Genomic DNA, 56,346 nt, shown 5'->3' with positions numbered 1-56,346 from the left:
CTGACCGGCATCGGCTGGCGGCAGTTCGCCGCATGGGTCGATACGTCGTTCGGCGTGAAGCTCGCGCGCGATGTCGCCGACGACGACGTGCGCGGCGTCGCCGACCTGCCGCGCAGTGCGCTGCACCGCGACGACGACATCGTGCAGCCGACTACCGCCCACACCGTCAACTCGATGGCGCCGCGGCAGAACGGCCGGTATTCGCGCCCGACGCTGTGGAAGCCCGATCCGCAGGCCCGGCCGAAGCCGCGCAGCAGGCCCGCGCCGCGCCCGTTCGCGGAGCCGGTCGCGCCGTCGGGATGGCTGAAGCCGACGCCCGCCAACCGGATGCCGGTGCCGCCCGCGCCGGGCACGACGAGCGCGATGCCGCCCCCGACCACCGGCAGCACCGCGAGCCTCGCGCGTGCCGCCGCGAACGCACAGGTCCCGCGTCCGAATCCGGCGCCCCTTCCGGTCGGGTTCGAACCCGTTCGGCCGCAACCGGCCACCGCGCGACCTGCCGCAGCCGCACTGAAGCAGCCGGCCGCACCGCGCGCCGCCGTCACGCCGCGCCCGGTCGCCGCAACGCCGCCGCGCACGCCCGCGCGCCCGATCACGGGCGCCGGCGCCACCGCCGCCGCCGGCCAGTCGCAGGAAGCCGCGCGCCGGCGCCCGGCGCCGCCGGCCCCGGCGCGCGCACCGCTCTACGCATGGGTGCAACAACCCGCGGAGCCGATCACGCCGGCGCCGAGCGTTCACGACACGCTGCGCTCGATCGAGGCCAGCACCGCGCAGTGGGCGACGCTGGACGGCGTGCGGTCGAGCGATGGGTCGACAACGACGGCCGCCGTGGCTGGCGCCGCGGCCGCGGCCGCGGCAGGCAGCGTGGCCGCGATGGCATCGATGGCATCGACGGCCGCACCGGCCGCGGTCGTTGCGGGTGCGCATCCGGTTGCGCCGCATGATGCAGGCCGCCAGGAGGCGCGGGAAACCGTGTCGTCGGCATATGACGACAACGAGCCGATCGTGCTGGATGCGTTCATGCCGGCCGAGCCGAGCGTGCGCACGCCTGTTTTCGATGACATGGATACCGGCGCCTCGGCGTTCGGTGACGCTGCGCGCCATGTCGTGTCGGATCTCGGCGTCGAGACCAACGCGCCGGCGCATCATGCCGACGACGAGCCTCTGCATGATGCAGATGCGCGCACCGCGCCGGCCTTCGACGCGCCGATCGACTTTGCGCCGTGGGAAGACATCGTCAGCCAGCCGGTTTCCGGATTCGGCGCGTCGCACCAAAGCCCGATTTCCACGCCGCTGTCAGGCGTGGGCGAGTCGCTCGCTGCAGGCGCGGCAGTCGAAACGTCTTCGAGCGCCGTCAACTCAACGGCGAGCGATGCGGGCCGCATCGTCAATACGATGGACGCGGCCTCGGCCGCCGACATCGTCAACCAGCACCCGTCGCGATCTGCACTTTCCGCCGATGCCGGCGTATTGGCCGATGCGGAACAACACGCGCCCGTCGCGCCGGACGGCGTGAAGCCCGTCGAGCACGTTGCGCCAGCCACTCCCCTCCCCGCTTCGTCGATCGCGGCAACGCCCGCGCGTCCGCTCCCCGACGTGATGCCTGCAGCCGCGGCAGCTGTGGCGACAACGTCGACCTTGGCTGCGGCGAATCCGGCGCCGGCCGACGTCGCGACGGGAACGGTCTGGAAAGCGGCAGTGAAGCGCGAGAGCGAAACCGCGCCGTCGCCCGCAGACACGCAACGCGCCGCGCCGCCGGCACCGGCACCTGCTGCGTCGACTTCGACGATCCCGGAACCTGCTTCCATCGATGCCACCGCATCCGCGTCGTGGTCGAAGCCGTTGTCCGCTGAACCCTTCGCCGCCGCGCCGATGATCTCGCCAACCGGCGCGTCGTCGCTCGTCGGCAGCGCAGCCAGTTCTGCTGCGCCGGCGCAGGCGAACACGGCGGGCAACTCGCCGGTCGCCGCGACGTCTTCGTTTACCGGCATGACGAATACGGCCTCGGGTTCGCCGTCGCAACCTGCCGTATCGGCCATGTCCGCTGCATCGGTCGCGCCATCCGCAGCGACGGGGGTCGCGAGCACCGCGTACGGATTCAGCGATCGTGCAGGGGCGCCTGCACCGGCGACGCCGGCCCACACGACATCGGCTGACACCGCCTCCCCGTCCGCAGCGCTGCCGGCGGCAACCGCCACACCCGCGCCGGTGGCTGCAACGAGTGCATCGGGCTCGGCCACCACGCAGCCGTCCTGGCCTACGCCGAACGCAACGGCGGCAACGTCCGTCCCGACGTCCGTAGCCGACGCTTCCAGCTCGAGCGCGACGCAGCTTCCCGCAGCGGCCGCGACGATTGCGACGGGCGCCTCGGCGATGAGCACCGCGCCCGCTTCCCCGACCGTGGCAGCCGCCTCGACCGGCACGGCCTTCGGCGTCACTGCATCGCAACCGACGGCAAGCGCGCCGGTGTCGCCTGCCGCCGTGGCATCCGCGCCGTCCGGTAGCGCATTCACCGCCGCCGCTGCGACGAGCACTTCGGCGATGAGCGCCGCACCCACTTCCCCGACCGTGACAGCTGCGTCGACCGGCACGGCCTTCAGCGTCGCTGCATCGCAACCGACGGCAAGCGCGCCGGTGTCGCCTGCCGCCGTGGCACCCGCGCCGTCAGGCAGCGCATTAACCTCTGCTGCGACGGCCTCGACCGCGCCTTCCGCGCCGCCGTCAGTATCGGCAGCGCCGGCCTACTCCGCCCCGGGCGCAGCCATCAACACACCGCTCGCGGCGCAACCCACCGCGCCCGTGCCGGCACCGGCACTGCAAGCCCAGTCATTCGCCGCCGCACCGGCAGCGGCACCGCAAGCCCAATCGTTCGCCGCCGCACCGGCACCGGCACCGGCACCCGCACCGCAAACCCAATCGTTCGCCGCCGCGCCGGCAAGCTGGTCCATGCCCGGCGCCGGCGCAACGACCGCGCCCGCCGTCACAATCGCGCCGCCTCCGCCCGTAACGCTTCCGGAAGCCACCCAGCCGCCGGCCGCCGACCCCACGGCCCCCGCGGAACCGGATATCGCGGCCGCCGACGCATTGGCAGCCCCCACCCGGCCGCCGCGTCCGAACGCATTCGAATTCCACGCGCCCGCGTCGTTCAACGTCGAACTGCCGACGCTCGACCTGCTCGAGCCCGCTTCCGACGACGTCGAAACGATCACCGAAGAACATCTCGCGCAAACGGCCCAGATCATCGAACAGCGCCTGCAGGAGTTCAAGGTGCCGGTAACGGTGGTCGGTGCATCGGCCGGCCCGGTGATCACGCGCTTCGAGATCGAACCCGCGCTCGGCGTGCGCGGCAGCCAGATCGTCGGCCTGATGAAGGACCTGTCGCGCGGCCTCGGCCTCACGTCGATCCGCGTCGTCGAGACGATTCCCGGCAAGACCTGCATGGGCCTCGAGCTGCCGAACGCGAAACGTCAGATGATCCGCCTGTCGGAAATTCTCGAATCGCGCCAGTACCAGCACTCGACGTCGCAGCTGACGATCGCGATGGGCAAGGACATCACCGGCCACCCGGTCGTCACCGATCTCGCGAAGGCGCCGCACATGCTGGTCGCCGGCACGACCGGTTCCGGCAAGTCGGTCGCGATCAACGCGATGATCCTGTCGCTGCTGTACAAGGCGACGCCGGAAGACGTCCGGTTGATCATGATCGACCCGAAGATGCTGGAGCTGTCGGTCTACGAAGGCATCCCGCACCTGCTCGCGCCGGTCGTCACCGACATGAAGCTCGCGGCGAACGCGCTGAACTGGTGCGTCGGCGAAATGGAGAAGCGCTACCGGCTGATGTCGGCCGTCGGCGTGCGCAACCTCGCGGGCTTCAACCAGAAGATCCGCGATGCCGAGGCGAAGGAAAAGAAGATCGGCAACCCGTTCTCGCTGACGCCCGACGATCCCGAGCCGCTGTCGAAGCTGCCGCTGATCGTCGTCGTGATCGACGAGCTGGCCGACCTGATGATGGTCGCCGGCAAGAAGATCGAGGAGCTGATCGCCCGTCTCGCGCAGAAGGCGCGCGCGGCCGGCATCCACCTGATTCTCGCGACGCAGCGCCCTTCCGTCGACGTGATCACCGGTCTCATCAAGGCGAACATCCCGACGCGCGTCGCGTTCCAGGTGTCGTCGAAGATCGACTCGCGCACGATTCTCGACCAGATGGGCGCCGAATCGCTGCTCGGTCAGGGCGACATGCTGTTCCTGCCGCCGGGCACGGGCTACCCCCAGCGCGTGCACGGCGCGTTCGTCGCCGACGAGGAAGTGCACCGGATCGTCGAATACCTGAAGCAGTTCGGCGAGCCGCAGTACGAGGAAGGGATTCTCGACGGCCCGGCCGCCGACGGTGCGACGCAGGACCTGTTCGGCGACGCGCCGGATGCGGAAGCCGATCCGCTGTACGACGAAGCGGTCGCGTTCGTCGTGCGCACGCGGCGCGCGTCGATCTCGTCCGTGCAGCGTCAGTTGCGCATCGGCTACAACCGCGCGGCACGTCTCGTCGAGCAGATGGAAGCCGCCGGACTCGTATCGCCGATGGGCATCAACGGCAGCCGCGAGGTGCTCGTGCCGGCCGCGGCCGACTGAGCATGGCGGCCGCCCGGGCCGCCGACGACCGACACGGGCACCTGCGCAAGCGGGCCTCCCTCACGAGAAGGGCCGAAGGGCGCTGCATCTGCAGCGCCCTTTTTACATCGCCCCGGATTTACTGCGCGACCGGCACCAGCTTGAAGTCGACCGGGCTGCCGAGCGCCACCTTCCGCGGATTCGGGCCGAGCTGCCCCGTTTCGACATCGCGGTTGAACACGTAGAACGTGTCGCTGTCCTGGTTGCCGACGATCAGCCATTTGCCGGTCGGGTCGATCAGGAATTCGCGCGGCGTCTTGCCGAGGCTCGACTGGCGCCCGACCGTCTTCAGCCGGCCGTCCGCGTGGTTCACCGCATAGATCACGATGTCGTTCACGTCGCCGCGGTTGCTTGCGTACAGGAAGCGTCCGTCCGGCGACAGGTGGATCGCACCGCCGCCGACCTTGCCCTTGAAGCCCGGCACCGTCATCGGCACCGTCTCGACCGGCGTCAGCTTGCCGTCGTGATAGCCGAACACCTCGACCGACGCGTTGAGTTCGCTCGTGACATAGGCGAACCGGCCGTCGGCGCTGAACACCATGTGACGCGGGCCGGAGCCGGCCTTCACGGGCGTGTAGCGCGTGTCGGTCGGGCTGATCAGCCCGCGGCTGCCGTCGACCGTGTAGCGATACCCGTAGATCTTGTCGGCGCCGAGGTCCTGCACGAACAGGTAACGGCCGTCCGGCGAGAACACCGTCGAGTGCACGTGCGCACCATCCTGGCGCCCTTTCACGGGCCCGGTGCCTTCGTGATGCACGGTCAGCACGGCCGGGCCGACCGCGCCGCCGTCGGCAATCGGCAACACCGCGAAGCTGCCGCCCGGATCGGCCGCAACCGAATAGTTCGCGGTGACGAGGTACTTGCCGTCCGGCGACAGCGCGAGATAACAAGGGTCATTCCCTTCCGCCGACACACGGTCGATGAACGTGAGCGCACCTGTCTTCGCGTCGAACCCGAACGCGCTGATACCGCCGCGCTGCGAGGCCGGCCCGTTGTCGCCGGGCAGTTCGTTGACCGCGTAGACGGTGCGACCGTCGCGGCTCGGCAACAGATAGGACGGATTCACGGTCTTCGCGGACGACACGGGCGCGACGCTGCCGGTTTTCGTATCGAACCGGTACACGTAGATGCCGTCGCTGCCGTGCCCGGTATAGGTGCCGACGAGCAGGTTGTAGACGCCGTCGGCCGGTGCCGGCGCTTGTTGCGCGAACGCGTGACTTGCGGACAGGGACAGCACGATTGCGAAACCTTTCACCCAATGAGCGACCCTAAGCGGGAACCCTCGTGTCGAAGCGCGCGCGTCATGCTCGCGTAATCGGTTGGGCATTGAATCCTCCTTGCGTCGAGTCGCTTCAAGTGTTGAGATAGGGCGGACCGCCGGCCGTTCATGCGCTCCGCCGCCCGGCCGAGTATACGGGGCGCGGCGCCGGCGCGTGAAACCGGAGCGCCGCAGCTGCATTGTGAACTCGAATACCTAAGGACCGCTTGCCCATGCCCGCCTTGATCGAAGACTACGCCCTCGTGGGCGACGGCCACACGGCCGCGCTGATTTCGAAAGACGGCTCCGTCGACTGGCTGTGCTGGCCCCGCTTCGATTCGGGCGCCTGTTTCGCGGCGCTCGTCGGCACCCCGGAGCACGGCCGCTGGCTGCTTGCACCGGCCGCCGACGCCGCGATCACGCACACGACCCGCCGCTATCGCGGCGACACGCTGATCCTCGAAACCGACTACGAAAGCGCCGACGGCGCCGTCACGGTGATCGACTTCATGCCGCCCGGCAACGGCTGGTCGGAACTCGTGCGAATCGTCGTCGGCCGGCACGGCACGATGAAGATGCGCATGGAGCTGGTGTTGCGCTTCGACTACGGTTTCTCGATTCCGTGGGTCACGCAGCTGTCGCGCGAAAGCGGGATGAAGGCAATTGCCGGTCCCGACACGGTCGTGCTGCGCACGCCGGTGCCGCTCACCGGCAAGAATCTCCATACGCTCGCCGAATTCACGGTGAGCGCCGACGAGCGCGTGCCGTTCTCGCTCGGCTACGCGGCGTCCCACCTGCGGCTGCCGCCCGCGCGCGATCCGCTGTCGATGCTCGCGCGCACCGAGAACTACTGGCTCGAATGGTCGGGGCGCTGCCAGGTGCAAGGCCGCTACGCGGCCGCGGTGCGCCGCTCGCTGATCACGCTGAAGGCGCTCGCGTACGAGCCGACCGGCGGGATCGTCGCCGCGCCCACCACGTCGCTGCCCGAAAAGATCGGCGGCAACCGCAACTGGGACTACCGCTACTGCTGGCTGCGCGACGCGACCATCACGCTGCTCGCGCTGATGCGCGGCGGCTACTACGACGAGGCACGCGCATGGCGCACGTGGCTCGGCCGCGTGATGGCCGGCTCGCCGGAGCAGATCCAGATCATGTACGGGATCGCGGGCGAGCGCCGGCTGCCGGAGATGGAGCTCGACTGGCTGCCCGGCTACGAGGATTCGAAACCGGTGCGGGTCGGCAACGGCGCCGCGAACCAGCTGCAGCTCGACGTGTTCGGCGAAGTGATGGCCGCGCTGCACCTCGCGCGCGTGGGCGGCCTGCAGGCCGACGACACGGTGTGGTCCGTGCAGTGTTCGCTGCTCGACCATCTCGAGAAGATCTGGCAGGAGCCCGACGAGGGTATCTGGGAAACCCGCGGCGGCCGCCGCCATTTCACGTTCTCGAAGGTGATGGCGTGGGTCGCGTTCGATCGCGCGATCAAGTCGGCGGAGATGTTCCGGCTGCCCGCGTCGCTCGATCGCTGGCGCGGGCTGCGCGACCGGATCCACGCGGACGTCTGCGAAAACGCGTGGCACGAAGGCAAACAGGCGTTTGCGCAAAGCTACGGCAGCGACGAACTCGACGCGAGCGTGCTGCTGATGCCGCTGCTCGGCTTCCTGCCGCCGGAAGACCCGCGCATCGTGGGCACGGTCGATGCGGTGGAGCGGGAATTGCTGCATGACGGGCTCGTGATGCGATACCGCACGACCGAGTACGACGACGGCCTGCCGCCCGGCGAAGGCACGTTTCTCGCGTGCAGCTTCTGGCTGGTCGACAACTATGCGCTGCTCGGCCGGATCGACGACGCGCACCGCCTGTTCAGCCGGCTGCTCGCGCTGTCGAACGACCTCGGGCTGCTCGCCGAGGAATACGATCCGGTCGACGGCCGGCTGGTCGGGAATTTCCCGCAGGCGTTCTCGCACGTGGCGCTGGTACATACCGCGATGAACCTGATGCACCACGAAGAGGCAATGGCGCGCGCGGCCGGGCAGCCCGCGCCAGCCGTGGCGACGGGGCGCTGAGCGGCGGTGGTGGCACACTAGGACAATAGAGGAGCGGCTTCTTCAGAGATCGTCAATTCACAAAAGTTTGATGAAACAACGGAGAAATGTTGCATTGCAACATTCATCGTTGTCCGATATGATCGACACGATTGTCCGGCCGCACTGCAACATGGCCGGTCGCTGACCCACACGGCTCGCCGCGACGCCTCACGCCGCCCGCACCGTCCCCCACGCGGGAGTAGTCTGCATGCTTTACCAACTGCACGAATTCCAGCGGGCAATGCTGAGCCCGCTCACGGCCTGGGCCCAGGCCGCTTCCAAGTCGTTCGCCAATCCGTCCAGCCCGTTCTCGCTGATACCCGGCGCGCCGCGGATGGCCGCGGCATATGAACTGATGTACCGGCTCGGCAAGGATTACGAGAAGCCCGAATTCAACCTTCATCAGATCGTCAAGGACGGCCACAACATTCCGATCGTCGAGCAGACGATCATCGAGAAGCCGTTCTGCCGCCTGCTGCGCTTCAAGCGCTATTCGGACGACGCCGACGCCGTCACGCAACTGAAGGACGAGCCGGTCGTGCTGGTCTGCGCGCCGCTGTCGGGCCACCACTCGACGCTGCTGCGCGATACCGTGCGCACGCTGCTGCAGGACCACAAGGTGTACATCACCGACTGGATCGACGCGCGCATGGTGCCGGTCGAGGTCGGTCCGTTCCACCTGCACGACTACATCGCGTACATCCAGGAATTCATCCGCCACATCGGCGCGCGCAACCTGCACGTCATCTCCGTGTGCCAGCCGACGGTGCCGGTGCTCGCGGCGATCTCGCTGATGGCGAGCCGCGGCGAGGACACGCCGCTCACGATGACGATGATGGGCGGCCCGATCGACGCGCGCCGCAGCCCGACGTCGGTGAATTCGCTGGCGACGCAACACTCGACCGCGTGGTTCGAGAACAACGTGATCCACACGGTGCCCGCTAACTACCCGGGCGAAGGCCGCCGGGTGTATCCGGGCTTCCTGCAGCACACGGGCTTCGTCGCGATGAACCCGGAACGTCACGCGCAATCGCACTGGGACTTCTACCAGAGCCTGCTGCGCGGCGACGAGGACGACGCCGAAGCGCACCGCCGCTTCTACGACGAGTACAACGCGGTGCTCGACATGGCGGCCGAGTACTACCTCGAGACGATCCGCGTCGTGTTCCAGGAATTCCAGCTTGCGGAAGGCACGTGGGACGTCGACGGCGAGCGCGTGCGTCCGCAGGACATCAAGCACACCGCGCTGATGACGATCGAAGGCGAACTCGACGACATCTCGGGCAGCGGCCAGACGCACGTCGCGCACGAGCTGTGCACGGGCATCCCGCAGGACGACCGCCGCAGCCTGACCGCCGAGAAGTGCGGTCACTACGGGATCTTCTCGGGTCGCCGCTGGCGCACGATCATCTACCCGCAGCTGCGCGACTTCATCCGCGAGCATCCGCCGGAACCGAAGAACGGCGCGGCCAAGCTGCCTCCCGATGCGCAGGACGCGACGACGATCGGCGCCGTGCCGGCCGCCAGGCCACTGCCCGAAACGACGGCACGCACCGCCACCGCGAAACGCTCGCGCGCAAAGGCACCGGCCGTGACGGTGGCGCCCGCCAAGACGGCCGCCGCGAAGGCTGTCCCGGCCGCGAAACGCACGGGGAGCACGCGCGCCAAGCCCGTGCGTGTGCGCAAGGCCGCCTGACGCACCGCGTTCCGACGCAAAAACGCCGCCGTTGCTTGCGCACGGCGGCGTTGTTTTATCCGGCGGCCGCGCGCGCGCGACACATCGGCTCGGGGGTTCGTTCGTCGGTTCTCGAGTTCAGCGCCGCAGCAGGTACGCGAGCAGCACCTCGGTGTTCATCTTGACCATTTCCGCGCGCTCGTCGGCGTCGCTGAAGTCGCGGCCGAGCGTCGCGGCGAGCGTGAAGCGGTTCGACACGATGTAGTAGCCGAGCCCCGACAACGTCACGTAGAAGTGCAGCGGATCGACGTCGCTGCGAAACAGGCCGGCCTTCTGGCCGCGCATCAGCACGTTGCCGAGCTTCGCGACGATCGGCGACATCATCTCGCGAATTCGCGTCGACTTGTGCAGGTAGCGCGCTTCGTGAAGGTTCTCGTTGTTGATGAGCCGCAGCAGTTCCGGGTGGTCGCGGTAGTAGTCCCACACGAAGTGCGCGAGCCGCGTGACGGCTTCGACGGGCGCAACGCCATCGAGATCGAGCACGCGCTCGGCTTCGGTCAGCGCGGAGAACGCGTGTTCGAGCACGGCCGTAAACAGCTGCTCCTTGCTGCCGAAGTAGTAATAGAGCATGCGCTCGTTGGTTTCGGCTCGTCGCGCGATCTGATCGACGCGCGCGCCGAACAGCCCTCCACTCGCGAACTCTTCGGCTGCCGCCATCAGGATGCGGCGGCGTGTACCTTCAGGATCTCTTTTGATTTTTGGCTGATTCATGTGGCGTTTTGCTATGTGAGCCGCGTGATCCGGACCGGCACCCCCACCGCCTCGGCGCCGGCCGCCCTGGAACGGGTGCGCCGCGTACGGCCGCCCTCCTGCTGAGCCCCTGCAAAAAAGCGGTTCGATTATGCGCACAGACGGCGTCCAGCGCAATGCGGGAAATCGGCGATAATCGAGCTTTGGCAAACCTTTCCGGCCGCGCCAGACGCGGCCGAGAGCCAGTCGGCGCTGCTGCGCCTGTTGTCAGCCTGTCGTCACCGTGACCGATTCCAAGACTCTCGCAGATCGCATCGAAGATCTGCTGCCCCAGACGCAATGCACGAAGTGCGGCTATGACGGTTGTCGTCCGTATGCCGTCGCGATCGCCGCCGGCGACGCGAACTACAACCAGTGTCCGCCCGGCGGTGCCGAAGGCATCGCGCGCCTTGCGAACCTGCTCGGCAAGCCCGTGATCCCGCTGAACCCCGTCAACGGCGCCGAGCATCCGCGCGCCGTCGCGTTCATCGACGAAAGCCTGTGCATCGGCTGCACGCTGTGCCTGCAGGCGTGCCCGGTCGACGCGATCGTCGGTGCACCGAAGCAAATGCACACGATCATCGAGTCGCTGTGTACGGGCTGCGACCTGTGCGTGCCGCCCTGCCCGGTCGACTGCATCGCGATGGTCCCCGTGACCGGCGAGCGCACCGGCTGGGACGCGTGGTCGCAGCAACAGGCCGACGCCGCGCGCGAGCGCCACGATCGCCGGCTCGCGCGCCAGCGCCGCGAACGCGAGGCCGCCGAAGCGCGCGCCGCCGCCCGCCGCGCGGCCAGCGCCGGTGCCGGTGCCGCCCATGCCGCGCCGGCCGCGGCAGAATCCGGCACGCAGCCCGGTGCACCGAGCGCCGCGCCGGCCGACGACGCCGACGCGAAGAAACGCGCGATCATCGCCGCCGCGCTGGAACGCGCCCGCAAGAAGAAGGAAGAACTGTCCGAGCAAGGTGCCGGGCCGAAGAACACCGACGGCGTCAGCGCGGCCGTACAGGCGCAGATCGATGCGGCGGAAGCGCGCCGCAAGCGGCTCGCCGAACAGCAGGCGCAGCGCGACGCCGAGGCCCCGACAGCCGGTGACGACCACGACGCTCCAGACAACAACGACGACCGCAACGACTCGTCCGCGCCGTCCGACAAGCACCGTCCATGAACGCCACCAAACGACGCGCGATCTACGAAACGCTGCAGAGCCTCAATCCGCATCCGACCACCGAGCTCGAGTACACGACACCGTTCGAGTTGCTGATCGCGGTGATGCTGTCCGCGCAGGCAACCGACGTGTCGGTCAACAAGGCGATGCGGAAGATGTTTCCGGTCGCGAACACCCCGCGACAAATCGTCGCGCTCGGCGAAGAAGGCGTCGCCGACTACATCAAGACGATCGGCCTGTACCGCACCAAGGCGAAGAACGTGGTCGCGACTTGCCAGATCCTGCTCGAGCGTTACGACGGCGAGGTGCCGGCCGATCGCGACGCGCTCGAGAGCCTGCCGGGCGTCGGCCGCAAGACCGCGAACGTCATTCTGAACACCGCATTCGGCCACCCGACGATCGCGGTCGACACGCACATCTTCCGCGTCGCGAACCGCACCGGGCTCGCGCCGGGCAAGGACGTGAAGGCCGTCGAGGCCGCGCTCGAGAAATTCACGCCGAAGGAATTCCTGCACGATGCGCATCACTGGCTGATCCTGCACGGCCGCTATGTGTGCAAGGCGCGCAAGCCCGAATGCTGGCACTGCGCGATCGAGCCGCTGTGCGAATTCCGGCCGAAGACGCCGCCGCCGAACGAGTGACGCGCGTCGGCCGCGGCTGACGTACCCACGCATCGCGCCGGCCACTCGCGCCATGCGCGATACAACCGACCGGCCCTGTCTCGGCGCCGGCGGCTTCCCCTTCCCCGTCATGCATTCGACGTCGCCGTCGCATCGTCGGCCGCCGCGCCGCCCGCGCGCACGAGCGCCAGCACGGCCGCGAGGATCGCGACGCCGCCCGCCCACTGCAGCGGCGACAGCGCTTCGCCGAACAACAGCGCCGCGAGCGCGACCGTCACCACCGGTTCGAGCGTCGACAGCATCGACGTGCGCGCGGCCCCGAGCCGCTCGAGGCCGGCGAAGAACGCGAGCATCGCGGCGACCGTCGACACCAGCGCGATCGCGAGCATCGCCCCCCAGCCGCCGGCCGTCGCCGGCCAGCGCGGCGGCGCGCCGAACGCCGCGGTGCGCACGAATGCGATCGCGATGAGCGTCGCGGTCGCCGACAGGCAGATGATCGCGGTGGTCGCGAGCGGATCGACGCCGCGCGTCGCCTTCGTGCCGCCGACGATGTACAGCGAATAGATCACCGCGGCGGCCAGTGCGAGCGCGATGCCGAGCGGCTCGCCGTGGCCGCCGCCGACCATCAGCGCGGAGCCCGCGACGCAGAGCACGAGCGCGACCGCCTTCGCGCGCGTGAGGCGCTCGCCGAGCCACCACGCCGCGAGCAGCGTGACGAAGGCCGGATACAGGTACAGCAGCAGCGCGACGAGGCTCGCCTGTGCATGCTGGAGCGCGCTGAAATAGCAGAACGACTGCCCGACGTAGCCGAGCGCGCCCATCGCCACGAGCGGCGCGAGCGTGCGCCCGCGCGGCCACGCCACGCGGCGGTGCCGCGCGATCGCCGCGAGGATCGCACCGCCGATCGCGAAGCGTACGATCAGGAGCCCGAGCACGTCGACGCCTGCCGCATACGCATAGCGGCCGAAGATCGCCATCGCGCCGAACGCGGCGGCGGACAGTGCGACATAGAGTGCGCCCTGCAGCGCGGCGGACGATGAGCGGGTGGTGGCGGACATGATGAGACGGTGCGAGCGCGACGACGGGAATCGTCGGAGTGTAGCGGCGCGGCGCCCGGCAGCCTAGTCCGCGCTTACCCGTTGCGCCGCGCGCGGCCCCGCGCCGGCAGGCTTCGACCGGTGCCGCCGGCCCCAGGCAGCGATGCACGTTGCGCCGATGCGCGGGCCGCCGCCAGCACCGCACGCCGACCCGGCGTACAATGCCCTACGCGGCATGACGCCGCCCGATTCACGACGTTTCCCCACCATGTTCAATCCGAGTCGCGACGAAGTCCGTCGCTTTTTCACCGAGACCTGGCGCAAGCAGCGCGCAGGCGAGATCCTGACGCCGCTGGAAGCGATGGCCGCCGACTGGATCGTCGAGCACCCCGAATATCACGACGACCTCGCGGACGCCGACAGCGCCGCCGCGCGCAACTACACGCCCGAGGAAGGTCGCACGAACCCGTTCCTGCACCTGTCGATGCACCTCGCGATCAGCGAGCAACTGTCGATCGACCAGCCGCCCGGCATCCGCGCCGCGCACGACAAGCTGGCCGCGAAGCTCGACTCGCCCCACGACGCGCAGCACGTGATCATGGAATGCCTCGGCGAGACGATCTGGGAAGCGCAGCGCACCGGCACGCCGCCCGATACGGACGCATACCTGCAGCGCATCCTGCGCCGCGCGTCGCGCGACTGAGCAACCGGGCGACCGGCGACCGGCACCCGCACGCACCGGACAAAAAAATACCCCGCCGACCGGGGTATTCTGGCTGCACGGACCGGCAAGGCCCGGCGCGCTTACTTCTTGAAGACGAGATCGGTCTCTTTCAGCGACTCGATGTAGGCCGCGATGTCCTTCATGTCGCTGACCGACAGGTTCTGCACCTGCGCCTGCATGATCGCGTTGTTGCGACCGAGCAGCGGGTTCGTCAGCCCCATCTGGTACTGGCGCATCGCCCACACGAGGTAGTCGGCGTGCTGGCCCGCGAGGCGCGGATACTCGGCGTTGATCGGCTTGTTCAGCTGCGCGCCGTGGCAGGCCGCGCAGTTGTGCGATTCGACCAGCTCCTTGCCCTTCGAGGTGTCCGCCGCATGCGCGGTACCGATCGCGAGGCCGGCCACCAGTGCAACCGCCGCCGTCTTGAATGCGTTGTTCATGAATGCTCCTGTCCCGCCGGTAAGAATCGGCGGCGCGCGCTTTACTTGTAGGGATTGTCCTTCGTGTCGGCCTTCTGGGCGGCGTAGTAGGCCGCCAGATCCGCGATGTCCTGATCCGTCAGCGAACCGGCGATCGCGTTCATCGACGGGAAGTGACGATCCTTCTTGCGGTAGGCCTTCAGCGCGTTCTCGAGGTATTGCTGGTTCTGGCCGCCGAGGACGGGCACCCGGTAGACCTCCGGGTACGCCGCGCGGTAATCCTGGATGCCGTGGCAACCGATGCACATGGCGGCCTTGCCTGCCCCGTCCTTCGGGTTGCCGACCACACCGGCCGCCTGCGCGCTGCCCGCGAGCGCCACGAGCGCTGCGACAACGACGTGTTTGCCGACGAATTTGTTCATAGCTCTTGTAACCTAGCTTGAGGGGAAACTGGCGCCGAAGCGGCAACGGCCCGCGCCGTATTGCTTATCGGATCGCCACGCAGGCCAAAAAAAACGGCCAGATTGTACCGCGTCGGCGGGGAATGCGTCCACATGGCGCCCCGGGGTCCGTCCCGCCGCAACCCCGCAACGATACGCGGGCGCGGCCCAACCGGACAGCCCTTCTGACTTATACTGGGTTTTTTTGCGATTAAAGAAGAGCGCCGCCATGCGTTTCGAAGGATCCTCGCACTACGTCGCGACCGACGATCTGAAGCTCGCCGTCAACGCCGCGCTGACGCTGCAGCGCCCGCTGCTGATCAAGGGCGAGCCCGGCACCGGCAAGACCATGCTCGCCGAGGAAGTGGCCGCCGCGCTCGACATGCCGCTGCTGCAGTGGCATATCAAGTCGACCACGAAGGCGCAGCAGGGGCTGTACGAGTACGACGCCGTATCGCGGCTGCGCGACTCGCAGCTCGGCGACGCGCGCGTGAAGGACATCGCGAACTACATCGTGAAGGGCGTGCTGTGGCAGGCGTTCGACGCCGAGCGCCCGACCGTGCTGCTGATCGACGAGATCGACAAGGCCGACATCGAATTCCCGAACGACCTGCTGCGTGAGCTCGACCGGATGGAATTCCACGTGTACGAGACGCGCGAAACCGTGCGTGCGAAGCACCGTCCGCTCGTGATCATCACGTCGAACAACGAGAAGGAGCTGCCCGACGCGTTCCTGCGCCGCTGCTTCTTCCACTACATCCAGTTCCCCGACGCGGCGACGATGCAGAAGATCGTCGCGGTCCACTTCCCGAACATTCGCGAAGAACTGCTGCACGCGGCGCTGCAGAGTTTCTTCGAATTGCGCACGGTGTCGGGGCTGAAGAAGAAGCCGTCGACGTCCGAACTGCTCGACTGGCTGAAGCTGCTGCTCGCCGAGAACATCCCGGCCGACGCGCTGCGCAGTGCCGACGCGAAGCAGATCGTGCCGCCGCTCGCCGGCGCGCTGCTGAAGAACGAGCAGGATCTGAGCCTGCTCGAGCGGCTCGTCTACATGAACCGGCACAACCGGTAACCCACCCGCGAAGGCCCGGCCATGCTGCTCAATTTCTTCTACGCGCTGCGCGCAGCCAGGCTGCCCGTCTCGGTGAAGGAATACCTGACGCTGCTCGAATCGCTGAAGGCCGGGCTGATCTCGCCGTCGATCGACGCGTTCTACTTCCTCGCGCGGATGACGCTCGTCAAGGACGAACAGTATTTCGACAAGTTCGACCAGGCGTTCGGCGCGTATTTCCACGGCGTGTCCGCGCTGCCGTCCGAAGCGTTCGACATTCCGCTCGACTGGCTCGAGAAGCGTCTCGAGCGCGAGCTGTCGCCGGAGGAAAAGGCGCAGATCGACGCGATGGGCGGGCTCGACAAGCTGATGGAGCGCCTGAAGGCACTGCTCGACGAGCAGAAGGAACGCCACGAAGGCGGCAACAAGTGGATCGGCACCGGCGGCACGTCGCCGTTCGGGCACGGCGGCTACAACCCGGAAGGCGTGCGCATCGGCGGCCCGTCGAACGGCAACCGCACCGCGGTCAAGGTGTGGGAGGCGCGCGCGTATCGCGACTACGACGATTCGGTCGAGATCGGCACGCGCAACATCAAGGTGGCGTTGCGACGCCTGCGCCGCTTCGCGCGCGAAGGCGCGGCCGAGGAGCTCGACCTGCCCGGCACGATCCGCAGCACGGCCGCGAACGCCGGCTGGCTCGACCTGCGGATGGTGCCCGAGCGTCACAACAACGTGAAGGTGCTGATGCTGCTCGACGTCGGCGGCTCGATGGACGACCACATCAAGCGCACCGAAGAGCTGTTCTCGGCCGCGAAGGCCGAGTTCAAGCATCTCGAGTTCTACTACTTCCACAACTGCGTGTACGACCACCTGTGGAAGAACAACCGCCGCCGTCACTCCGAGCGCACCGCGACGTGGGACGTGCTGCACAAGTTCACGCCCGACTACAAGCTGATCTTCGTCGGCGACGCGACGATGAGCCCGTACGAGGTGCTGCAGCCCGGCGGCTCGGTCGAATACAACAATCCGGAAGCCGGCGCCGTCTGGCTGCGCCGCCTCGCCGACCAGTTCCCCCACCATGCATGGCTGAACCCCGAGCCCGAGCGGCTATGGGAATACCGGCAATCGGTCTCGATCATTCGCGACGTGCTCGGTCAGCGCATGTATCCACTGACGCTCGCGGGTCTCGAAACCGCGATGCGCGCACTCAGCAAGTAACGAACCCACCCTGCAGACACGAAGGCCGCATCGGAGCGGCCTTTCCCCGGAGATAGCATGAACCCTTCGCCCACCGTGAGCGCTGGCCGCGCCGGCGGCCGTCGCTTTTTCGCCGATACGTCCGTCTCGACGCTCGTCGCCGGCTTCGTCGCGATGATGACCGGTTACACGAGTTCGCTCGTGCTGATGTTCCAGGCCGGCCGCGCCGCGCACCTGACCGATGCGCAGATCTCGTCGTGGATCTGGGCGCTGTCGATTGGCATGGCGCTGACGACGATCGGCCTGTCGCTGCGCTTTCGCGCGCCCGTCGTCGTCGCGTGGTCGACGCCCGGCGCCGCGCTGCTGATCGCGTCGCTGCCCGGCGTGCCGTATCCGGAGGCGATCGGCGCGTTCGTCGTGTGCGCGCTGCTGCTGACCGCCATCGGCGTGAGCGGGCTGTTCGACACGCTGATGAAGCGCATTCCGGCCGGCATCGCGGCCGCGCTGCTCGCGGGCATCCTGTTCGAGATCGGCATCGAGATCTTCCGTGCCGCGCAGTTCCAGACCGCGCTCGTGCTCGCGATGTTCTTCACGTACCTGATCGTCAAGCGGCTCGCGCCGCGCTATGCGATCGTCACGACGTTGATCGTCGGCACCGCGGTCGCGGGCGGCCTCGGCCTGCTCGACTTCAGCCATTTCCACATCGCGCTCGCCAGGCCCGTGTTCACCATGCCCGCGCTCTCGATCGCGTCGATCGTCAGCATCGGCATTCCGCTGTTCGTCGTCGCGATGGCGTCGCAGAACGTGCCGGGCATCGCGGTGCTGCGCGCGGACGGCTATTCCACGCCGTCGTCGCCGCTGATCGCGACCACCGGCCTCGCGTCGCTGCTGCTCGCGCCGTTCGGCTCGCACGGCGTGAACCTCGCGGCCATCACGGCCGCGATCTGCACGGGCCCGGAAGCGCACGAAGATCACGCGAAGCGCTACACGGCCGCCGTGTGGTGCGGCACGTTCTACCTGATCGCCGGGATCTTCGGCGCGACGATCGCCGCGCTGTTCGCCGCGCTGCCGAAGGCGCTCGTCGTGTCGGTCGCCGCGCTCGCGCTGTTCGGCTCGATCATGAGCGGCCTCGCGAACGCGATGCAGGACGTGAAGCAGCGCGAAGCGGCGCTCGTCACGTTCATGGTCACCGCGTCGGGCCTCACGCTGCTGTCGATCGGCTCGGCGTTCTGGGGGCTCGTCGCGGGGATCGTCACGCAGGTGATCCTGAACGCGCGGCGCCCCGCGTAGGCCGCATCGCACGCGCGTGCCCTGCAAAAGGCACGCCAAAACGTGCGCGACGCGAATCGGGCCTAAAATAGTGGATCGCAGGCGGTGCCCGGCGCCGCCTCGCTTCGCTGCCGCGCTCGCGCGGCCCGTGAGAACCCAGGCGCCCCGCGCCCTCCTCCCGAATCGCCATGACTACCGCACTCGACCAGCTGAAGCAGTACACGACCGTCGTCGCCGACACGGGCGATTTCCAGCAGCTTGCGCAATACAAGCCTCAGGACGCGACCACGAACCCGTCGCTGATCCTGAAGGCCGTCCAGAAGGATGCGTACAAGCCGATCCTCGAGAAAACCGTCCGCGATCACCGCAACGAAAGCACCGATTTCATCATCGACCGCCTGCTGATCGCATTCGGCACCGAGATCCTGAAGCTGATCCCGGGCCGCGTGTCGACCGAGGTCGACGCGCGCCTGTCGTTCGACACGCAGCGCTCGATCGACAAGGGTCGCGAGCTCATCAAGCTGTACGAAGCCGCCGGCATCGGGCGCGAACGCATCCTGATCAAGCTCGCGTCGACCTGGGAGGGCATCCGTGCGGCCGACGTGCTGCAGAAGGAAGGGATCAAGTGCAACATGACCCTGCTTTTCTCGCTCGTGCAGGCCGCCGCGTGCGCGGAAGCCGGTGCGCAACTGATCTCGCCGTTCGTCGGCCGCATCTACGACTGGTACAAGAAGCAGGCCGGTGCCGACTGGGATGAAGCGAAGGACGGCGGCGCGAACGATCCGGGCGTGCAGTCGGTGCGCCGCATCTACACGTACTACAAGACGTTCGGCTACAACACCGAAGTGATGGGCGCCAGCTTCCGCACGACGAGCCAGATCATCGAGCTCGCCGGCTGCGACCTGCTGACGATCAGCCCCGACCTGCTGCAGAAGCTGCACGACAGCAACGACACGGTGGCGCGCAAGCTGTCGCCGGACGCGCTGCACGACAAGCCGACCGAGCGCGTCGCGATCGACGAAGCATCGTTCCGCTTCCAGCTGAACGACGAAGCGATGGCGACGGAGAAGCTGTCCGAAGGCATCCGCGTGTTCGCCGCCGATGCGGTGAAGCTCGAGAAGCTGATCGACGCGCTGCGCTGAACGACACGGCACTGAAGGCTGAACGCCTTCAGGTGGACTGTCAGCTGCACTGTCAGCAAGCCTGACAACAGCCGTCAGCAAGTGCGATGAACGGCCGCGAACTTCGTGTTCGCGGCCGTTTTTATTTTTCATTCGATCGTCAAGCGCGCGCACTACAATCCACGTCACGAGTGCGGCGGCCGCATCCCGCGCGCTCTTCCCGGTCAATCTTCGAAGCACCCGATCCGGCACCGACACGCCGGCCCGGTCAACAGGAGACAACGATGCAAGTCCAACCGTATCTGACGTTCTACGGCCGTGCGGACGAGGCCCTTCAGTTCTACGAAAAGGCGCTCGGCGCGAAGACGATGTTCAAGATGCATTTCAAGGATGCGCCGCCAAACCCCGATTACCCGATGTCGCCGGAAATGGCGGACAAGGTGATGCACGCGAGCTTCACGATCGGCGACTCGATGATCATGTGCTCGGACGGCGACTGCAGCCAGCCGGCCGGCGCCGCGCACGCCGGCTACTCGCTGTCGCTGAACCCGGCGACGGTCGAGGAAGGCCAGAAGCTGTTCAATGCGCTCGCCGACGGCGGCGAAGTGACGATGCCGTTCGGCAAGACGTTCTGGGCGCTCGGCTTCGGGATGGCGAAGGATCGTTTCGGCGTGCACTGGATGGTCAACGTCGAGGACCTGTCGCAGCGCGAGGATCTCGCGAAACGCGCACAGGGCTGACGCGAACGAAAACGCCCGCCACTGCGAAGTGGCGGGCGTTTTCATTGCCGGACGGCGTACGGCGCGCGCCCCGAGGCCGCGCCGCCCGCATCAGCTCTCGACGACGTCGAGATAATCCTCCGGCCGCGTGCGATCCTCCGCATGCGCCATGCCGATCGCGCGCACCAGCACGCTCACGACCACCGACACCACCAGGTTCACGATCAGCGACCAGACGGCCGCGTAGCCGGGGATCGCGAGACCGAACAGGTGGATCGTGAAGATCGAACTGGCCAGCTTCAGCGAGACCGCCATCCACGTGCCGCACACGATGCCTGCCGCCCAGCCGGCCAGCAGGCCGCGATGGTCGAGCACGCGTGTGTACAGGCCGAGCACGATCGCGGGCAGCGTCTGGATGATCCAGATGCCGCCGAGCAGTTGCAGCTGGATCGCGTAGGTCAGCGGCAGCCCGAGGATGAACGCCACCGCACCGACCTTCACGATCAGCGACACGAGCTTCGCGACGTGCGTCTCCTGATCGTGCGACATGTTGCGGTTCACGAACTCGCGATGGATGTTGCGTGTGTACAGGTTCGCGGCCGCGATCGACATGATCGCCGCCGGCACCAGCGCGCCGATCCCGATCGCCGCGAACGCGACGCCGACGAACCACGACGGGAAGTACTCGAGGAACAACGCGGGCACCGCGAAGTTCGGGCCGAACGCCTTGAAGTACGGCGCGTACTGCGGCATGTCCTTCACGCCCGACGCCAGCGCCATGTAGCCGAGCAGCGCGAGCAGGCCGAGCACGAACGAGTACGCGGGCAGCATCGCCATGTTGCGGCGGATCGAGTTGCCCGACGCCGACGACAGGATCGCCGTGACCGAGTGCGGATACAGGAACAGCGCGAGCGCGGAGCCGATCGCGAGCGTCGCGTACGCGCTGTAGCCGTTCAGGCTCATTGCGTCCGGCGCCTTCAGCAGCAACTTGGCCGGCGGCACGGTCGAGAAGATGTGCCCGAAGCCGCCGAGCTTCGCGGGAATCACGATGACCGCCGCGGCGATCGTGATGTAGATCAGCACATCCTTCACGATCGCGATCATCGCGGGCGCGCGCAGCCCCGACGTGTACGTGTACGCGGCGAGAATCGCGAATGCGATGATGAGCGGCAGGTCGCCGATGAAGCCCGTCGTATCGAAACCGAGCGCGCCGATCACGACCTCGATGCCGACCAGCTGCAGCGCGATGTACGGCATCGTCGCGAGGATCCCCGTCACCGCGATCGCGAGCGCGAGCATCCGGCTGCCGTAGCGTGCGTTCACGAAGTCGGCGGCCGTCACGTAGCCGTGGCGCTTCGCGATGCTCCACAGCTTCGGGAACACGACGAACGCGAACGGATAGATCAGGATCGTATAGGGCAGCGCGAAGAAGCCCATCGCGCCGGCGCCGAACACGAGCGCGGGCACCGCGACGAACGTGTACGCCGTATAGAGGTCGCCGCCGAGCAGGAACCACGTGACGATCGTGCCGAAGCGGCGGCCGCCGAGGCCCCATTCGTCGAGGTGGGCGAGATCGCCGCGCCGCCAGTTCGCGGCGAGAAAGCCGAGGATGGTGACGCCGATGAACAGCAGGACGAAGACGAAGGTAGCGCCGAGATTCATCGTGCACCTCCCTGCGAGCCGCTCGACTTCCACGCGTTCTTGGTCTTGTAGTAGACGAACGCGGTGATCACCGCGCTAATGAACACCCATAGCAACTGGTACCAATAGAAGAACGGAAATCCCAGCCATTGCGGTTCGATCTTGCTGTACGACGGCACCCACACCATCGCGATCAGCGGCAGCACCAGCAGCCAGAGCCAGCGCTTGGCGGCCCGATTGGCGTCGGCATCGTGAGCCATGACGTCTCCTCATCTTTCCCGGTTATCGATCTTGTTACGCGGGTACGGCGGCGAGAGGAGCGGCAAAACGGGTAAGCTGCGGCTCCCCTGGCTTCGCGCAAGTATAGGAGCCGCGAGCGCGCGGTCAAGCGGGGGCGAACCCGAGGTGATCCGCCCCTAGTCGCGCGGTTGCGCCGGCATGCGGCCGACGCATGAGCGTCAGATCGCGAACGAGGATTCGCGGGCGCCGGTCGTTTCTTTCAAAGCTTTCACCCACTTGCGTGCGGGCAGCTTCAGCGTGTCCTCGATCAGCTTCGCGCGCGCATTCAGCTGCTCGAACGACACGTCGAGTGCCGGGCCCGAGAACGCGATCGCGATCCGGTTGCCGTCGTGCACTTCCGGCAGCGCGATCACGCGATGGTCGAACGCCGCGTTCAGGTGCTTCATGTTGCGCACGAAGCTCGGATGGTCGCCGAACAGGTTGATCGTCGCGATGCCCGCTTCCGACAGGCAGCCGCGCACCGCGCGGTAGAACGCGACGCTGTCGAGCACCGGGCCGCGCGCGGTCGCGTCGTACAGGTCGATCTGCAGCGCGCCCGCCGTGCCGCGGTTGGCCGGATCGTTGACGAAGTCCCACGCGTCGGCTTCGTGCACGACGAGGCGATCGTCATCGGGCGGCAGCGCGAACATCGTGCGCGCGGCGACGATCACGGCCGGGTTCAGTTCGACGGCCTCGACCTTCGCGTGCGGCAGGAAGCGATGCGAGAACTTGGTCAGTGCGCCGGTGCCGAGCCCGAGCTGGACGATCCGCTCGGGCGTTTCGAGAAACAGCAGCCACGCCATCATCTGCTGCGCGTATTCGAGTTCGATGTGGAGCGGCTTCGAGATCCGCATCGCGCCCTGCACCCATTCGGTACCGAAGTGCAGGAAGCGCACGCCGCGCTCTTCCGAGAACGTGACGGGCGCGAAGCGCGGCTTGCGCGGCGCGTCGAGGACGGGCACGTCGTCGTGTTCGTCGATCTCCGGGCGGCGCTTCAAGCGCGCCGGCTGGAGCTTTTCGGAACCGTTGTAGGCGGACGCCTTGCGTTGCTTGAACGCGCGCGCCTCGGCGGACGCGCGCTTGATCAGTCGGGTCATGTTGAATCTCGCTGGGTAATGCTGGATGAGGCTGGATGAGGCTGGATGAGCGGACGAGAGGATAGCATTGGTGAGGATCGGGCCGCCGGCGGCGCGCGCGTCGGTCGACCAGCCATTCGGGCAACTTGCAGGCGACATGGGCGTGCGCGACAATGTATCGCAATTGCGATGCAAAAGAGGTCACGATGAAAACTGCGACTTTTCCGTCTGTGCGCGTCGAACCGGAATTGCGCGAGGCCGCCGAGAATGTCCTTCAGGAAGGCGAAACGCTGTCGAGCTTCGTCGAGCAATCGATTCGCGAAGGCATCGAGCGTCGGCGTCTTCAAAGCGAATTCATTGCGCGTGGTATCGCGTCGCGCGACGAGGCTCGACGGACCGGCGAGTACGTATCTTCGGCCGAAGTGCTGGAACGACTGGCGCGACGACTCGATACGCTGCGTGACAGGAAGCGACAGACTCGATGACGTATACGGTTCGCTTTACGTCCGCCGCATCGGACGATCTGGACCGGCTTTATGGTTTCGTCGTCGACCGTGACGATGCGGAGGTGGAAGTGGCTGAACGCGCGTTGGTGGCCATAACGTCCGGAATCGCCACACTCGAATCGTCGCCGTTCACCTGCCGCAAAGTTCATCCGTCCATGCCGTTTCTCCGTGAACTGATCATTCCATTCGGCGCATCCGGCTGCGTCGCATTATTCGAGATCGATGACAGCCGCACCGTGACGATCCTGGCAGTTCGTCACCAGCGAGAAAGCGACTACCACTGACGACGAGGAATCACATGACCTCGAACGACAAGAAGCTCTGGTTTCCCGCGAAGCGCTATGGATGGGGATGGGGTTTGCCGGTCGCATGGCAGGGGTGGGTCGTGCTGCTGCTGTTCGCGATCGGAGTCATCGCGAGTGGATGGCTCGTTCCGCCGCATCGGTCGCCGGTGGCGTACGCCGCCTGTGTCGTGGTGTTGGTCGCACTGCTGACTGCCATTTGCTGGCTCAAGGGCGAGAAGCCCCGCTGGCGATGGGGCGACGACGATTGAGCCTCGACGCGACACGCAAGCCATGCGGTCGCGGTTCGTCAGCAACGCCCTTCCTTCCGTTTTCGATACGCCGCGACAGCGCTCTGTCGAACGGCTGAATTGTCTCGACTCTCAACGCGACGCAACAATGTGAAGCAACGGCCGCCCGGCCAAGCGTTCGCATCGCGTTTCCCGTCGGCGGCACCCGACTGCTGAACCGGCACCGCCCGTGGGTGGTCACCGCCCGCTGCCCCGCTCCTGACACCGCATTCGATCGGCCGCGCCGAATTCCTCCGCGGCCCTTGAAAATATACCCAAATAGGGATAAATTCATCGATGGATCCATACATCAAACCGCTGTACTGGCTCGGCTCGGAGCGCAAGGACTTGAAGGCAATGCCCGAAGCCGTGCAGGACACGCTCGGTTATGCGCTGTATCTGGCGCAGACGGGGCGCAAGCACGATCAGGCCAAGCCCTTGAAGGGATTCGGATCGGCAGGCGTGCTGGAGATCGTGGAATCGGAAGACAACGGCACGTACCGCGCGGTCTACACGGTGAAGCTTGGAAACAGCGTCTACGTGCTGCACTGTTTCCAGAAGAAGTCGTCGTGCGGCATCGCGACACCCAGGCCGGACAGCGCCCTCGTCCGCGAACGCCTGAAAGCGGCCGAAGCACACGCACAAGGAGAAAGGCGATGATCGAAATCGAACAGGGCAGCGGGAACGTCTACGCTGATCTGGGCATGCGCGATGCCGATGAAATGCGGGTGAAGGCCCAACTCGCGGCGAAGATCGCGGAAATCATCAAGGCGCGCAACTGGACGCAGCAGCACGCGGCACGATTGCTCGGCATCCCTCAGCCGAAGCTGTCGAACATGCTGCGCGGGCAGTTCCGCGGCGTGAGCGAAACGAAGATGCTCGAATGTCTGGCGAAGCTCGGACGCGACGTGCAGATTGTCGTCGGGCCCGACCGTCGGTCGGAAGCCGAGGGGCACATCGAAGTCGTATTTGCAGCGTGACGACTGCGTCGTTCCGATCGCTTCGATGCGCTGGCCGCACATGCTGCCGGCAGCCCGCTCGATCAAAGCATCATTCGACGCCAGAGTTCCAGCTTCCGCTCGAACGACAGCATCGCATTCGCCGGGCTCGACCAAGGCAGCACGAACGTGTCGTACCCGGCCTCGCCGACCACGTCGGCAGCGCGGGCCCCCGCGACGGCGCGCAGTGTGCGGCGAGTTGCTGGAATGACCCATACCGGGAAAACTTGGAGGTTCAATGGCCGATCACGACAGACTCCATCCACTCCGTCCGTTCCTGAAAAACTGGGTTTGGGAGCACGGTCGAATCGGGACTCGCTATCTCGACTGCGTCGACGGCGCAATCAAGTTCGACGAAGGCAAGAAGTCGCATTTCGCTGCCGAGCAATATACCTACGTGCCGCTGGGCAAGGACGCTGACGACGACGCATCCGCGGAGGGCCCTGCGATCCATGAGGCGGGACTCGCGCGCTTTCTGCGGGCTGCGCAGTTGGGCACGCCCGGGGAAGCCGGTTCTGTCGCGGAGGTTCAGCGCGCAGTGCAGGATTGCGTGGAGATCGGCCTGTTCAGCGCGTATCAATGGGAGGCTCGAAACGCATTGGCCCGCTACGCGCAGGAACCGATGTTCGAGGACGAGATCCGCGCGGCGGTTGTCGACGACATCCGGCGAACTTACGTCGGCATGCGAGAGCAGCTGGCGTTGTACGATTTCAGTGTGCTCTACGGCTTGCCCACGCCGCTGCTGATCTGCGACACACCCTTCATCGACTGGCGCGTGACCGCCAGTCCGGCACTTCCGTACGTATCGCTTCCGCTCGGGCCTTACTGCCTGCTGGTAGGCGCGCCGTCGGGCAGGAGTAGCCGAATCGGCCCGGTGGTCTGGAAGGCCGCTGCCGCGATGGGGCCGTTGAAGGACCACAACCGCCAGATCGAGAAGCAGGCACGTCTGTGGCTGGTGGCAACCACCGATGATCAACTCGTCGCTGCACAAAGTCGCATGGCCTCGGCCACGGGCATCAGGCAAGGCGACGCGAAGCCCTGACCGGTAGAGTCGAGTTGCGGCGCAGTCGCATCAGGTTCGGTTTGTCCTGTTGCCGCTCCCGCCCTGCGACGTCTTGCAATGCGGCCGAATACGAGGGCAACCCTGCGAGGCTCACGGCATTGAAACGGAATGGGTAACGGCTTTTCGCGAGCAGATCTTCGAGGTAGTGTCGTAACTTGACTATTCGCCCGCTCGTGACCGGCGGCGGGAGGCAAGATTGCAGAGCGAGAGACGCGATCGCGTACTGCTGCATCGCGACGCGCCTCTCGTGGCATCCATGGTATGTCGATCGGGAGGATCGATGGATCGCCGCCATTTCCTCAAGTCGTCGACCTTTTTCACGATTGCGGCAGCCGCCGGTACGCTGGGTGTTCCGCGATCGGCCCGGTCTGCCAGACCAGTGCGCAAAGGCCGGTATCGGTTCCCGCAGGGCGTCGCGAGCGGTGATCCGCGCGATCGCTCCATCGTATTCTGGACGCGATGCGTACCGGTCATTGAAACCGCGCGGCACCGCGCAAAACGCGTCGCACCCACGGTACCGTTACGGCTCGAAGTATCGACGCGGCCCGATTTCTCGGCGCTCGTCGCCAGCGTGCCGTTGCGCGCACGCGCCACCTATGATTTCACCGTGCGCGCGAAAGTAACGGCGCTCTCACCGAATATCACGTACCACTACCGGTTCGTCGCCGGCGACGACGTGAGTGCCACCGGCGTCGCGCGCACGGCTCCGGATGCAAACGACGCCAACAACCGCGTTCGCTTCGCATGGCTCACCTGCCAGGACTGGAGCATCAACCACTGGCAAGCCATGAGCCTGCTGGCCGCCGAAAGAGATCTCGATTTTGTCGTGCATGTGGGCGATTACATCTATGAAACGGTCGGTGCTTCGAGACCCGGCGCGGTCGAGGCGGCGCATCCTCCGCTGCGCCTGCCACACGGAAAGCCTCTCGCCGATGGCAGCGTGTACGCTGAGACGCTCGAAGACTATCGGACGCTCTATCGCACCTATCGCACCGACCCGCGCTTGCAGACGCTGCACCAGCGCCTGCCGATGATCGCGATATGGGACGACCACGAATTTTCCGACGACTGCTGGCAGGATCATCAGGTCTACACCAACGAGGAAAGGCAGGAGACGCAGCGCCGCCGCAACGCCAGTCGTGCGTGGGCGGAGTACATGCCGGTGGACTGGAGCGACGTGCGGTTCGAACCGGACAATCCGTCGTACACCAACATTCGCATCTATCGCGAATTTCGCTTCGGCCTGCTGATGCATCTCGTGATGACGGACGAGCGACTGTATCGCGACGACCATGTCGTCAGCGAGGCGGCGGCTGCGCGCGCACACGGGCACGACCCGGTCAATGGCGATGACGCAGCCGGCTCGCGCTACTTCGTCAAGCAGGATGTGCTGCAGCGCTACGAGGCGCGGGATACCGAGCAACTTGGTCGCCCGCCGTCGATGCTCGGCCCGGAGCAGACGCAATGGTGGAAGGCCACGATGAAGGGTTCGCCTGCGACCTGGAAGGTATGGGGCAACGAGGTGATGTTGAACCGTCTGTGGGCCGTGATGCCAGGCGCGCCGAAGACACCGGCAGCACGCCTCGTGGTCGATTGCGACGCATGGGATGGCTATCCGGCGCATAAACACGAACTGCTCTCATACCTGAACGAGCAGGGGATCCGCAACGTCGTCGCGATCAGCGGGGATCTCCATGCGTTTCAGTGTGGCGTCGTGCGGGACGACCCCGACCCTGCAATAGGTACGCCCGTGGCCGTCGATTTCGTCTGCGCAGGCATCAGCAGCGCGTCCTTCTATTCCTACCTGAAGGCCGCATGGAGCGGCACGCCGCTTGCGTCGCTGGCCGCCACCCCAGCCAAACTCGACACCTTCCTGATGACGAACAACCCCGATCTGTGCCACGCCGATCACGACGCACAGGGTTACGCGTCGGTCACCGTCACGCCGGAGCGTATTTCCGTGGTGTTCAACAAAGTGAAGCCGCTGAACCCGGACGGCACCGCACCCGCGGATGCCCTGCTCGACCGCACGCGGCTGACCGTGCACAGGGATTCGGTCGAGGTACGCGTCGAGCGTTTCTAGCTTCGCGCTTCAGCGATGGTGCATGCTCGCGCAGCGCATCGAAATCATTCGAACGGGTTGAGGTTCTGGCTGATTTGACACCTACCTCAGTCCCGCCGACTTCGACCATCGACTCCAGGGTTTTGCCGCTGTTGCTCTTGACGAGCATGCTTTCAAACGAATTACACTTCGGAACATGCCTGCGTCTCTCATCTGTCGGCGAAACCCTGAACTTGCATACGGGTCGGCCTCCCGAAGGGCAAGACGTTCAACGATGACAAGTGATAAGGAGCGATGGTGCTATGAGCGACGTGACAGTGCCCGAGGATGACTATCGGAAAACGCTCAGCGACGTAGTCGCGATGCTCGAGCACGGTCGACAGGCCGCGGCACGCAGCATCAATGCCCTGATGACGGCGACTTACTGGCAAATCGGCCGTCGCATCGTCGAATCCGAGCAAGGCGGCGAGGCTCGCGCGGCGTATGGGCACGCGCTCCTGCACCGATTGTCTGCGGACCTGACCAGACGATTCGGGCGCGGCTTCGGGGTCGACAATCTGGAGCTGATGCGACTGTTCTACCAGAGCTATTCTCCGACCACGATTTCCGAATCACCGATTCGGAAATCTGCGGCAACGGATCCGGCAACAAAATCCGTATCACCGACTCGGAATTTTTCGCTCCAGGAACTGACTGAGAGTTTTCCGCTTTCCTGGACGCACTATGCCCACCTGATCCGGCGCACGCGTTCGCGCGAAGAGCGCAGCTTTTACGAAGCCGAGGCGTTGCGCGGCGGCTGGAGCGTGCGCCAGCTTGACAGGCAGATCGGCAGCCAGTTCTACACTCGGGCACTGGCATCCAAAAACAAGCGCGCGATGCTCGATGAGGGTGGCATCGCGCATAGCTCCGATGCAATGACGCCTGAGGAGGCGTTGACCCACCGGCTTGAAGATTTCCTGCTCGAACTCGGTGGCGACTTCACGTTCGTGGGCCGACAGCGAAGACTGCGCATCGGCGACAGTTGGTTTCGCGTGGACCTGCTCTTCTTTCACCGGCGTTTGCGATGCCTCGTCATCATCGACCTCAAGCTAACTGAATTGAATCATGCCGACGTCGGCCAGATGCATATGTACTGCAACTATGCGAAAGAGCACTGGACGCTCCCGGGCGAAAATCCGCCGGTCGGGCTCATACTTTGTGCTCGGACCAATGCCGCGATTGCGCGATACGCTCTCGAGGGGTTATCGAACAAGGTGCTCGCCGCCGAATATCACATGGTCCTTCCAGACGAGGAATTGCTCGCGCAGGAGTTGGCCAGGACGCGACGCGAATGGGAAGCCCGGCAAGCTACGCCTTCGAACTCTGTCCAGGCAGAAAGCGGCAGATGACCTGCCGGTCAAAGACTGATGCGGCGCCAAAGCTCCAGCTTCTGCTCGAACGACAGCATCGCATTCGCTGGGCTCGAAGACGGCAGAACGAGCGTTTCGTAACCGGCGGCGCCGATCACTTCAGCAAACCGCCCCGCCGTCTTGCCGTTGAAACACACCTTCTTCAGCAACGGCGCATGCTCGCGCAACGACGCGAAGTCGTTCGGCTTCGCATTCCGAATGGCCGAATCGAGACTGCCTTTGCGATGGCACGCATCGAGCACATCCCAGATACCGATGCCATGCGCAAGCACGCGTTCGAGCCGCACGTCATACGCGAGCTCATGCAGCCCCGGCTCGCCGAGCACCGCGCCCAACAACCGCCAGAACTGATTGCGCGGATGCGCGTAATACTGCGCGGCGTCGAGCGACGCCTCGCCGGGAAAGCTGCCGAGAATCATCGTATGCGTATTCGGCCCGGCGACCGGCGGAAAGCCTTGCAGCATCACCCTTCTCCGTGCGGCCCGGCGGATCGCGGCCCGTCGCCGTACGCATCGAGATGACGCCACAGCGCCGGCAGCATGCACTCGGTGACCATCAACGGCTTGCCGTGCCGCTGAAACACCGAGCGCCGTGCGGCGAACGCATGCGGCGCCCGCGCGCCCTGCAACGCATGGGTCGCGAGCGTGTACAGCGGATGACCGGCGATCACGCGCCGGCTGACGAGCGCCGAGCGCTCGACCTGCGGATCGCTGTACAACAGTTCCGCGAGCGGTCGCGTGCGCAACCGCCGCATCGCCTGCCAGACGCCCTTGCTGGCCGCAAGCGGCGCGATGCTGTGCGCGGCGACGTACGGCGTGCCGTCGACCGACAGGATCACCTCGCGCACCCACATCGGCGCGCGCGGCGCACTGGCGAGGGCGTCCGGTTCGTCGAACCACGGACAGTCGACGGCCTCGCGCGTCACGCGCACCTTCACGCTGCCGAGCCGCGCGAGGTGCGCGGTCAGCGAACCGCCGCGCGTGAGCCAGTCGCGCTGGTCGAGCGTGCAGCCGGGCCGGGGCGTTGCGCGCCAGCCCGCCTGTGCGCCGTCGAATCGCATTCGCGAGTTCACGCGGCGCGCGACAGCAGCAGCGCGTTGGTCCGCTTCACGAAGCTCGCCGGATCGTCGAGCATCCCGCCTTCGGCCAGCAACGCCTGGTCGAACAGCAGATGGCACCAGTCGCCGAAGTTTTCGCTGTCGGCGTTCAGTTGCTTCACGAGCGCGTGCTCGGGATTGATCTCGAGGATCGGTTGCATCGCCGGCGCGTTCTGGCCGGCCGCCTTCAGCATCCGCTGCAGGTAGCCGCTCATGTCGTTGTCGTCCGCGACGAGGCACGACGGCGAATCGGTCAGGCGGAACGTGACGCGCACTTCCTTCACCTTGTCGCCGAGCGCTTCCTTCATCTTCTCGACGACCGGCTTGATCGCCTCGCCGGCCTGCTCCTGCGCCTTCTTTTCGTCGTCGTTCAGCTCACCGAGGTCGAGATCGCCGCGCGCCACGCTCGCGAGCGGCTTGCCGTCGAATTCATGCAGGAACGACAGCATCCATTCGTCGACGCGATCGGTCAGCAGCAGCACCTCGACGCCCTTCTTGCGGAACACTTCGAGATGCGGGCTGTTCTTCGCGGCCCGCCACGTATCGGCGGTCACGTAGTAGATCTTGCTCTGCTCGGGCTTCATGCGCGACACGTAGTCGGCGAGCGACACGTCCTGCGCATCGGTGTCGCCATGCGTCGATGCGAAACGCAGCAGCTTCGCGATGCGCTCGCGGTTCGCGTGATCCTCGCCGAGGCCTTCCTTCAGCACCTGGCCGAACGCGTTCCAGAACGTCTTGTACTTCTCCTTGCCGGCATCGTCTTCCGCGTTCGCGAGCTCCTCGAGCATCGACAGCGCGCGCTTCGTCACGCCTTCGCGAATTGCCTTCACGTCGCGGCTTTCCTGCAGGATTTCACGCGACACGTTCAGCGGCAGGTCGGCCGAATCGACGACACCCTTCACGAAGCGCAGGTATTGCGGCAGCAACTGCTCGGCGTCGTCCATGATGAACACGCGCTTCACGTACAGCTTCAGGCCGCCGCGGTAGTCGCGGTTCCACAGGTCGAACGGCGCGTGCGCCGGCACGAACAGCAGCTGCGTGTATTCGCTGCGGCCTTCGACGCGGTTGTGGGTCCACGTGAGCGGATCCTGGTGGTCGTGCGCGATGTGCTGGTAGAACTGCGTGTACTGCTCGTCGCTGATGTCGCTCTTCGAACGCGTCCACAGCGCGCTCGCCTGGTTGACGGTCTCGTCCTCGTCCTTCAGGACCATCTCGCCCTTTTCCTGATCCCACTCTTCCTTCTGCATCAGGATCGGCAGCGCGATGTGATCGGAATACTTCTGGATGATCGACTTCAGGCGGTGCGACGACAGCAGGTCGTCCTCGCCTTCACGCAGGTGCAGCGTGATCTTCGTGCCGCGCTGCGCGCGTTCGATCCCGTCGATCGTGAAATCGCCCTCGCCCGCGCTTTCCCAGCGCACGGCTTCGTTCGCCGGCAAGCCGGCGCGGCGCGTCTCGACGGTGATCTTGTCGGCAACGATGAAGCCCGAGTAGAAGCCCACGCCGAACTGGCCGATCAGCGCCGCGTCCTTCTGCTGGTCGCCGGACAGCTTCGTGAAGAATTCCTTGGTGCCCGAGCGCGCGATCGTGCCGAGGTTCGCGATCGCCTCGTCGCGGCTCATGCCGATCCCGTTGTCTTCGATCGTGATCGTGCGTGCGGCCTTGTCGAAGGCGATACGGATGCGCAGGTTCGGATCGTTCTCGTACAGCGCGTTGTCCGCGAGCGCTTCGAAACGCAGCTTGTCGGCCGCGTCGGACGCGTTCGACACCAGTTCGCGCAGGAAGATTTCCTTGTTGCTGTAGAGCGAATGAATCATCAGGTGGAGGAGTTGCTTGACCTCTGCCTGAAAGCTCATCGTTTCGTGTGCCATGGATGCTGTTTCCTCTTACTTGAACTTGAATGGTGTGGCGCAGGCGCCCGGCGCGCGAGGCCGGCGCCCGTCAAGGACAACCGCCTGGCGCAAGCGGTTTGCGCGGGTATCTGGGGCCGGGCGGCCGGAATTCAAGGGGCCGGCATGCCGCCTGCCGTCACGATGCGCGCCGCGCCGCCGACTCGATATAGCGCGCGAGAAACCCCGGCAGCGCCGGATCGCCGCAGTTCGCGACATTGAAGCGCGTCCACGTCGACGACGACTGCTGCGGCGAGAACAAGCTCCCGGGCGTGAGCAAGAATCCCTCCTCGTGCGCGGCGGCCGCGAGCGCGTCCGAATCGACGCCGGTGTCGGCCCACAGGAACATCCCGGCCGCCGGCATCGTGAAAAGCCGCAGACCGGTGCGCTCGAGCATCCGCGCGGTCTTGTCGCGCACGCCGTCGAGCCGCGCGCGCAGCCGCTCGACGTGGCGCCGGTAATGCCCTTCGGTCAGGATCTTGTAAAGCACGCGCTCGTTGAGCTCCGGCGTCGTCATGCCGACCAGCATCTTCTGGTCGGTGATCGCCTTCGCGATTTCCGGCGCGCACGCGACATAGCCGACCCGCAGATTCGCCGCGAGCGTCTTCGAATAGCTGCCGAGGTAGATCACGCGCTTCAGCTGGTCGAGGCTCGCGAGCCGCGTGGCGGGATAGCTGGGCGGACACAGATCGCCGTACACGTCGTCCTCGACCACGAGGAAGTCGTACGCCTCCGCGAGCTTCAGGATCCGGAATGCCTGCGCGGCCGACAGCGACGTGCCGGTCGGGTTCTGCAGCACCGAATTGATCACGAGCATCTTCGGCCGCCACATCTGCACGAGGGTTTCCAGCGCGTCGAGATCGGGACCGTCGGGCGTGTACGGCATGCCGATCAGCTGCGCGCCCTGCGACGCGAAGCGGCCGAACATCTGGAACCACGCGGGATCGCCGACGATCACCGCATCGCCGGGCCGCACGTAGATCCGCGAGATCAGGTCGATCGCCTGCGTGATGCCCGACACCAGCACGAGCTGCTCGGGCTTCGCGCCGATCTCGACTTCCGCGAGCCGCGTCTGCAGTTGCTGGCGCAGCGGCAGGAAGCCCTGCGCGGTGCCGAAGCCGAGCATCTGCGCGCCCGACTGGCGCCCGAGCGCGCGCAGCGCGCCGGTGATCAGCTCGCCGTCGAGCCAGCGGCCCGGCAGGTAGCCGAGGCCCGGGCCCTTCTCCGGGCTGACGGTGTGCAGCATGTTGCGCAGCAGCCAGACGACGTCGATCGTGTTGTGCACGGGCGCGGCCTCGGCCACGCGAGCGACGCCGTCAGCCGGCTGCGGGCCGGCGCCGGTGCGCTCGCGCACGTAGAAGCCGGAGCCGCGGCGCGAATCGAGGTAACCCTGCGCGACGAGCCGCTCGTACGCCTCGACGACGGTGAAGCGCGACACGCTCTTGTCGAGCGCGAGCTTGCGGATCGACGGCATCCGCATGCCGGGCCGGAACACGCGTTCGTCGATCCGGCGCCGCGCCCACTGGACGAGCTGGTCGACGAGCGTGAGCGTGGCCGTGTCGTGCGGCACGGGAATCTGGGCGAGAGGGACGGTGGACATGGTGGACATGGGCGGCAACTCCAACTGTACCGAAGGCTATCGCGCCGATTGTACCGTTACTGTGCCGGTCCCGACGATTACAGTTGACCGCAATGGCGATCGTGCGGCCGCCGTTCCGGCCCTGCCGCACGCGGGGCAGCCGCGCCGGGCCTGGGTTCCCGGCCCGGGCGCCGGCCGGCCGCGCACCCTTCCGGCGCGTCGCCCGCCCACCATGACACTTTCGTTTTCCAACCGACGTTCATGCCAGCCCGCTCCCTGACTCTCGACCATCTCGTGATCGCCGCGCGCACGCTCGACGAAGGCGTGCGCCATGTCGCCGACGCACTCGGCATCGAACCGGCCGGCGGCGGCCGGCATCCGCTGATGCGCACGCACAACGCGCTGTTCGGCGTGTGGGGCGGGCTGTATCTCGAAGTGATCGCGATCGATCCCGACGCACGCGCCGCGAACGACGACGCGACGCCGCCGCGCGCGCGGCTGTTCGCCCTCGACGATCCGGCAATGCACGCGCGGCTCGCGCACGGCCCGTTTCTCGCGCATTGGGTCGCGCGTGTCGACCGTCCGCGCCAGCTCGCGCTGTGGCAAAGCCAGTACCCGACGCGCATCGCGCCGGTCGTCGCGATGCGGCGCGGCGACCTGAGCTGGGGCCTGACCGTGCCCGACGACGGCGCGTTTCCCGCATGGCAAGGCGCCGGCGACGGGCTCGTGCCGTCGTTGATCCAGTGGGACAGCGCGCGCCATCCGGCCGAATCGCTGCCGAACGACGGCGTCGCGCTGAAGGCGCTCAAGGGTGCCCACCCGCGTGCGGATACGATCCGCGAGCAGCTCGACTGGCTCGGCGCCGGTCATCTGCTCGAGCTTGAAACCGGCGACGGCCCGCCCGCGCTCGTCGCCGAATTCGACACGCCGCAGGGCGCCCGCACGCTGCGCTGAGCGCCCTGCCGCCCGCCCTGCCGCCGCTTTCCGCCGGTTCCACTACACCAACCCAGCAATACGGAGACACCCAGTACATGAATTCGCGCGAAACCCGGGGCATGCTGCTCGGCCTCATCGGCGTAATGATCTTCAGCCTGACGCTGCCGATGACGCGTATCGTCGTCTCCGAACTCAATCCGCTGTTGAACGGGCTCGGCCGCGCGCTCGCGGCGGCCGTGCCGGCCGGCCTGCTGCTGTGGTGGCGCCGCGAACGGCTGCCGACGCGTGCGCAACTGAAGAGCCTCGCGGTCGTGTCGGCCGGCGTGATCATCGCGTATCCGGTGTTTTCCGCGTGGGCGATGAAGACCGTGCCGGCGTCGCACGGCGCGGTGGTCAACGGGCTGCAGCCGCTGTTCGTCGCGCTGTACGCGGCGTGGCTGTCGCACGAACGGCCGTCGAAGGCGTTCTGGGCCAGCGCGCTGGCGGGCAGCGCGCTCGTGATCGCGTTCGCGCTGCGCGACGGCGGCGGCACCGTGCAGGCCGGCGACGCGCTGATGCTCGTCGCGGTCGGCATCGGCGCGCTCGGCTATGCGGAAGGCGCGCGCCTCGCACGCCAGATCGGCGGCTGGCAGGTGATCTGCTGGGCGCTCGTCGTGTCCGCGCCGTTCCTCGTGCTGCCGGTCGGGTGGCTCGCGTGGACGCAGCACGTCGCGCACCCGGCTCCGCTCGCGCTGCGCACGTGGCTCGCGTTCGGGTACGTGACCCTCTTTTCTCAATTCATCGGGTTTTTCGCGTGGTACGCGGGGCTCGCGATGGGCGGCATCGCGCGGGTCGGCCAGGTGCAACTGCTGCAGATCTTCTTCACGATCGCCTTTTCCGCGCTGCTGTTCGGCGAAACGGTGACGCCGTCGACGTGGCTGTTCGCCGCCGCCGTGATCGCGACCGTGATGCTCGGCCGGCGCTCGGCGGTGGCCACGGCCCCGCGTCCCGCTCGCGCCGGCTGATGAGGTGCGCCATAATGTTTGTTTTGCCTGAACGGTTTTGCCCACCCGGCCGCGACGGCTTCATCGTGCTCGCGCTCGCCCACCCGGCGGCGTCGAAGCGATCCGCCCGAACGACCTTTCTTGACTGACCACGATATCCGAACGAGGAGACTATGAATCCGAGCGACCTGCATCCGCCGCACTGGCAGCTTTCCGAACGCGCACGCAAGCTGACGAGCTCGGCGATCCGCGAGATCCTGAAGGTCACGGAACGCCCCGAGGTCATCTCGTTCGCCGGCGGCCTGCCCGCTCCCGCGACGTTCCCGGCCGAGCGCATGCGCGCCGCGGCCGACCGCGTGCTGCGCGATGCGCCTGCCGCCGCCCTCCAGTACAGCGCGACCGAAGGCTACCTGCCGCTGCGCGAGTGGATCGCCGAGCGCTACAGCGTGCGCGTGTCGCAGGTGCTGATCACGACCGGCTCGCAGCAGGCGCTCGACCTGCTCGGCAAGGCGCTGATCGACCCGAACAGCCCGATCCTCGTCGAAACCCCGACCTACCTCGGCGCGCTGCAATCGTTCTCGCTGTACGAGCCGCGCTACGTGCAGGTGCCGACCGACGAACAGGGCCTGCTGCCCGAAGGCCTCACGCCGGAACTCACGCAAGGTGCGCGCCTGCTGTACGCGCAGCCGAACTTCCAGAACCCGACCGGCCGCCGCCTGCCCGTCGAGCGCCGCCGCGCGCTCGCCGCGTTCGCGCAGACGAGCCCGTTCCCGGTGCTGGAAGACGATCCGTACGGCGCGCTGAACTACCAGGGCGAACCGCTGCCGACGATGCTGTCGATGGCGCCGGACCACGTCGTGCACCTCGGCACGTTCTCGAAGGTGCTCGCGCCCGGCCTGCGGATCGGCTACATCATTGCCCCCGAGGAACTCCACTTCAAGCTGGTGCAGGCCAAGCAGGCCACCGACCTGCACACGCCGACGCTCACGCAGCGCATCGCGCACGAAGTGATCAAGGACGGCTTCCTCGACGAACACATCCCGACGATCCGCCAGCTGTACGGCGCGCAGTGCGAAGCGATGCTCGCGTCGCTCGCCCGCCACATGCCGGAAGGCGTCACGTGGAACCGTCCGGAAGGCGGCATGTTCATCTGGGTGGACCTGCCCGCGCAGATCGACAGCATGAAGCTGCTCGCCGCGGCGGTCGACAACCACGTCGCCTTCGTGCCGGGCGCGCCGTTCTTCGCGGAGAATGCGCAGCAGAACACGCTGCGCCTGTCGTTCGTGACGGTGCCGCCCGAGAAGATCGAGGAAGGCGTCGCGCGGCTCGGCAAGCTGCTGCGCGAGCGTCTTTGAGCCCCTTTTTCCTGTCACGACTCTCTACGAGGAATCGAACGCATGGCTAACGTCTACGACAAACTGAAGTCGCTCGGCATCGAGCTCCCGACCGCCGGCGCACCGGCTGCCGCGTACGTGATGAGCGCGCAAAGCGGCAATACGGTCTACCTGTCGGGCCACATCGCGAAGAAGGACGGCAAGGTCTGGGCCGGCAAGCTCGGCGCCGATCTCCAGACGGAAGACGGCAAGGCCGCCGCCCGCTCGATCGCGATCGACCTGCTCGCGACGCTGCACGCGCACACCGGCGACCTGAACAAGGTCACGCGCATCGTGAAGCTGATGAGCCTCGTCAACTCGACGCTCGAGTTCACCGAACAGCACGTCGTCACGAACGGCGCGTCGGAACTGATCGCGGAAGTGTTCGGCGACGCCGGCAAGCACGCGCGCTCGGCGTTCGGCGTCGCGCAGATTCCGCTCGGCGCGTGCGTCGAGATCGAACTGATCGCCGAAGTCGCGTAACGGCACGATGACCAGCCGCCGCGTCCGTTTCAAGCAGGTCGACGTGTTCACGTCGGTGCCGTTCAAGGGCAATGCGCTTGCCGTGGTGTTCGACGCCGATTCGCTCGGCGACGACGACATGCTCGCGATCGCCCGCTGGACCAACCTGTCGGAAACGACGTTCGTGTGCACGCCGACCGATCCGGACGCCGATTACCGCGTGCGGATCTTCACGCCGGGCGGCGAACTGCCGTTCGCCGGGCACCCGACGCTCGGCACCGCACACGCGTTCGTCGAAAGCGGCGCGCGGCCGCGCACGCCGGGCCGGCTGGTCCAGCAATGCGGGGTCGGCCTGGTCGAACTGCGCGAACAGGCCGATGATGGCTGGGCATTTGCCGCCCCGCCGGCCCGCTTCACGCCGCTCGACCGTGCCGACTACCCGGCACTCGCGGCCGCGTTGCGCAGCGACGCGATCGATTTCGATGCCGAAGCGTACGCGGTCGACAACGGCGCACCGTGGCTCGTCGTGCGGCTCACGTCGGCCGAGGCCTGCATCGGCCTCGCGCCCGATCCGGCCGCGCTCGAGGCCCTCAACCGCCGCTACGGCGCGGACGGCCTCGCCGTATATGCACCGCATCCGGACGGCGGCCCCGCGACGTTCGAAATCCGCTGCCTGATGACGGGCGGCAATTTCGGCACCGGCGAGGATCCCGTCACCGGCAGCGCGAATGCCGCGCTCGCCGAACTGCTGAGCCGCCAGCAGCGGCGCCCCGGCAGCGCCTACACCGCCCGCCAGGGCACGGCGATCGGCCGCGACGGCCGCATTGCCGTCCGCTATGACGACGACGGCACGATCTGGATCGGCGGCCACGTCGTGACGGTCGTGGACGGCACGTTCCTCGCGCCCGCCTGACGTTTCGCGGTGCGCGACGGCTCCGGCCCGGCCGGGGCCCTACGATTCCCCCGTCTATCGCAAAAACGTTCCAGCCAGTAATATCGGGCCTAATCCGTCGCTTCGGCGGGTCTGTCCTTGGTTGCGCATCCCGCGAACGAACAGACGCCGGTGCGACCCCAACCATAGCCGACCATCCCGACGGGGGATGGCGCACGCGAGCAGGACGCCGCCCTCTTCGATGAGTTCCGCCCGGTCAAACCACACACCGCCGACCCGGCCGCTGCGCGCGCCGCGCAAGTCGCGCCGGCGCGCGCTGTTCGCGATCCCGCTGCTCGGGATGCTGGCGCTCGCGCTGCTGTGGGCGGTGATCGTCGCGCGGCTGTCGGTCGAAAAGGACAGCGCGTACAAGGAAGCGGCGGCCTCCGCGGCGATCCTGTCGTCCGCGCTCGAGCAGCACACGGTCAAGGCGATCCACCAGGTCGACCAGATCACCCGCTTCGTCAAGTTCGAATTCGAGAAGTCGCCCGCGCATTTCAACCTCGCGAGCGCGGTCGAAAAAGGCGTCGTGCCGAGCGACACGCTGGTCCAGGTATCGCTCGTCAACGCGAAGGGTATCCTGTTCGCGAACACGGCCGAACTCCATCCGCAGCCGATCAACCTGGCCGACCGCGAGCACTTCAAGGTCCATCTCGCGCACAACGACGATCGCCTGTACATCAGCAAGCCCGTGCTCGGCCGCGTATCGAGCCACTGGACGCTGCAGATGACGCGGCGCCTGAACAACCCGGACGGCAGCTTCGCCGGGATCGTCGTCGTGTCGGAAGACCCGAGCTACTTCACGAACGACTTCTACAACAACGCGGCGATCGGCAAGGAAGGCGTGATCTCCGTCGTGTCGGACACCGGCGCCGTGCTCGCGCGCCGCACCGGCTCGCTCAACAACGCACCCGGCGCGTTCTCCGCGTCGGGCGTCTACCCGATCGCCGAACGCGTGACGGGCACCATCATCGATCCGATCGACGGCGTGACGCGCATCGTGTCGTACCGCCACCTCGACGGCTACCCGCTCGCGGTGATGGTCGGGCTGTCGCAGACCGAGGAATTCGCCGACTACTACCACACGCGCAACGTCTACCTGCTGATGACGAGCTTCATCACGCTCGCGATGCTCGCGTTCTTCGGCGTCGCGACGGGGCTGATCGGCAAGCTGCTCGGCCGCGAGCGCGAGATGACCCAGCTCGCCGAATACGACCTGCTCACCGGCCTCGCGAACCGCTACGCGACGCTGCGCGGGCTGCGCAACGACGTGGCGATGCCGGCCAGCCTGTCGCGGCTCGGCCTGCTGTTCATCGATCTAGACAACTTCAAGACCGTCAACGACACGCTCGGCCACAACGCCGGCGACATCGTGCTGCAGATGACCGCGTCGCGCCTCGCCGAGGCGGTCGGCGACGAAGGCTCGCTCGCGCGCATCGGCGGCGACGAGTTCGTCGTCGTGATGAAGGGCGACGACGTCGAACGACGTGCGGTACGCCTCGCGGAAGCGATCATCCGGATGTTCAGCGAACCGTTCGACGTGCGCGGCAGTTCGTTCGTGCTGCACGCGAGCATCGGCATCGCGCTGCACACCGTCGCGAACGAAAGCGAGATCGACCTGCTGAAGAAGGCCGACCTCGCGATGTACAGCGCGAAGGACGCGGGCAAGAACTGCTACCAGTTCTACGCGCCGCACCTGTCGCACCGCGCGGACCACCTGATGCGCTGGGAACAGCAGCTGCGCGTCGCGCTCGCCGAAGGGCAGCTGTTCCTCGCGTACCAGCCGAAGATCGACCTGACGCACCGCACGATCACCGGCTTCGAGGCGCTCGCGCGCTGGGACCATCCCGAGCACGGCATCATCTCCGCGAACGAATTCATTTCGATCGCCGAATCGACGGGCCTGATCGTGCCGATCGGCGACTTCGTGATCCGCACCGCGTGCAAGCAGATCGCGCGCTGGCGCGACGACGGCCACGACACGCTGACGCTCGCGGTCAACATCTCGCCGGTGCAGTTCTGGCGCGGCGACCTGATCGAGACGATCTCGCAGGCGCTGCAGGACACCGGCATCGACGCGAACCGGCTCGAACTCGAGATCACCGAGACCGCGATGATGGAATATCCGGAGCTCGTGTCGGAGAAGATCGTCGCGCTGAAGAAGCTCGGCATCCGGATCGCGCTCGACGATTTCGGCACCGGCTACTCGTCGCTGTCGTACCTGCACCGCTTCTCCGTCGATACGCTGAAGGTGGACCGGTCGTTCGTGCAGGCAATCCCGAACGATCGCAGCGTGTGCGTGATGGTGTCGTCGATCGTGCATCTCGCGCGCTCGCTCGGCCTGACGGTGGTCGTCGAGGGCACCGAGACCGAGGAGCAGATCGCATGGCTGTCCGCGCTCGGCGAGATCGAGGCGCAGGGCTTCCTGTTCTCGCGCCCGGTGCCGGCCGACGCGATCCCCGCGCTGATCGCGCGCTTCGGCGTGCGCGGCGACCGCCCGAACGTCCTCGCGCATCGCGCGACCGGCAGCACGGGCGCCTGATCCGCTCGACACGCGCGGCCCCATTTTGTTGCGTGGCACACCGATCGTTTCGGCCTCCGATCCGGTTGTTTAGTTCATTAACTAGCGTTTCCGCGCATGGCAGTGTCACGATGCGCGGCGGACAATCGGAAGGGCCATCGCGTCGGCGGGCCGCCGGCACGTTCTCATGCGCAACACCAGGCCCAGCGCCACCATTTCAACCATGACCACCGTCGAAGTCGAAACGGCCGAACGTGCCGAACAGGCACAGGCCTCCCTGTGGGCCTTGTTCAAGGTCATTGCCGGCATTTCCGCCGTATCGTGGGGCGGGCTGTCGATGATGGCGCAACTCGAACGCCACTACGTCGACCGGTTGCAGCGCATCGAGCCGCACGTGTTCGCCGATTTCGTCGCCCTTGCCTGGCTCGTGCCGGGCCCCGTCGGCTGCAACGTTGCCGTGCAGGTCGGCCAGACGCTGCACGGCCGCGCCGGCGCGTGGATCGCCGGCATCGCGAGCGTGCTGCCGTTCTTCGTGCTGATGACGCTGTTCGCGATCTTCTATCGCACGCCGATCGTGCGTTCGCTCGCCGCGCCGATGCTGGTCAATCACTTCGGGATGGTGCTCGCCGCGCTGATCGGCGTCACGTGGATCAGGCAGTTGCGCACGCTCGCGCGCACGCGGCTCGAACAGACGATCGCCGCGCTATCGACGATTCTGCTCGCTTTCGCGCATAGTCCGGCCGCTTTCGTCGGGATTCTGTTCGCCGCGTTTGCAGCCGGCTGGCTGACCGGGCCGCTGCAGCACGACGCGGTCGACTTCAGGCTGTCCAGGCGCGATCGCAACCTGCTCGTGCTGCTCGCCGTACTCGTCGCGGTGTTCGCGGTGCCGCTGCCCGGCGACTACCAGATGCCGCTGCTGTGGCCGCGGCTCGCCGGCGCCGGCATGACGCTGTTCGGCGGCGGGTTCTCGGCGCTGCCGGTGCTGAAGGCGGTGTTCGTGTCGCCTGCCACCGGCATCTCCGATCACGACTTCACGCTCGCGTTCGCGCTGTCGCCTGTGTCGCCCGGCCCGCTGCTGAACGTCGTGCCGTTTCTCGGCTACCTGACCGACGGTTGGGTCGGCGCGCTGCTCGCAACCGCCGCGCTGTTCATTCCGTCGGGGTGCCTCGTCGTGTTCGCGCAGAACCATCTGTTCCGGCTCAAGCGCCACTCGCGCTTCGAGCACGGGATGCACCTGCTGCGCGCGGCGACGACGGGCTTTCTCGTGGTCGCCGTCGTGAAGATCCTGCATCGCGAGCCGGCCGATCCCATCTATTGGCTCACGGGCGCTTTCGCGACGCTGTGCTTCGCGCGCTTCAAGGCGCCCGTGTATGTGGTGTACGGCGCGGTCGCGATCGTGTGCGGCGTGTGGCTGTGGGCCGCCGCGCACTGACGGCGGGCTTCGGTCCCGGCCGGCACCGCCGCCCCGCCGGCCGCCGGTCGCTCAACCGGCCTGCACCGCGACGCGGCGCGCAACCCAGCGTGCGCGGAGCGCGTCGTACGCGAGGTTGAAGCAGAACGTGTAAGGCAGGAAGAACAGCACGATGCCGAGGTCGAGCACCAGCGCCTCGACGAGGCTCACGTTCAGCCACCACGCGGCCACCGGCACCACCATCGCGACGAGGCCGAGCTCGAAGGCGACCGCGTGCGCGATCCGCATCCCGAGCGTGCGCGTGAGGCCCGCGCGCCGCTCGAAGCGGTCGAACAGCGTGTTGAACGTCATGTTCCATGCCATCGCGATCAGCGACACCATCACCGTCAGCACGCCGACATGCGACACCGGCATGTTGAGCAGCCATGCGCCGATCGGCGCGCACAGCGCGATCGCCACCAGTTCGAACGTCAGCGCGTGGACGAGGCGTTCCGTCACCGTTTTGTTCATCTGTTTCATGGTTCCCTCCGATTCGTTTGTACGGTTAGTGCTACCGATGTCGAGCATTTTGATCGGTGCAACCGTATGAATCCAGTTTGATATCATCGGTTTTACCGATATAACGCCATGAGATCCGCCGCATGCGCCACGCGCCCGAAGCCCTGCTCGCCTTTGCCGAAGCCGCCCAGCTCGGTTCGTTCACGGCCGCCGCGCGCAAGCTCGGCAAACGCCAGTCGACCGTGTCCGAAGCGATCGCGAACCTCGAGATCGATCTCGGCGTGCAGCTGTTCGATCGCTCGACGCGCACGCCGACGCTCACCGATGCCGGCCGCGCGCTGCTGCCGCAGGTGCAGCGCGCGCTGGAGGCCGGCGCCGCGATCGACCGCACCGCCGCGCGGCTCGCGCAGGGCGAGGAAGCGCGGCTCACGCTCGTCGTGTCCGACACGTATCAGTCGAAGCATTACGAGGAAACGTTGATGGCGCTCGAGCGGCGCTTTCCGGCGCTCGAGCTCGAATGCCAGATCGCCGAACATGAGGACGTACTAGACCTGATCCAGCAGGGCCGCGCGCAGCTCGGCCTGATGGCCGCGCGCGCCGTCTACCCGCCCGATATCGGCGCGGCGACGGTGGCGGAAGAATCGGAGATCGGCCTGTTCGTCGGGCGCACGCATGCGCTGGCGGCCTACGGGGACGCCGAGGTTCCGCACGCGGCGCTGCGCGATGCGCGCGAGTTGCGCCTCAATACATACGTGAAACCGGAGGATCGCGGCGCCGACGACCGGATCGTCGTCGGCACGCAGCGCTGGCTCGCACCGAGCTATCTGATGCTGCTGGAAATGGCGGTGCTGGGCTTCGGCTGGGCCGAACTGCCGCGCTGGATGGTCGAGCACTTCGCGGGCCAGCGCCTGTGCGAGCTGCGTTCGCGCGGCTGGCCGCGGCGCGTGCGGGTCGATGCGGTGTGGTCGCGGAACCGGCCGCTCGGCCCGGCCGGCGCGTGGCTGCTCGATGCGATGCTGGCCGCCTAGCTTGACGGCGCGCGGCGCCGCGCCGGCCACGGGCGCCGAACCGCGCCGCTAGGCCAGGGACCGGCGATCAGAAACCGCGCGACAGCACGGCCGCGCCGATCGTCACGACGCCGAGCACGAGGTTGACGACGACGAGCAGACGCACCGTGTTCACCGCGCGCGCGCCATCGGGCCAATTCTGCGCCTGCACCGCACGGCGAATGCGCGGAAACAGCGCGAAGCGGATGTGGCCGAAGATCAGCATCATCACGACGCCGAGCCCCGCCATCGCGTGCAGCGACCACGTTGCATGCGCGCCGCCGAACGCGGTGAGCAGGAACCCGCCGGACAGCAGGATCACGATCACCGAGCCCGACACCCAGTTGAAGAAGCGGCCGAACACGCCCTCGATCAGCGGCAGCCGCAGCTGCGGCGTCAGGTCCGACAGCGCCGGGCGCAGGCAGAAGTTCGCGAAGACCATCCCGCCCACCCACACGGCGACGGCCAGCAGATGAAGAAACAGCGCGACGGAAACGGCGTGGGACATGGCGGCAATCCTGTTATCGGTTGAATGCAACGTAGCGCCGCGTCACGCGCGGTCGAGCGACGTTCGACCGGCGGACTGCCGCTCGGTTCAGGCCCATGGCGGCATTTCACAATATTTTGCAAGTTCCGCGTGACGGCGCCACTCGCGCTTACGTGAACATGCGGTCCGAAAAAGAGCAAGGCCGCACGCCCGCCGAAGCGGGAGGTGCGGCCTGCGATGCCGGTCGAGCCGGCAAGCGGATGCGGTATCAGCCGAGCAGCGGACGCAGCTCGTTGACGACCTTCAGCTTCGTGTCCGGCGCACGGCCCTTGCGCGCACGCTTGCCGATGTGCGGCGCGAGCCCCGCGTACGACAGCGTTTCGTCCTGCGCCTTGCCGCCGCGGCCGGTGCCGATCAGCACGACGCCGGCCGGGTCGATCGCGAGCGCCTGCACGAGCGCTTCCTTGTCGTCGAGCGCCATCAGGATCACGCCGCGACCGCCGCCGGACAGCGTCTTCATCTCGTCCATCCCGAACACCAGCAGACGGCCGCCGCTCGACAGGCACGCGACCTGCGTCGCGTTCGGCAGCACCGGCATCGGCGCAAGCGGCACCGCGCCCGCATCGATCGTCATGAACGACTTGCCGGCCTTCACGCGGCTCACCATGTCGCCGACCTTCGCGAGGAAGCCGAAGCCGTTGCTCGACGCGAGCAGCAGTTGCTGGTCGGCCGGCGCTGCGTAGTAATGCATCAGGTGCGAGCCTGATTCGAGCTCGATCAGCGACGTGACCGGCACGCCGTCGCCGCGCCCGCCCGGCAGCACCGACACGTCGACCGAATACACGCGCCCGCTGCTGCCCCACGCGATCAGGCGATCGGGCGTGCGGCACTGGAACGCCGCGTACAGGTGGTCGCCCGCCTTGAACGTGAAGCCGGCCGGGTCGAGCCCGTGGCCCTTCAGCGCGCGCACCCAGCCCTTCTGCGACACGACGACCGTGACCGGCTCGTCGACGACCTTCGCCTCGAAGGTCGCGCGCTTTTCCTGCTGGATCAGCGTGCGGCGATCGTCGCCGTACTGCTTCGCATCGGCCTCGATCTCCTTGATCATCAGCCGCTTCATCGCGCTTTCGTTCGCGAGCAGTTCCTCGAGCTTCGCCTTCTCGTCGCGCAGCCCTTCGAGTTCCTTCTCGATCTTGATCTTCTCGAGCCGCGCGAGCTGACGCAGCCGGATTTCGAGGATGTCTTCGGCCTGGCGGTCGGTGAGGCCGAACGCGCTCATCAGCGCGGCCTTCGGCTCGTCCGCCTCGCGGATGATGCGAATCACCTCGTCGATGTTCAGGAAGACGATCATCCGCCCTTCGAGGATGTGGATGCGATCGTCGACCTTCGCGAGACGATGGCGGCAACGGCGCGTCATCGTCAGCTGGCGGAACTTCACCCATTCGTCGAGGATCGTCAGCAGGCCCTTCTGGCCCGGCCGGCCGTCGGCGCCGATCATCACGAGGTTCAGCGTCGCGTTCGATTCGAGGCTCGTGTACGCGAGCAGCGTGTTCACGAATTCCGTCTGGTCGATCGTGCGCGACTTCGGCTCGAACACGAGCCGCACCGCCGCTTCCTTGCCCGACTCGTCGCGCACCGCGTCGAGCAGGTCGAGCATCGCCTTCTTCGTGTTCAGCTGTTCGGGCGTGAGCGTCTTCTTGCCGAGCTTGAGCTTCGGGTTGGTCAGCTCCTCGATTTCCTCGAGCACCTTCTGGCCCGACGTGCTCGGCGGCAGTTCGGTAACCACCAGCTGCCACTGGCCGCGCGCGAGATCTTCGATCTTCCATTTCGCGCGCACCTTCAGGCTGCCGCGGCCGGACTCGTAGGCCGCCGCGATTTCCGTGTCGCTCGAGATGATCTGGCCGCCGCCCGGGAAATCCGGACCGGGGATCAGGTTCATCAGCTCCGCGTGCGTGAGCTTCGGATTGCGGATCAACGCGACGGCCGCGGCCGCGACCTCGCGCAGGTTGTGCGACGGGATTTCGGTCGCGAGACCGACCGCGATGCCCGACGCGCCGTTCAGCAGCACGAACGGCATGCGGCTCGGCAGCGTCTTCGGCTCCTCGAACGAGCCGTCGTAGTTCGGCATGAAGTCGACCGTGCCCTGGTCGATCTCGTCGAGCAGCAGCTTCGAGATCGGCGTGAGCCGCGCTTCGGTGTATCGCATCGCCGCCGCGCCGTCGCCGTCGCGCGAGCCGAAGTTGCCTTGCCCGTCGATCAGCGGATAGCGCAGCGAGAAATCCTGCGCGAGACGCACGAGCGCGTCATACGCCGACTGGTCGCCGTGCGGGTGATATTTACCGAGCACGTCGCCGACCACGCGCGCCGACTTCACCGGCTTCGCATCGGGCCCAAGGCCCATTTCGTTCATCGCGAACAGGATCCGGCGCTGCACCGGCTTCTGGCCGTCGCACACGTCGGGCAGCGCGCGGCTCTTCACGACGCTGACCGCGTAGCTGAGGTATGCCTGCTCCGCGTAGTTGCCGAGCGTCAGTTCGTCGGCGTCCGGTGCGTCGGACCCGGCGAAGAGATCGGAAGTCTTGTCGTCCATCTGTATTCCGTATTCGTAAGTGGCATGAGGCCGGGCCGGGCGTCATGCCCGGCCGCGCGGAAGCGGCGGTGCAGTGTTCGATGTCAAGCGGTGCTGATGCGCCAGCGGATTCGCGTTCGTGGCAAGAAGCAAACCGCAGCGATGCCAGACGCATCGCGAGGATTTGCGACGCCGCCACGGGCGCGAAGCCGCAGCGCATCAGTGCCGATTGGCGTCGAACACTGCACTAAATATCCGCTTCGACGTCGTTGCCCTTTTCCTCGAGCCAGCCGCGTCGCGCGGCTGCCTCGCCCTTGCCCATCAGCATCGTCATGCGCGCAACCGTCGCCTCGTAGTCGAGCTCGCCGAGCTTCACCGGCATCAGGCGGCGCGTGTCGGGGTTCATCGTCGTGTCCCACAGCTGCTCCGCGCTCATTTCGCCAAGGCCCTTGAAGCGGCTGATGCTCCACTGCGTGTCGCGCACGCCGTCCTTGCGCAGCTTGTCGAGCGTCGCCTCGAGTTCGCCTTCGTCGAGCGCATAGAGCTTCTGCGCGGGCTTCTTGCCGCGCGCGGGCGCGTCGACGCGGAACAGCGGCGGGCGCGCGACGTGCACGTGACCGCGCTCGATCAGTTGCGGGAAATGCTTGAAGAAGAGCGTGAGCAGCAGCACCTGGATGTGCGAGCCGTCGACGTCAGCGTCCGACAGGATGCAGATCTTGCCGTAGCGCAGGTTCGACAGGTCGACGGTCTCGTCCGGGCTGTGCGGATCGACGCCGATCGCGACCGAGATGTCGTGCACTTCATTGTTCGCGAACAGGCGATCGCGCTCGGTTTCCCACGTGTTCAGCACTTTGCCGCGCAGCGGCAGGATCGCCTGGTACTCCTTGTCGCGGCCCATCTTCGCGGAGCCGCCCGCCGAGTCGCCCTCGACCAGGAACAGTTCGTTGCGCGCGATATCTTCCGTCTCGCAATCGGTCAGCTTGCCGGGCAGCACCGCGACGCCCGAGCTCTTGCGCTTCTCGACCTTCTGGCCCGCACGCGTGCGCGCCTGCGCCTGCTTGATCACGAGTTCGGCGAGCTTCTTGCCGTGCTCGACGTGCTGGTTCAGCCACAGTTCGAGCGCCGGACGCGAGAACGACGACACGAGCTTCACCGCGTCGCGGCTGTTCAGCCGTTCCTTGATCTGCCCCTGGAACTGCGGATCGAGCACCTTCGCCGACAGCACGAACGACACGCGGGCGAACACGTCTTCCGCGAGCAGCTTCACGCCCTTCGGCTGCAGGTTGTGCAGCTCGACGAAGCTCTTCACCGCCTGGTAGAGACCGTCGCGCAGGCCCGACTCGTGCGTGCCGCCGGCCGGTGTGGGGATCAGGTTCACGTACGACTCGCGCACGAGCGACCCTTCCTCGCTCCATGCGACGACCCACGACGCGCCCTCGCCCTCGGCGAAGGTTTCGTCGGTCGAACGCGCATCGGCGAAGCGCTCGCCTTCGAACAGCGGGATCAGCAGCTCGCTGCCGTTCATCTCGTCGAGCAGGTAGCCGCGCAGGCCGTCTTCGTATTTCCAGGTCTGGCGCTCGCCGGTCTTCTCGTTGACGAGCACGACCTCCACGCCCGGCAGCAGCACGGCCTTCGAGCGCAGCAGGCGCTGCAGCTCGCCGAGCGGCAGGTTCGGCGAATCGAAGTATTTCGGATTCGGCCACACCTGCACGCGCGTGCCGGACTTCTTCTCGCCGCGGGCCGCGGCTTGCGTCGACAGCGGCTTCACGACGTCGCCGTCGGCGAAACCGAGCTCGGCGATCTTGCCGTCGCGCCAGACCGTCACGTCGAGACGCGTCGCGAGTGCGTTCGTCACCGACACGCCGACGCCATGCAGGCCGCCCGAGAACGTGTATGCGCCGCCGGCGGCCTTGTCGAACTTGCCGCCCGCGTGCAGACGCGTGAACACGATCTCGACGACCGGCACGCGTTCTTCGGGGTGCATGCCGAACGGGATGCCGCGGCCGTCGTCCTCCACCGACACCGACTGATCGGTGTGCAGCGTGACCGTGATCTGCTTGCCGTAGCCGCCGAGCGCCTCGTCCGACGCGTTGTCGATGACTTCCTGAATGATGTGCAGCGGATTTTCCGTACGGGTGTACATGCCGGGCCGCTGCTTGACCGGCTCGAGACCCTTGAGCACCTTGATCGATGCTTCGCTATAGGCCGCGCTGGGCTTCTTCGTTGACATAGGCGCTGAATTTCGTCATTCATCGGGACGTTTTCCACATCTCGTGTGGATAACGTCGTGGACAAAACGTTGAGTTCCGTAAAAAAGCGAATCGAAACAACGGTGTGCTTGGACTGCTCCGAAAGCGGGCGCGCGGCGTGCGCTGCGCGGCCCGGGACGCGCGGTATTTTACTGGTTCCGCGTGGCGCGCCGCCGCAAGATTGCTCACGCGGCGCGCGGAGCGTCAGGCCGGCTTGCGCTTCGCCTCGAGCGTCTCCCAACGCTCGAGCGCGGCGAGCAGTTCGTCGTCGATCGCCGCGAACCGCTCGGTCAGGCGCGTGCCTTCCTGCGGATCCTTCGCGAAGATCGAGCCGTCCTCGAGCCGTGCGTTGATCGTCTTCTGTTCTTCCTCGAGCGCGGCGATCTTCTCCGGCAGCGCATCGAGCTCGCGCTGCTCGTTGAACGACAGCTTCACCGTGCGCTGCGCATTGCGGCCGGCCGCGCTTTTCGCCGCGTCTTCCTTGAGCGGCGCCGCCTCCTTCACCGCACGCTTCGCCGCATCCTGCTGCGCGAGCTGTTGCGAACGCTCGCTCTGGATCTGCCAGTCGGTGAAGCCGCCGACGTATTCGCGCCACTTGCCGTCGCCTTCGGCTGCGATCACCGACGTGACGACGTTGTCGAGAAACGCGCGATCGTGGCTGACGAGCAGCACCGTGCCGTCGTAGTCGGCCAGCAGCTCTTCGAGCAGTTCGAGCGTCGGGATGTCGAGGTCGTTGGTCGGTTCGTCGAGCACCAGCACGTTGGCCGGACGCGCGAACAGGCGCGCGAGCAGCAGCCGGTTGCGCTCGCCGCCCGACAGCGACTTCACCGGCGAACGCGCGCGTTCCGGCGCGAACAGGAAGTCGCCGAGATAGCTCATCACGTGCTTGCGCACGCCGCCGATCTCCACCCATTCGCTGCCGGGGCTGATCGTGTCGGCGAGGCTCTTTTCCTGGTCGAGCTGCGCGCGCATCTGGTCGAAATACGCGACCTGCAGGTTCGTGCCCGTGCGCACCGTGCCCGTGTCGGGCTTCAGCTCGCCGAGGATCAGCTTCAGCAGCGTGGTCTTGCCCGCGCCGTTCGGGCCGACGAAACCGATCTTGTCGCCGCGCATGACCGTGGTCGAGAACGTGTCGACGACCGTGCGATCGCCATAGCGCTTCGTCACGTCCGTCAGTTCCGCGACGATCTTGCCCGACTTCTCGCCCTGCGCGACGTCGAGCTTCACGTTGCCCTGCGTATTGCGGCGCTCCTCGCGCTCATTGCGCATCTGCACCAGCCGCGCGATGCGGCCGACGCTGCGCGTGCGGCGCGCCTCGACGCCCTTGCGGATCCACACTTCTTCCTGCGCGAGCAGCTTGTCGAACTTCTCGTTTTCCACGCGCTCGACTTCGAGCTGCTGCGCCTTGCGGGTCTGGTACGCGGAGAAATTGCCCGGGTACGACAGCAGGCGGCCGCGATCGAGCTCGACGATGCGCGTCGCGACGCGGTCGAGGAACGCGCGATCGTGGGTGATGAACAAGAGGCCCGCACGTTGCGCGACCAGCAGCTCTTCCAGCCAGCGGATGCCGTCGAAGTCGAGGTGGTTGGTCGGTTCGTCGAGCAGCAGCACGTCCGGCTGCAGCACCAGCGCGCGCGCCAGCGCAACGCGCTTCTGCATCCCGCCCGACAGCGCGTCGACTTGCGCGTCGCCGTCGGTCAGGCCGATCTGCGCGAGCGTCATCGACACGCGCGTGCGCCAGTTCCACGCGTCGTGCGCGTCGAGCGACGACTGCAGCGCGTTCATCCGCGCGAGCAGTGCGTCGTGCTCGGCGCCTTCCGGCGTTTCCGCGAGACGATGCGCGATCGAATCGTATTCTTCGAGCACTTCGCGCGTGTGCGTGAGCCCCGATGCCACGGCGTCGAACACCGTCGCGCCGGGTTCGAACTCGGGTTCCTGCGGCACGTAGACCGTCACGAGTTCCTGCTGACGCGTGATCAGCCCGTCATCCGGCTTCGCCAGCCCGGCGACGATCTTCAGCAACGACGACTTGCCCGCGCCGTTGCGACCGATCAGGCCGACGCGCTCGCCGGCCTCCAGCGAGAAGTCCGCGTGATCGAGCAACGCGACGTGACCGAACGCGAGTTGCGCGCCCGTAATGGAATAAAGCGACATGGGGAGACGGCGAAGAGAGAAATCGGAAGCGCCCATTGTACCGGTGGCGGACGCCTGCGCCGGGATGGCCGGATGGACTAGGCCGGTGAGCGGGGCTTTTCGTGCTGAATCGGTGGCGAATCGGTGGTGAGGCTGTGCGCGGCGGTGTGCCGCGCACGGGCCGGCGTCATGCGCGATCGGTATCGCGCGGCGCCGGCGGCGGGCGTTCGGCCGCCGCTTCCGGCCGGGCGCTCGCTGGCGGGAGCGGTGCTTACTTCACGTTGACCGTGATCGTCGAGCCCAGCTCGGGACCGTACGAACGGTGCGTGCCGTCGCCGAGTTGCAGCGTCAGCGTGTGCTGGCCGGGCGGCAGCTTCACCTCGGTTTCGGTCTGGCCCTTGCCGAAGTGCAGCGAGTGGTCGGTTGCGGGGATCACGTCGCCCTTCGGCACCGGCTTGCCGTCGATCAGCAGGTGATGGTGGCCCGTGTCCGGCGTCATGTCGCCGGCCGGCTTCAGCGCCATCCCTTCGAGACCGAACTTCACGTGCACCGGGCTCGAGACCGTCGCGCCGTCTTTCGGCTCGGCGAAGAACACACGCGCCTCGGCGCGCGCGAGCGTCGACACGGCCAGCGACGCGACACAAACCACGCCCGCGATCCACTTCTTGTTTAGCATCGTTTTTTCTCCTTCAGATTGAAAGGCTCACGAAGCATACACTGCGTGCCCGGGCCGCGCGATGACGGTCGTTGTTCGCGATGCGTACATTTAAAACGACGTTGCAGAGGCGTTCGGCGAAATTCCGGTACTATTGCGCCTTCGTTCGCCGGCCATGCCACGGACGGCATCACCGACTTTCATCATCCGAGCGCTACATGAGCGAAGTAACCGAATACCAGAGCTGGGTCTGCCTGATTTGCGGGTGGGTCTACAACGAAGCGGAAGGCCTACCCGACGAGGGCATCCCGGCCGGCACGCGTTTCGCCGACATTCCCGCCGACTGGCGCTGCCCGCTGTGCGACGTGGGCAAGGAAGATTTCGTCGTCGTCGATTTCTGATTCGTCGATTTCTGATTTCTGCTGCTGAAAACGACTGAGCGCCGCGCCGGGCATCGGCGCGCATTCCGTCCGCCGATGCGCCGCGCGTTTGCTATACTCTGCGCGCTGTCCACATTGCCGTCCCGTTCGCGTCTCCTGCACGCCGAACCGCGGACATGGCCCTCCCCGTAGTTCAGGGGATGGAATGATAAGCGCAAGGCTTGTCCAGCAAGGATCTCCACCCTTGCTGTAGCAAATTTGTAGCACGCAAAAAAGCCGGCCTGCAGCGAACTTTACTATTTTTGCGAGCCAGCTATTAGCCGATGAGATGTCGCTCAACAACGCTCACACATGAGCCAGTTCGACACGCGGATGGAACCCGATTCGCACCGCCAGAGTGACAAGCGCGCAACTGGAGCAAGGTTGCCTCTTCGTCAGAGAGGCCAAGATCGACGAATACGTTGCCGCTCGATTCGATGACAGGCTCCTTCATCGCGTCATACCCTTCGTCGTCGCGCCTGCGCCCTCAGGCGAACGAAATCACCAGCTTTTTGCCACACGCTGCCGCATACTTGCGAAGCGTACTAAACGATGGCGAATGCTTCTCGCTGGAGAGGGACGCCTCAAGTCGTGAAATTGCCGATGGCGTAGTGCCCATTTTGTCCGCCACCTGCGCTTGAGTTAGCCCGGCCTGCCTGCGGGCCTCCAGTAGCGCGTTGAGTGCCGTGTATTCCTCTTCGAGCGCGTCATATGCTTGGCAAAATTCCGGGTCCGAGAACATACGAGCGTCGTCTTCCGGAGTATGGGCGACCGGATGGTATTTTTCGTCCAGTTCGCGCTGCAACCGTGTCTTAGCCATTGTCATGTACGTCCTTCATGCGCTTGCGCGCGATATGCAATTCGTCAGCCGGCGTTTCCTGCGTCTTCTTCACGAAAGAGTGCAGGATCACGATTTGTCGCCCTATCAGCGTACAGTAGAAAACGCGACCGATCCCTTCACGACCACGCGGGCGCAGCTCAAACAAGCCGCCGCCCATAGCGCGCGAGTGTGGCATTCGGAGGTCAGCACCATGCTGTTCCATAACTCCGACAAGGTGACGGTATGCGGCACGAATTCCTGAGGGCAACTCGAGTACTTCGCGCTTGACTCGCTCGCTGTAATACGTGATTGTCCACTTCATACACACATGTTAGCATATTTGCTATGCTGCGCGACGGCCCATCCCTCTTGCAATCTGCGGCGCGCCGTCCTAGACTCGCGGTACTGTCAGCAGACAACTGACGGCCGGGCTTGGACGCCCGACAAAAAGAAGGCGCAAGAAGCCGCGCCGTCACTCGACTCGCGGCTTTGTTGTATGCGCACGTCTGGCGTTGCTTCTATGGCGGCTCCGGGCGGGGACACCTTCGGGTGTGCCGGTTCCTTCTTTCCGGTCGTCCAACCCCGTTCGGTAGCCGTCACCCTCTTTGGACGGAGGGCGTCGGTTTTGAAAACCGCAAAGAAGGATTATCGCCATGACATCGCTTGCTATCGGCACGTCCGCAATCCGCGAACTCGACGGGCTGTATTCCCTTAACGATCTTCATGCCGCCAGTGGCGGCGAAACGATTAAGCGCCCAAACCAGTTTTTGCGTAACGAGCAAACGCAAGCGCTGGTGACTGAATTGGAAACTGCGCAAATTTGCGCTGTAAAGACCAAGGAAGGCCGCAACGGCGGCACCTACGCCTGCCGCGAACTCGTCATCGCCTACGCCGCCTGGATCAGTCCTGCGTTCCATCTCAAAGTGATTCGCGTGTTTCTCGACGCGAGCGCCGAAGCCACGTCGACGGACGCCACTACGCCACCCCGACCCATCGCACCTATCGACGTCCGTGGACTGCTGCTGAAAGGACAAATCGAACCGACAGTCCCGTGCCCCGCCGATCTCAAGAACGCCATCGACAAACGCGCGTGGATGCTCGCCGGTGAAGCCTTTGAGCTAATCCGCGCGCACCTTCTCCGGCGCGCAGCATACAGCGGCGAATTTGGCACGCCCCGGACACTGAACGTAGAAAACGCCATGTCGGCCATCATGCGCGGCGACCTCGGCGACGCGCTCGCGCTCGAGTTCGACCAGAAGCTCGCGAACATGCGCCACGCGCTCACCTTCTATCTGCACCAGGGCAACGAACTGCTCAAAGAAATGGACCGCGTCCGCGCATCCTGAAGACTTCCCCGCGGTGGCTCGCGTAGTCGCGAGCCAATCCCGTGTCGCAAAACCGGCCGACGATCCGGCCGCGCGAATCCCCTCTTGCAATTGCCGGCGCGCCGTCCTAGACTCACGCTACCGTCGGTAGACAACTGGCGGGCGGGATTGGCGTCCCGAATGCGGCGGCGAAAGCCGTCATGTGCAAGCAAGACGGCTTTTTTGCGCTTGGTGTCCGCTTATGGGCGGCCGGGCGGGAAGGAGCCGCGAGGCTCGCCAGTGCCGCACTGGTACGCCAACTTCTCGCTCTGGTCGCCCACCCCGATTGGCGTCGGGCGTGGACGGTAAACCGTTTGCGGAGGCCCATCATGACACTTTCACCGAACAGCGCGTTCGCCCTCGATCAGGTCACAATTCACGAAATTGATGGCCTGTATTCTCTTAACGACTTGCATCAGGCAAGCGGCGGTAAGTCAAATCACAAGCCAGCATTCTTTCTGCGCAACAAGCAAACCACAGCCCTGATTGCGGAAATCCAAGTTACAAATTCGCAACTTGCCTTGAAGGTGACGCACGGAGGGGAGTGTCGCGGTACCTTTGCTTGCCGCGAACTCGTCATCGCATACGCCGCCTGGATTAGCCCGGCCTTCCACCTCAAAGTAATCCGCGTGTTTCTCGACGCGAGCGCCGCAGCCACGGCGCCGGACACCACCGCGTCACCCGAGCCGACCGCATCGATCGACGTCCGCGGACAGCTGCTCACAGGACAGATCGCGCCGACGGTCCCGTGCCCAACCGATCTCAAGAACGCCATCGACAAACGCGCGTGGATCCTCGCCGGTGAAGCGTTTGAGCTGATTCGCGCTCACCTTTTCCGGCGCGCAGCATACAGCGGCGAATGCGGCACGCCCCGGACCCTCGACGTCGAGAAGGCCATGTCGGCCATCATGCGCGGCGACCTCGGGGATGCACTCGCGCTTGAGTTCGAGGAGAAGCTCGCGAACATGCGCCATGCTCTCACTTTCTACCTGCACCTGGGCAACGAACTGCTCAAAGAAATGGACCGCGTTCGCGCTTCCTGAAGACTTCCCTGCGCTGGCTCGTGTAGTCGGCCCTGCAAAATCAT

The 56,346-nt window shown here is 66.4% G+C and carries 51 protein-coding genes and 2 pseudogenes (1 of these 53 only partly in view); 30 read left to right on the top strand and 23 right to left on the bottom strand.

Annotated elements, in window-relative coordinates:
- A protein-coding gene (locus tag C7H84_RS37420) for a hypothetical protein (protein WP_240462185.1) crosses the window boundary here: on the bottom strand, positions 1-611 show its 5' portion. Its footprint begins 226 nt before the window's first position; the window shows 611 of its 837 coding nt (coding positions 1-611); its start codon is at positions 609-611; its stop codon lies off the left edge, out of view.
- Positions 612-734: 123 nt separating this feature from the next.
- Positions 735-1,046: a hypothetical protein gene (locus C7H84_RS37415; protein WP_240462184.1), complete on the bottom strand. Its 312-nt coding sequence runs from the start codon at positions 1,044-1,046 to the stop codon at positions 735-737.
- Between C7H84_RS37415 and C7H84_RS34525 the strand changes: the two genes are divergently transcribed.
- A complete protein-coding gene (locus C7H84_RS34525) occupies positions 1,021-4,626 on the top strand; it encodes a DNA translocase FtsK (RefSeq protein WP_240462183.1) in 3,606 nt (1,201 codons plus the stop codon). The genes C7H84_RS37415 and C7H84_RS34525 overlap by 26 nt on opposite strands.
- A 118-nt stretch (positions 4,627-4,744) precedes the next feature.
- Here C7H84_RS34525 and C7H84_RS34520 read toward each other — a convergent pair whose 3' ends face one another.
- Positions 4,745-5,992, bottom strand: coding sequence for a lactonase family protein (locus C7H84_RS34520; RefSeq protein WP_121862990.1), 1,248 nt, complete (start codon positions 5,990-5,992; stop codon positions 4,745-4,747).
- A gap of 164 nt (positions 5,993-6,156) precedes the next feature.
- Here C7H84_RS34520 and C7H84_RS34510 point away from each other — a divergent pair, with 164 nt between their 5' ends.
- On the top strand, positions 6,157-7,986 hold the full coding sequence (locus C7H84_RS34510; RefSeq protein ID WP_121862989.1) for a glycoside hydrolase family 15 protein: 1,830 nt from the start codon (positions 6,157-6,159) through the stop codon (positions 7,984-7,986).
- Positions 7,987-8,215: 229 nt separating this feature from the next.
- Entirely contained in the window at positions 8,216-9,703 is a 1,488-nt protein-coding gene (phaZ, locus tag C7H84_RS34505; protein ID WP_121862988.1) for a polyhydroxyalkanoate depolymerase, read from the top strand.
- A gap of 117 nt (positions 9,704-9,820) precedes the next feature.
- Here the strand turns inward: phaZ and C7H84_RS34500 are convergent, their stop codons facing one another.
- Entirely contained in the window at positions 9,821-10,453 is a 633-nt protein-coding gene (locus C7H84_RS34500; RefSeq protein WP_121862987.1) for a TetR family transcriptional regulator, read from the bottom strand.
- Between the two features lie 155 nt (positions 10,454-10,608).
- Here C7H84_RS34500 and rsxB point away from each other — a divergent pair.
- A pseudogene (rsxB, locus tag C7H84_RS34495) lies at positions 10,609-11,636 on the top strand (electron transport complex subunit RsxB).
- The gene (gene nth, locus C7H84_RS34490; RefSeq protein ID WP_121862985.1) at positions 11,633-12,277 is read left to right on the top strand and encodes an endonuclease III; all 645 of its coding nucleotides are present in this window, start codon (positions 11,633-11,635) and stop codon (positions 12,275-12,277) included. The pseudogene rsxB and the gene nth overlap by 4 nt, the downstream one beginning before the upstream one ends.
- Before the next feature lie 107 nt (positions 12,278-12,384).
- Here nth and C7H84_RS34485 read toward each other — a convergent pair whose 3' ends face one another.
- The gene (locus C7H84_RS34485) at positions 12,385-13,314 is read right to left on the bottom strand and encodes a DMT family transporter (RefSeq protein ID WP_121862984.1); all 930 of its coding nucleotides are present in this window, start codon (positions 13,312-13,314) and stop codon (positions 12,385-12,387) included.
- 247 nt (positions 13,315-13,561) lie between these two features.
- Between C7H84_RS34485 and C7H84_RS34480 the strand changes: the two genes are divergently transcribed.
- Entirely contained in the window at positions 13,562-13,996 is a 435-nt protein-coding gene (locus C7H84_RS34480; RefSeq protein ID WP_121862983.1) for a DUF1841 family protein, read from the top strand.
- Between the two features lie 101 nt (positions 13,997-14,097).
- Here C7H84_RS34480 and C7H84_RS34475 read toward each other — a convergent pair whose 3' ends face one another.
- Both C7H84_RS34475 and C7H84_RS34470 read right to left on the bottom strand, forming a co-directional pair.
- A complete protein-coding gene (locus C7H84_RS34475; RefSeq protein ID WP_121862982.1) occupies positions 14,098-14,457 on the bottom strand; it encodes a cytochrome c in 360 nt (119 codons plus the stop codon).
- 41 nt (positions 14,458-14,498) lie between these two features.
- Positions 14,499-14,858, bottom strand: a complete 360-nt coding sequence (locus C7H84_RS34470) for a c-type cytochrome (protein ID WP_006754446.1) — start codon at positions 14,856-14,858, stop codon at positions 14,499-14,501.
- Positions 14,859-15,105: 247 nt separating this feature from the next.
- Between C7H84_RS34470 and C7H84_RS34465 the strand changes: the two genes are divergently transcribed.
- The 5 genes from C7H84_RS34465 (at position 15,106) to C7H84_RS34445 (ending at position 20,254) form a co-directional block, all read left to right on the top strand.
- Positions 15,106-15,948: a MoxR family ATPase gene (locus tag C7H84_RS34465; RefSeq protein ID WP_121862981.1), complete on the top strand. Its 843-nt coding sequence runs from the start codon at positions 15,106-15,108 to the stop codon at positions 15,946-15,948.
- Positions 15,949-15,969: 21 nt separating this feature from the next.
- Complete coding sequence (locus C7H84_RS34460) at positions 15,970-17,145, top strand: VWA domain-containing protein (protein WP_121862980.1); 1,176 nt, start codon at positions 15,970-15,972, stop codon at positions 17,143-17,145.
- 57 nt (positions 17,146-17,202) lie between these two features.
- Positions 17,203-18,414 carry a benzoate/H(+) symporter BenE family transporter gene (locus C7H84_RS34455; protein ID WP_121862979.1) on the top strand — a complete coding sequence of 404 codons (1,212 nt, stop codon included), beginning with the start codon at positions 17,203-17,205 and terminating at the stop codon, positions 18,412-18,414.
- Positions 18,415-18,581: 167 nt separating this feature from the next.
- Positions 18,582-19,535 carry a transaldolase gene (tal, locus tag C7H84_RS34450; RefSeq protein ID WP_121862978.1) on the top strand — a complete coding sequence of 318 codons (954 nt, stop codon included), beginning with the start codon at positions 18,582-18,584 and terminating at the stop codon, positions 19,533-19,535.
- Between the two features lie 263 nt (positions 19,536-19,798).
- Positions 19,799-20,254, top strand: coding sequence for a VOC family protein (locus C7H84_RS34445; RefSeq protein ID WP_121862977.1), 456 nt, complete (start codon positions 19,799-19,801; stop codon positions 20,252-20,254).
- A gap of 90 nt (positions 20,255-20,344) precedes the next feature.
- On the opposite strand, the gene C7H84_RS34440 is transcribed toward C7H84_RS34445, so the two are convergent.
- The 3 genes from C7H84_RS34440 to C7H84_RS34430 form a co-directional block, all read right to left on the bottom strand.
- A complete protein-coding gene (locus C7H84_RS34440; protein ID WP_121862976.1) occupies positions 20,345-21,895 on the bottom strand; it encodes a sodium:solute symporter family protein in 1,551 nt (516 codons plus the stop codon).
- A complete protein-coding gene (locus C7H84_RS34435; RefSeq protein WP_121862975.1) occupies positions 21,892-22,134 on the bottom strand; it encodes a DUF3311 domain-containing protein in 243 nt (80 codons plus the stop codon). The genes C7H84_RS34440 and C7H84_RS34435 overlap by 4 nt, the downstream gene beginning before the upstream one ends.
- 198 nt (positions 22,135-22,332) lie before the next feature.
- Complete coding sequence (locus C7H84_RS34430; protein WP_121862974.1) at positions 22,333-23,250, bottom strand: spermidine synthase; 918 nt, start codon at positions 23,248-23,250, stop codon at positions 22,333-22,335.
- 185 nt (positions 23,251-23,435) lie between these two features.
- Here C7H84_RS34430 and C7H84_RS34425 point away from each other — a divergent pair, with 185 nt between their 5' ends.
- The 5 genes from C7H84_RS34425 to C7H84_RS34405 all read left to right on the top strand — a co-directional run bounded on the left by C7H84_RS34425 (position 23,436) and on the right by C7H84_RS34405 (position 25,286).
- Positions 23,436-23,714 carry a YlcI/YnfO family protein gene (locus C7H84_RS34425; RefSeq protein WP_121863002.1) on the top strand — a complete coding sequence of 93 codons (279 nt, stop codon included), beginning with the start codon at positions 23,436-23,438 and terminating at the stop codon, positions 23,712-23,714.
- Positions 23,711-24,019: a type II toxin-antitoxin system RelE/ParE family toxin gene (locus C7H84_RS34420; RefSeq protein WP_121862973.1), complete on the top strand. Its 309-nt coding sequence runs from the start codon at positions 23,711-23,713 to the stop codon at positions 24,017-24,019. Before C7H84_RS34425 ends, C7H84_RS34420 begins: the two co-directional genes overlap by 4 nt.
- A 14-nt stretch (positions 24,020-24,033) precedes the next feature.
- Positions 24,034-24,288 carry a hypothetical protein gene (locus tag C7H84_RS34415; protein ID WP_121862972.1) on the top strand — a complete coding sequence of 85 codons (255 nt, stop codon included), beginning with the start codon at positions 24,034-24,036 and terminating at the stop codon, positions 24,286-24,288.
- A gap of 315 nt (positions 24,289-24,603) precedes the next feature.
- Entirely contained in the window at positions 24,604-24,966 is a 363-nt protein-coding gene (locus C7H84_RS34410) for a type II toxin-antitoxin system RelE/ParE family toxin (RefSeq protein WP_162999485.1), read from the top strand.
- Positions 24,963-25,286 (top strand): helix-turn-helix transcriptional regulator, encoded by a 324-nt coding sequence (locus C7H84_RS34405; protein ID WP_121862970.1) that lies wholly within the window; start codon positions 24,963-24,965, stop codon positions 25,284-25,286. Before C7H84_RS34410 ends, C7H84_RS34405 begins: the two co-directional genes overlap by 4 nt.
- 62 nt (positions 25,287-25,348) lie before the next feature.
- Here C7H84_RS34405 and C7H84_RS34400 read toward each other — a convergent pair.
- Positions 25,349-25,471: pseudogene (locus C7H84_RS34400) on the bottom strand (DNA-deoxyinosine glycosylase); the annotation flags it as partial.
- 71 nt (positions 25,472-25,542) lie between these two features.
- Here C7H84_RS34400 and C7H84_RS34395 point away from each other — a divergent pair.
- The 3 genes from C7H84_RS34395 (at position 25,543) to C7H84_RS34385 (ending at position 29,817) form a co-directional block, all read left to right on the top strand.
- Positions 25,543-26,346, top strand: a complete 804-nt coding sequence (locus C7H84_RS34395; RefSeq protein ID WP_121862969.1) for a hypothetical protein — start codon at positions 25,543-25,545, stop codon at positions 26,344-26,346.
- Positions 26,347-26,647: 301 nt separating this feature from the next.
- Positions 26,648-28,450 (top strand): alkaline phosphatase D family protein, encoded by a 1,803-nt coding sequence (locus C7H84_RS34390; RefSeq protein WP_121862968.1) that lies wholly within the window; start codon positions 26,648-26,650, stop codon positions 28,448-28,450.
- A gap of 281 nt (positions 28,451-28,731) precedes the next feature.
- Entirely contained in the window at positions 28,732-29,817 is a 1,086-nt protein-coding gene (locus C7H84_RS34385; protein ID WP_121862967.1) for a PDDEXK nuclease domain-containing protein, read from the top strand.
- A gap of 8 nt (positions 29,818-29,825) precedes the next feature.
- Here C7H84_RS34385 and C7H84_RS34380 read toward each other — a convergent pair whose 3' ends face one another.
- From C7H84_RS34380 to C7H84_RS34365, 4 genes are all read right to left on the bottom strand, one after another.
- Entirely contained in the window at positions 29,826-30,302 is a 477-nt protein-coding gene (locus tag C7H84_RS34380) for a DNA-deoxyinosine glycosylase (protein ID WP_121862966.1), read from the bottom strand.
- On the bottom strand, positions 30,302-30,898 hold the full coding sequence (locus tag C7H84_RS34375) for a chorismate lyase (protein ID WP_121862965.1): 597 nt from the start codon (positions 30,896-30,898) through the stop codon (positions 30,302-30,304). Before C7H84_RS34375 ends, C7H84_RS34380 begins: the two co-directional genes overlap by 1 nt.
- Before the next feature lie 8 nt (positions 30,899-30,906).
- Positions 30,907-32,805 (bottom strand): molecular chaperone HtpG, encoded by a 1,899-nt coding sequence (gene htpG / locus C7H84_RS34370; protein ID WP_121862964.1) that lies wholly within the window; start codon positions 32,803-32,805, stop codon positions 30,907-30,909.
- Between the two features lie 157 nt (positions 32,806-32,962).
- A complete protein-coding gene (locus tag C7H84_RS34365; protein WP_121863001.1) occupies positions 32,963-34,423 on the bottom strand; it encodes a PLP-dependent aminotransferase family protein in 1,461 nt (486 codons plus the stop codon).
- Between the two features lie 240 nt (positions 34,424-34,663).
- On the opposite strand from C7H84_RS34365, the gene C7H84_RS34360 reads away from it, so the two are divergent.
- The 7 genes from C7H84_RS34360 to C7H84_RS34330 all read left to right on the top strand — a co-directional run bounded on the left by C7H84_RS34360 (position 34,664) and on the right by C7H84_RS34330 (position 43,040).
- Positions 34,664-35,356 carry a VOC family protein gene (locus C7H84_RS34360; protein WP_121862963.1) on the top strand — a complete coding sequence of 231 codons (693 nt, stop codon included), beginning with the start codon at positions 34,664-34,666 and terminating at the stop codon, positions 35,354-35,356.
- A 77-nt stretch (positions 35,357-35,433) separates the two neighbouring features.
- Positions 35,434-36,342, top strand: a complete 909-nt coding sequence (locus tag C7H84_RS34355) for a DMT family transporter (protein WP_121862962.1) — start codon at positions 35,434-35,436, stop codon at positions 36,340-36,342.
- Positions 36,343-36,494: 152 nt separating this feature from the next.
- Entirely contained in the window at positions 36,495-37,676 is a 1,182-nt protein-coding gene (locus C7H84_RS34350; RefSeq protein WP_121862961.1) for a PLP-dependent aminotransferase family protein, read from the top strand.
- Between the two features lie 42 nt (positions 37,677-37,718).
- Positions 37,719-38,177, top strand: a complete 459-nt coding sequence (locus C7H84_RS34345; protein WP_098550966.1) for a RidA family protein — start codon at positions 37,719-37,721, stop codon at positions 38,175-38,177.
- A 7-nt stretch (positions 38,178-38,184) separates the two neighbouring features.
- The gene (locus tag C7H84_RS34340) at positions 38,185-39,069 is read left to right on the top strand and encodes a PhzF family phenazine biosynthesis protein (RefSeq protein ID WP_121862960.1); all 885 of its coding nucleotides are present in this window, start codon (positions 38,185-38,187) and stop codon (positions 39,067-39,069) included.
- A 220-nt stretch (positions 39,070-39,289) separates the two neighbouring features.
- Positions 39,290-41,629 (top strand): EAL domain-containing protein, encoded by a 2,340-nt coding sequence (locus C7H84_RS34335; protein WP_121862959.1) that lies wholly within the window; start codon positions 39,290-39,292, stop codon positions 41,627-41,629.
- A gap of 202 nt (positions 41,630-41,831) precedes the next feature.
- Complete coding sequence (locus tag C7H84_RS34330; RefSeq protein WP_121862958.1) at positions 41,832-43,040, top strand: chromate transporter; 1,209 nt, start codon at positions 41,832-41,834, stop codon at positions 43,038-43,040.
- A 51-nt stretch (positions 43,041-43,091) separates the two neighbouring features.
- Here the strand turns inward: C7H84_RS34330 and C7H84_RS34325 are convergent, their stop codons facing one another.
- Entirely contained in the window at positions 43,092-43,538 is a 447-nt protein-coding gene (locus C7H84_RS34325) for a multidrug/biocide efflux PACE transporter (protein ID WP_121862957.1), read from the bottom strand.
- Between the two features lie 122 nt (positions 43,539-43,660).
- Between C7H84_RS34325 and C7H84_RS34320 the strand changes: the two genes are divergently transcribed.
- Entirely contained in the window at positions 43,661-44,545 is an 885-nt protein-coding gene (locus C7H84_RS34320) for a LysR family transcriptional regulator (protein WP_121862956.1), read from the top strand.
- A 67-nt stretch (positions 44,546-44,612) separates the two neighbouring features.
- Here the strand turns inward: C7H84_RS34320 and C7H84_RS34315 are convergent, their stop codons facing one another.
- From C7H84_RS34315 to C7H84_RS34290, 5 genes are all read right to left on the bottom strand, one after another.
- Entirely contained in the window at positions 44,613-45,071 is a 459-nt protein-coding gene (locus C7H84_RS34315; RefSeq protein ID WP_121862955.1) for a CopD family protein, read from the bottom strand.
- A 247-nt stretch (positions 45,072-45,318) separates the two neighbouring features.
- Positions 45,319-47,640, bottom strand: a complete 2,322-nt coding sequence (gene parC / locus C7H84_RS34310) for a DNA topoisomerase IV subunit A (RefSeq protein WP_121862954.1) — start codon at positions 47,638-47,640, stop codon at positions 45,319-45,321.
- A 226-nt stretch (positions 47,641-47,866) separates the two neighbouring features.
- Entirely contained in the window at positions 47,867-49,849 is a 1,983-nt protein-coding gene (locus tag C7H84_RS34305) for a DNA topoisomerase IV subunit B (RefSeq protein WP_121862953.1), read from the bottom strand.
- 223 nt (positions 49,850-50,072) lie between these two features.
- Positions 50,073-52,058, bottom strand: a complete 1,986-nt coding sequence (locus C7H84_RS34300) for an ATP-binding cassette domain-containing protein (protein WP_205611495.1) — start codon at positions 52,056-52,058, stop codon at positions 50,073-50,075.
- A gap of 214 nt (positions 52,059-52,272) precedes the next feature.
- On the bottom strand, positions 52,273-52,677 hold the full coding sequence (locus tag C7H84_RS34290) for a DUF4399 domain-containing protein (RefSeq protein ID WP_121862951.1): 405 nt from the start codon (positions 52,675-52,677) through the stop codon (positions 52,273-52,275).
- Between the two features lie 197 nt (positions 52,678-52,874).
- On the opposite strand from C7H84_RS34290, the gene C7H84_RS34285 reads away from it, so the two are divergent.
- Positions 52,875-53,057 carry a rubredoxin gene (locus tag C7H84_RS34285; protein WP_006478164.1) on the top strand — a complete coding sequence of 61 codons (183 nt, stop codon included), beginning with the start codon at positions 52,875-52,877 and terminating at the stop codon, positions 53,055-53,057.
- A 505-nt stretch (positions 53,058-53,562) separates the two neighbouring features.
- Here C7H84_RS34285 and C7H84_RS34275 read toward each other — a convergent pair.
- Positions 53,563-53,817: a helix-turn-helix transcriptional regulator gene (locus C7H84_RS34275; protein WP_240462182.1), complete on the bottom strand. Its 255-nt coding sequence runs from the start codon at positions 53,815-53,817 to the stop codon at positions 53,563-53,565.
- 70 nt (positions 53,818-53,887) lie between these two features.
- Positions 53,888-54,118 carry a type II toxin-antitoxin system RelE/ParE family toxin gene (locus tag C7H84_RS34270; RefSeq protein ID WP_346428411.1) on the bottom strand — a complete coding sequence of 77 codons (231 nt, stop codon included), beginning with the start codon at positions 54,116-54,118 and terminating at the stop codon, positions 53,888-53,890.
- 430 nt (positions 54,119-54,548) lie between these two features.
- On the opposite strand from C7H84_RS34270, the gene C7H84_RS34265 reads away from it, so the two are divergent.
- Complete coding sequence (locus C7H84_RS34265; protein WP_121862948.1) at positions 54,549-55,241, top strand: KilA-N domain-containing protein; 693 nt, start codon at positions 54,549-54,551, stop codon at positions 55,239-55,241.
- Between the two features lie 347 nt (positions 55,242-55,588).
- The gene (locus C7H84_RS34260; RefSeq protein ID WP_121863000.1) at positions 55,589-56,302 is read left to right on the top strand and encodes a KilA-N domain-containing protein; all 714 of its coding nucleotides are present in this window, start codon (positions 55,589-55,591) and stop codon (positions 56,300-56,302) included.
- Positions 56,303-56,346: the final 44 nt, after the last annotated feature.

The sequence above is a fragment of the Burkholderia sp. Nafp2/4-1b genome, assembly GCF_003635165.1.
In the GTDB taxonomy this organism is placed as follows: Bacteria; Pseudomonadota; Gammaproteobacteria; order Burkholderiales; family Burkholderiaceae; genus Burkholderia.
This window is presented reverse-complemented; position numbering and strand designations above follow the sequence as displayed.

Excerpts from the sequence above, each read along its gene's own strand:
- C7H84_RS34525 (WP_240462183.1), top strand. The coding sequence starts at position 1,021 with ATGCCGGCCGAGCCGAGCGTGCGCACGCCTGTTTTCGATGACATGGAT.
- C7H84_RS34520 (WP_121862990.1), bottom strand. The coding sequence starts at position 5,992 with ATGCCCAACCGATTACGCGAGCATGACGCGCGCGCTTCGACACGAGGG.
- C7H84_RS34510 (WP_121862989.1), top strand. The coding sequence starts at position 6,157 with ATGCCCGCCTTGATCGAAGACTACGCCCTCGTGGGCGACGGCCACACG.
- phaZ (WP_121862988.1), top strand. The coding sequence starts at position 8,216 with ATGCTTTACCAACTGCACGAATTCCAGCGGGCAATGCTGAGCCCGCTC.
- C7H84_RS34500 (WP_121862987.1), bottom strand. The coding sequence starts at position 10,453 with ATGAATCAGCCAAAAATCAAAAGAGATCCTGAAGGTACACGCCGCCGC.
- nth (WP_121862985.1), top strand. The coding sequence starts at position 11,633 with ATGAACGCCACCAAACGACGCGCGATCTACGAAACGCTGCAGAGCCTC.
- C7H84_RS34485 (WP_121862984.1), bottom strand. The coding sequence starts at position 13,314 with ATGTCCGCCACCACCCGCTCATCGTCCGCCGCGCTGCAGGGCGCACTC.
- C7H84_RS34480 (WP_121862983.1), top strand. The coding sequence starts at position 13,562 with ATGTTCAATCCGAGTCGCGACGAAGTCCGTCGCTTTTTCACCGAGACC.
- C7H84_RS34475 (WP_121862982.1), bottom strand. The coding sequence starts at position 14,457 with ATGAACAACGCATTCAAGACGGCGGCGGTTGCACTGGTGGCCGGCCTC.
- C7H84_RS34470 (WP_006754446.1), bottom strand. The coding sequence starts at position 14,858 with ATGAACAAATTCGTCGGCAAACACGTCGTTGTCGCAGCGCTCGTGGCG.
- C7H84_RS34465 (WP_121862981.1), top strand. The coding sequence starts at position 15,106 with ATGCGTTTCGAAGGATCCTCGCACTACGTCGCGACCGACGATCTGAAG.
- C7H84_RS34460 (WP_121862980.1), top strand. The coding sequence starts at position 15,970 with ATGCTGCTCAATTTCTTCTACGCGCTGCGCGCAGCCAGGCTGCCCGTC.
- C7H84_RS34455 (WP_121862979.1), top strand. The coding sequence starts at position 17,203 with ATGAACCCTTCGCCCACCGTGAGCGCTGGCCGCGCCGGCGGCCGTCGC.
- tal (WP_121862978.1), top strand. The coding sequence starts at position 18,582 with ATGACTACCGCACTCGACCAGCTGAAGCAGTACACGACCGTCGTCGCC.
- C7H84_RS34445 (WP_121862977.1), top strand. The coding sequence starts at position 19,799 with ATGCAAGTCCAACCGTATCTGACGTTCTACGGCCGTGCGGACGAGGCC.
- C7H84_RS34440 (WP_121862976.1), bottom strand. The coding sequence starts at position 21,895 with ATGAATCTCGGCGCTACCTTCGTCTTCGTCCTGCTGTTCATCGGCGTC.
- C7H84_RS34435 (WP_121862975.1), bottom strand. The coding sequence starts at position 22,134 with ATGGCTCACGATGCCGACGCCAATCGGGCCGCCAAGCGCTGGCTCTGG.
- C7H84_RS34430 (WP_121862974.1), bottom strand. The coding sequence starts at position 23,250 with ATGACCCGACTGATCAAGCGCGCGTCCGCCGAGGCGCGCGCGTTCAAG.
- C7H84_RS34425 (WP_121863002.1), top strand. The coding sequence starts at position 23,436 with ATGAAAACTGCGACTTTTCCGTCTGTGCGCGTCGAACCGGAATTGCGC.
- C7H84_RS34420 (WP_121862973.1), top strand. The coding sequence starts at position 23,711 with ATGACGTATACGGTTCGCTTTACGTCCGCCGCATCGGACGATCTGGAC.
- C7H84_RS34415 (WP_121862972.1), top strand. The coding sequence starts at position 24,034 with ATGACCTCGAACGACAAGAAGCTCTGGTTTCCCGCGAAGCGCTATGGA.
- C7H84_RS34410 (WP_162999485.1), top strand. The coding sequence starts at position 24,604 with ATGGATCCATACATCAAACCGCTGTACTGGCTCGGCTCGGAGCGCAAG.
- C7H84_RS34405 (WP_121862970.1), top strand. The coding sequence starts at position 24,963 with ATGATCGAAATCGAACAGGGCAGCGGGAACGTCTACGCTGATCTGGGC.
- C7H84_RS34395 (WP_121862969.1), top strand. The coding sequence starts at position 25,543 with ATGGCCGATCACGACAGACTCCATCCACTCCGTCCGTTCCTGAAAAAC.
- C7H84_RS34390 (WP_121862968.1), top strand. The coding sequence starts at position 26,648 with ATGGATCGCCGCCATTTCCTCAAGTCGTCGACCTTTTTCACGATTGCG.
- C7H84_RS34385 (WP_121862967.1), top strand. The coding sequence starts at position 28,732 with ATGAGCGACGTGACAGTGCCCGAGGATGACTATCGGAAAACGCTCAGC.
- C7H84_RS34380 (WP_121862966.1), bottom strand. The coding sequence starts at position 30,302 with ATGCTGCAAGGCTTTCCGCCGGTCGCCGGGCCGAATACGCATACGATG.
- C7H84_RS34375 (WP_121862965.1), bottom strand. The coding sequence starts at position 30,898 with ATGCGATTCGACGGCGCACAGGCGGGCTGGCGCGCAACGCCCCGGCCC.
- htpG (WP_121862964.1), bottom strand. The coding sequence starts at position 32,805 with ATGGCACACGAAACGATGAGCTTTCAGGCAGAGGTCAAGCAACTCCTC.
- C7H84_RS34365 (WP_121863001.1), bottom strand. The coding sequence starts at position 34,423 with ATGTCCACCGTCCCTCTCGCCCAGATTCCCGTGCCGCACGACACGGCC.
- C7H84_RS34360 (WP_121862963.1), top strand. The coding sequence starts at position 34,664 with ATGCCAGCCCGCTCCCTGACTCTCGACCATCTCGTGATCGCCGCGCGC.
- C7H84_RS34355 (WP_121862962.1), top strand. The coding sequence starts at position 35,434 with ATGAATTCGCGCGAAACCCGGGGCATGCTGCTCGGCCTCATCGGCGTA.
- C7H84_RS34350 (WP_121862961.1), top strand. The coding sequence starts at position 36,495 with ATGAATCCGAGCGACCTGCATCCGCCGCACTGGCAGCTTTCCGAACGC.
- C7H84_RS34345 (WP_098550966.1), top strand. The coding sequence starts at position 37,719 with ATGGCTAACGTCTACGACAAACTGAAGTCGCTCGGCATCGAGCTCCCG.
- C7H84_RS34340 (WP_121862960.1), top strand. The coding sequence starts at position 38,185 with ATGACCAGCCGCCGCGTCCGTTTCAAGCAGGTCGACGTGTTCACGTCG.
- C7H84_RS34335 (WP_121862959.1), top strand. The coding sequence starts at position 39,290 with ATGAGTTCCGCCCGGTCAAACCACACACCGCCGACCCGGCCGCTGCGC.
- C7H84_RS34330 (WP_121862958.1), top strand. The coding sequence starts at position 41,832 with ATGACCACCGTCGAAGTCGAAACGGCCGAACGTGCCGAACAGGCACAG.
- C7H84_RS34325 (WP_121862957.1), bottom strand. The coding sequence starts at position 43,538 with ATGAAACAGATGAACAAAACGGTGACGGAACGCCTCGTCCACGCGCTG.
- C7H84_RS34320 (WP_121862956.1), top strand. The coding sequence starts at position 43,661 with ATGCGCCACGCGCCCGAAGCCCTGCTCGCCTTTGCCGAAGCCGCCCAG.
- C7H84_RS34315 (WP_121862955.1), bottom strand. The coding sequence starts at position 45,071 with ATGTCCCACGCCGTTTCCGTCGCGCTGTTTCTTCATCTGCTGGCCGTC.
- parC (WP_121862954.1), bottom strand. The coding sequence starts at position 47,640 with ATGGACGACAAGACTTCCGATCTCTTCGCCGGGTCCGACGCACCGGAC.
- C7H84_RS34305 (WP_121862953.1), bottom strand. The coding sequence starts at position 49,849 with ATGTCAACGAAGAAGCCCAGCGCGGCCTATAGCGAAGCATCGATCAAG.
- C7H84_RS34300 (WP_205611495.1), bottom strand. The coding sequence starts at position 52,058 with ATGGGCGCTTCCGATTTCTCTCTTCGCCGTCTCCCCATGTCGCTTTAT.
- C7H84_RS34290 (WP_121862951.1), bottom strand. The coding sequence starts at position 52,677 with ATGCTAAACAAGAAGTGGATCGCGGGCGTGGTTTGTGTCGCGTCGCTG.
- C7H84_RS34285 (WP_006478164.1), top strand. The coding sequence starts at position 52,875 with ATGAGCGAAGTAACCGAATACCAGAGCTGGGTCTGCCTGATTTGCGGG.
- C7H84_RS34275 (WP_240462182.1), bottom strand. The coding sequence starts at position 53,817 with ATGTTCTCGGACCCGGAATTTTGCCAAGCATATGACGCGCTCGAAGAG.
- C7H84_RS34270 (WP_346428411.1), bottom strand. The coding sequence starts at position 54,118 with ATGGAACAGCATGGTGCTGACCTCCGAATGCCACACTCGCGCGCTATG.
- C7H84_RS34265 (WP_121862948.1), top strand. The coding sequence starts at position 54,549 with ATGACATCGCTTGCTATCGGCACGTCCGCAATCCGCGAACTCGACGGG.
- C7H84_RS34260 (WP_121863000.1), top strand. The coding sequence starts at position 55,589 with ATGACACTTTCACCGAACAGCGCGTTCGCCCTCGATCAGGTCACAATT.